At 59.6% G+C, this 51,048-nt stretch carries 38 protein-coding genes and 2 pseudogenes; 26 read left to right on the top strand and 14 right to left on the bottom strand.

The annotated features are described in order from the left end of the window. Nucleotides 1-370: pseudogene (gene tssB / locus ACIPLA_RS08875) on the bottom strand (type VI secretion system contractile sheath small subunit); the annotation flags it as partial. Between the two features lie 31 nt (nt 371-401). Continuing rightward, the gene (gene tssA, locus ACIPLA_RS08870) at nt 402-1,958 is read right to left on the bottom strand and encodes a type VI secretion system protein TssA (RefSeq protein ID WP_218395515.1); all 1,557 of its coding nucleotides are present in this window, start codon (nt 1,956-1,958) and stop codon (nt 402-404) included. A 597-nt stretch (nt 1,959-2,555) separates the two neighbouring features. Here tssA (ACIPLA_RS08870) and ACIPLA_RS08865 point away from each other — a divergent pair. After that, the gene (locus tag ACIPLA_RS08865; protein ID WP_401172954.1) at nt 2,556-2,810 is read left to right on the top strand and encodes a hypothetical protein; all 255 of its coding nucleotides are present in this window, start codon (nt 2,556-2,558) and stop codon (nt 2,808-2,810) included. Between the two features lie 131 nt (nt 2,811-2,941). On the opposite strand, the gene tagQ is transcribed toward ACIPLA_RS08865, so the two are convergent. From tagQ to tagH, 12 genes are all read right to left on the bottom strand, one after another. Further along, nucleotides 2,942-3,871, bottom strand: coding sequence for a type VI secretion system-associated lipoprotein TagQ (gene tagQ, locus ACIPLA_RS08860; RefSeq protein ID WP_401172953.1), 930 nt, complete (start codon nt 3,869-3,871; stop codon nt 2,942-2,944). Nucleotides 3,872-3,955: 84 nt separating this feature from the next. Continuing rightward, nucleotides 3,956-5,683 carry an SUMF1/EgtB/PvdO family nonheme iron enzyme gene (locus ACIPLA_RS08855; protein WP_218395523.1) on the bottom strand — a complete coding sequence of 576 codons (1,728 nt, stop codon included), beginning with the start codon at nt 5,681-5,683 and terminating at the stop codon, nt 3,956-3,958. Then, nucleotides 5,676-6,872, bottom strand: a complete 1,197-nt coding sequence (locus tag ACIPLA_RS08850; protein WP_401172952.1) for an ABC transporter permease — start codon at nt 6,870-6,872, stop codon at nt 5,676-5,678. The genes ACIPLA_RS08855 and ACIPLA_RS08850 overlap by 8 nt, the downstream gene beginning before the upstream one ends. Then, a complete protein-coding gene (locus ACIPLA_RS08845) occupies nt 6,872-7,588 on the bottom strand; it encodes an ABC transporter ATP-binding protein (protein ID WP_401172951.1) in 717 nt (238 codons plus the stop codon). Before ACIPLA_RS08845 ends, ACIPLA_RS08850 begins: the two co-directional genes overlap by 1 nt. Continuing rightward, entirely contained in the window at nt 7,588-10,632 is a 3,045-nt protein-coding gene (locus tag ACIPLA_RS08840; protein WP_401172950.1) for a protein kinase, read from the bottom strand. The genes ACIPLA_RS08845 and ACIPLA_RS08840 overlap by 1 nt, the downstream gene beginning before the upstream one ends. Beyond that, a complete protein-coding gene (locus ACIPLA_RS08835; RefSeq protein ID WP_401172949.1) occupies nt 10,629-11,360 on the bottom strand; it encodes a PP2C family protein-serine/threonine phosphatase in 732 nt (243 codons plus the stop codon). The genes ACIPLA_RS08840 and ACIPLA_RS08835 overlap by 4 nt, the downstream gene beginning before the upstream one ends. Continuing rightward, the gene (gene tagF, locus ACIPLA_RS08830) at nt 11,361-12,011 is read right to left on the bottom strand and encodes a type VI secretion system-associated protein TagF (RefSeq protein WP_401172948.1); all 651 of its coding nucleotides are present in this window, start codon (nt 12,009-12,011) and stop codon (nt 11,361-11,363) included. After that, complete coding sequence (tssM, locus tag ACIPLA_RS08825; RefSeq protein WP_401172947.1) at nt 12,008-15,508, bottom strand: type VI secretion system membrane subunit TssM; 3,501 nt, start codon at nt 15,506-15,508, stop codon at nt 12,008-12,010. The genes tagF and tssM overlap by 4 nt, the downstream gene beginning before the upstream one ends. Continuing rightward, complete coding sequence (locus ACIPLA_RS08820; RefSeq protein WP_401172946.1) at nt 15,505-16,803, bottom strand: DotU family type VI secretion system protein; 1,299 nt, start codon at nt 16,801-16,803, stop codon at nt 15,505-15,507. The genes tssM and ACIPLA_RS08820 overlap by 4 nt, the downstream gene beginning before the upstream one ends. Before the next feature lie 6 nt (nt 16,804-16,809). Beyond that, a complete protein-coding gene (gene tssK, locus ACIPLA_RS08815) occupies nt 16,810-18,144 on the bottom strand; it encodes a type VI secretion system baseplate subunit TssK (RefSeq protein WP_401172945.1) in 1,335 nt (444 codons plus the stop codon). A 16-nt stretch (nt 18,145-18,160) separates the two neighbouring features. Then, nucleotides 18,161-18,673: a type VI secretion system lipoprotein TssJ gene (gene tssJ / locus ACIPLA_RS08810; RefSeq protein WP_007894506.1), complete on the bottom strand. Its 513-nt coding sequence runs from the start codon at nt 18,671-18,673 to the stop codon at nt 18,161-18,163. A gap of 75 nt (nt 18,674-18,748) precedes the next feature. Beyond that, on the bottom strand, nt 18,749-20,152 hold the full coding sequence (gene tagH, locus ACIPLA_RS08805) for a type VI secretion system-associated FHA domain protein TagH (RefSeq protein WP_401172944.1): 1,404 nt from the start codon (nt 20,150-20,152) through the stop codon (nt 18,749-18,751). 404 nt (nt 20,153-20,556) lie between these two features. On the opposite strand from tagH, the gene tssA (ACIPLA_RS08800) reads away from it, so the two are divergent. From tssA (ACIPLA_RS08800) to ACIPLA_RS08680, 25 genes and pseudogenes are all read left to right on the top strand, one after another. Continuing rightward, nucleotides 20,557-21,582, top strand: a complete 1,026-nt coding sequence (gene tssA, locus ACIPLA_RS08800) for a type VI secretion system protein TssA (protein ID WP_218395545.1) — start codon at nt 20,557-20,559, stop codon at nt 21,580-21,582. Between the two features lie 80 nt (nt 21,583-21,662). After that, nucleotides 21,663-22,172, top strand: a complete 510-nt coding sequence (gene tssB, locus ACIPLA_RS08795; RefSeq protein WP_007894500.1) for a type VI secretion system contractile sheath small subunit — start codon at nt 21,663-21,665, stop codon at nt 22,170-22,172. 15 nt (nt 22,173-22,187) lie between these two features. Further along, complete coding sequence (tssC, locus tag ACIPLA_RS08790) at nt 22,188-23,681, top strand: type VI secretion system contractile sheath large subunit (protein ID WP_218395547.1); 1,494 nt, start codon at nt 22,188-22,190, stop codon at nt 23,679-23,681. 208 nt (nt 23,682-23,889) lie between these two features. Continuing rightward, nucleotides 23,890-24,378 (top strand): type VI secretion system tube protein Hcp, encoded by a 489-nt coding sequence (locus ACIPLA_RS08785; protein WP_007894494.1) that lies wholly within the window; start codon nt 23,890-23,892, stop codon nt 24,376-24,378. Nucleotides 24,379-24,460: 82 nt separating this feature from the next. Then, nucleotides 24,461-24,898: a type VI secretion system amidase effector protein Tae4 gene (locus ACIPLA_RS08780; protein WP_218395549.1), complete on the top strand. Its 438-nt coding sequence runs from the start codon at nt 24,461-24,463 to the stop codon at nt 24,896-24,898. An 8-nt stretch (nt 24,899-24,906) separates the two neighbouring features. Continuing rightward, nucleotides 24,907-25,341: a hypothetical protein gene (locus ACIPLA_RS08775; protein ID WP_177319496.1), complete on the top strand. Its 435-nt coding sequence runs from the start codon at nt 24,907-24,909 to the stop codon at nt 25,339-25,341. 134 nt (nt 25,342-25,475) lie between these two features. After that, a complete protein-coding gene (locus ACIPLA_RS08770) occupies nt 25,476-25,901 on the top strand; it encodes a hypothetical protein (protein ID WP_123500803.1) in 426 nt (141 codons plus the stop codon). Next, entirely contained in the window at nt 25,895-26,407 is a 513-nt protein-coding gene (tssE, locus tag ACIPLA_RS08765) for a type VI secretion system baseplate subunit TssE (protein ID WP_008007710.1), read from the top strand. The genes ACIPLA_RS08770 and tssE overlap by 7 nt, the downstream gene beginning before the upstream one ends. After that, the gene (gene tssF / locus ACIPLA_RS08760) at nt 26,404-28,263 is read left to right on the top strand and encodes a type VI secretion system baseplate subunit TssF (protein ID WP_401172943.1); all 1,860 of its coding nucleotides are present in this window, start codon (nt 26,404-26,406) and stop codon (nt 28,261-28,263) included. Before tssE ends, tssF begins: the two co-directional genes overlap by 4 nt. Continuing rightward, a complete protein-coding gene (gene tssG, locus ACIPLA_RS08755) occupies nt 28,227-29,279 on the top strand; it encodes a type VI secretion system baseplate subunit TssG (protein WP_401172942.1) in 1,053 nt (350 codons plus the stop codon). The genes tssF and tssG overlap by 37 nt, the downstream gene beginning before the upstream one ends. Then, nucleotides 29,272-31,950 carry a type VI secretion system ATPase TssH gene (tssH, locus tag ACIPLA_RS08750; protein WP_401172941.1) on the top strand — a complete coding sequence of 893 codons (2,679 nt, stop codon included), beginning with the start codon at nt 29,272-29,274 and terminating at the stop codon, nt 31,948-31,950. Before tssG ends, tssH begins: the two co-directional genes overlap by 8 nt. Nucleotides 31,951-32,112: 162 nt before the next feature. Next, nucleotides 32,113-34,050 (top strand): type VI secretion system tip protein TssI/VgrG, encoded by a 1,938-nt coding sequence (gene tssI / locus ACIPLA_RS08745; RefSeq protein ID WP_123500813.1) that lies wholly within the window; start codon nt 32,113-32,115, stop codon nt 34,048-34,050. Nucleotides 34,051-34,068: 18 nt separating this feature from the next. Further along, nucleotides 34,069-34,503, top strand: a complete 435-nt coding sequence (locus ACIPLA_RS08740) for a DcrB-related protein (protein ID WP_008007718.1) — start codon at nt 34,069-34,071, stop codon at nt 34,501-34,503. A 12-nt stretch (nt 34,504-34,515) separates the two neighbouring features. After that, nucleotides 34,516-38,958, top strand: coding sequence for an RHS repeat-associated core domain-containing protein (locus tag ACIPLA_RS08735; protein WP_401172940.1), 4,443 nt, complete (start codon nt 34,516-34,518; stop codon nt 38,956-38,958). A gap of 21 nt (nt 38,959-38,979) precedes the next feature. After that, nucleotides 38,980-39,579 carry a hypothetical protein gene (locus ACIPLA_RS08730; protein ID WP_401172939.1) on the top strand — a complete coding sequence of 200 codons (600 nt, stop codon included), beginning with the start codon at nt 38,980-38,982 and terminating at the stop codon, nt 39,577-39,579. A gap of 41 nt (nt 39,580-39,620) precedes the next feature. After that, nucleotides 39,621-39,902: a hypothetical protein gene (locus tag ACIPLA_RS08725; RefSeq protein ID WP_401172938.1), complete on the top strand. Its 282-nt coding sequence runs from the start codon at nt 39,621-39,623 to the stop codon at nt 39,900-39,902. A 90-nt stretch (nt 39,903-39,992) separates the two neighbouring features. Beyond that, on the top strand, nt 39,993-44,351 hold the full coding sequence (locus tag ACIPLA_RS08720; RefSeq protein ID WP_401172937.1) for an RHS repeat-associated core domain-containing protein: 4,359 nt from the start codon (nt 39,993-39,995) through the stop codon (nt 44,349-44,351). Next, on the top strand, nt 44,352-45,509 hold the full coding sequence (locus tag ACIPLA_RS08715; RefSeq protein ID WP_218395563.1) for an ankyrin repeat domain-containing protein: 1,158 nt from the start codon (nt 44,352-44,354) through the stop codon (nt 45,507-45,509). It abuts the gene before it with no gap. Further along, nucleotides 45,461-45,697, top strand: a complete 237-nt coding sequence (locus ACIPLA_RS08710; RefSeq protein ID WP_218395565.1) for an HNH endonuclease — start codon at nt 45,461-45,463, stop codon at nt 45,695-45,697. The genes ACIPLA_RS08715 and ACIPLA_RS08710 overlap by 49 nt, the downstream gene beginning before the upstream one ends. A 13-nt stretch (nt 45,698-45,710) precedes the next feature. Next, nucleotides 45,711-46,181: an SMI1/KNR4 family protein gene (locus tag ACIPLA_RS08705; RefSeq protein WP_401172936.1), complete on the top strand. Its 471-nt coding sequence runs from the start codon at nt 45,711-45,713 to the stop codon at nt 46,179-46,181. A 224-nt stretch (nt 46,182-46,405) separates the two neighbouring features. Beyond that, complete coding sequence (locus ACIPLA_RS08700; protein WP_401172935.1) at nt 46,406-46,864, top strand: hypothetical protein; 459 nt, start codon at nt 46,406-46,408, stop codon at nt 46,862-46,864. 155 nt (nt 46,865-47,019) lie between these two features. Then, complete coding sequence (locus ACIPLA_RS08695) at nt 47,020-47,403, top strand: hypothetical protein (protein ID WP_401172934.1); 384 nt, start codon at nt 47,020-47,022, stop codon at nt 47,401-47,403. Nucleotides 47,404-47,625: 222 nt separating this feature from the next. Beyond that, nucleotides 47,626-48,636: a hypothetical protein gene (locus ACIPLA_RS08690; RefSeq protein ID WP_401172933.1), complete on the top strand. Its 1,011-nt coding sequence runs from the start codon at nt 47,626-47,628 to the stop codon at nt 48,634-48,636. Between the two features lie 43 nt (nt 48,637-48,679). Next, nucleotides 48,680-50,422 (top strand): annotated as a pseudogene (locus ACIPLA_RS08685) (RHS repeat-associated core domain-containing protein); the annotation flags it as partial. 12 nt (nt 50,423-50,434) lie between these two features. Next, nucleotides 50,435-51,046, top strand: coding sequence for an Imm43 family immunity protein (locus ACIPLA_RS08680; protein ID WP_401172932.1), 612 nt, complete (start codon nt 50,435-50,437; stop codon nt 51,044-51,046). The last annotated feature ends 2 nt before the right edge of the window (nt 51,047-51,048 follow it).

Raw genomic sequence — 51,048 nt, 5'->3', positions numbered from 1 at the left:
AGCGCGTCGCGCAGTTCCATCAGTTTTTTCAGCTCGGGCACTTGCTCGACCAGCGAGGCCGGGTTGAAGTCCTTCATCGAGTTGACGCGCAGTTTCACGGCCAGTTCTTCAGTGTCGCTTTCTTCCTGAAGACGGTTCGGCACGCTCAATGTCAGGCTCAGCTCTTGCTTGGCCAGCACTTCGTCGAAGGTCATCTTGTCGATGCTGATCGGCTTGCGATCTTCGATTTTGCGTTCGTCCTTGCGGTGGGTGTAGTCACCGATTGCCAGTAGTTTCAGCGGCAGTTCATCTCTTCCTGAGCACCGCCGGTGGCGGGTTTGAAGGTGACGTTGATGCGTTCCTTGGGGGCTACCGAGCCTTCTTTGGCCATGGCTTTTCTCCTTGCGGTTGTGGCCGGGGGCCTATTCGAGTACCACTTCGAGATCGAGGTGGCACAGCCTGCGATAAATCTCTTCCTTGCGTTCACGCACTGCATGGTTCTGCGGTAACAACTCGCAGCAGCTATGCAGCAAATGCAGCACTTCCAGCGCAAGATCGGGCTCCCAGGCGTGCAGGCCTGAGTCCTGTAATGTTTGGTCGAGGGTTTCAAGTTGGGTCTTGGCCAGTTCGTATTTCTTGGCCATGAAACACAGCCGCGCGAGGGCGAACTGCCAGAAAAATCGGACCCGCCCGCCGTGGGCACTTTGCAAGCCCTGCTTGAGAATCTGCACGGCGGCCTTGAGACCGTCCTTGCGCAGAACCGGCAAGACTTCTTCAAGGGCCAGTTCCCAGGCCGGCTGGGTATCGGCGACTTCGACCTTGCGCGGCGCACTGGCGCTTTGCAGGTGCGGCATGACGTGGGCGCCGATCCAGGCGCGGGTGGCCGGATCGGCGAACGGCGCGCCGTCATGGAAACGCAATTCGATGATGCCGGGCAGGCGCTGAACCAAAAGCGCGAAGTGGATTTCCACTTCGCGCATCGCCATCTCGGCGTTCAGTCCCTGGAGGCATTCCCAGACTATTCGCTGGCCATCGAACCAGAACGGCGCCTTCGCCAGGCTCGCCTCCAGCTCTACCAGCAGATCTGCGTATTTCCCCTGGTCGTAGCGGTCCTGATAGGCCTTGAGTTTGTCCGCCGGCAAGCCACGCAGAACGGTGATCTGCTCGGCGTTACGCTCGGGCACCGCGTCGATCGGCAGCCACAGCAGCGTGCGATTGAGGCGCAGGGCGCGCAGATCGGTGGCTTTCTGCTTGAGCCACCAGGCACACAACGGACGAGCAGTTTCCTGCTGGGCACGTAGGGCCTTGTGGGCTTCTTTTTCGTTGTCGATCGGTGCGCCGGGGGTGAACAGCTGGGTCGCGGCCTGCTTGACCTGAGCCACCGCGGCCCCCACCACACCGGGCTCCGGCTGATTGTCGGCGGCGCGCTGGACCATGTTTTTCAAGCGACGGGAAATCGGCAGCAGCAACGGCGCGTCGTCGCCCAAATGCTCGGTGCACGCGGCGTCGAGCCCTTCCAGATGCTCGACCAGACGGCGGAACAGCGGCAACTGCTCTTTGATCGCGACGTTTTCGTTCAGCACCTGCTCAAGACGCGGCACCAACCAGCTGATGGCTGCGGCGCGGGTGCGGGCCTTGTTCGGATGAACCTCGGCCCAGTGATTTTCACAGAGGTGGTGCAGCAAACCGAGGCCGGCCAGCAACCCCGGGAAGGATTCACGCTGGTACAGCGCCCAGGTCAACCAGGCGCCGACACGTAAATCCTTGGATTGCGTGCGCAGCAGGTTTTCACTGTTTTCGCGGATTTTCAGCCAGTCGATCTGACCGCTTTCGTGCATGGACGAGGCTTTACCCAGCTCACTTTCCAACGCCTCATATTCGCTCGAAAAGCGAACGTCCTCACCCGCGAAATTCTCTTTTGAAACAGAGGCTTTTGCGAGTTCAAGGTAATGAGCGGAAAGTTTGCTTGAGTAGGACATCCGTGACCTTTAATTAGAATTACAGTCATGCGGCCATTGGAGTTGAAATGGCGCCGGACAGTATCAAAGAGCTGCGATGAGTCTCATCCAATTGAGTTCGCGCTCTTTCAAGGCGCGCATCCTAATCACAATGATGGCCATTTGCAAGCACCCGATTAAACAATAAAACTGCGTCTTTTTTGTTGCTGTAGGAGATCACCCTATAGGGGACAGGGGATCCCCTGATGCCGGTTTTGACCTCCCCACCTTCGACGCATCACCCCCGCAACCATTGAGCCAGAGCGGTTTATCAACCCCACCAATAATCACAGGACATTCACACCCTGAAACGGAACCCAGCATGACAAAAATAAAACATGAAAAATGTAGGAGCTTTCTGAAAGTTACAGTCATCCATGGACATAGTGATCACTGACAATAATCAATACAGCGCGCCATCAAAATGATGGCACTCTGTATTTCACCCATCCCCCTCCAAATACATGCTCAGTTCGTCTCAAACTTCTTACAAAAGATGACGCAACATTCTGCAATACGAAATTTCGGACTGCGCTTCAGGCCCCTTCCTACATAGATCCTTTTGCTGAGGATAAAGGTATGTTCGTGCCGGCCAATGTTGCGCACTTCACGTTATTGATTCCGTTTGTTCGCAACGATTTTAAAGTGCTGGTCTTTGAAGGTATTGAAGCCATCAGCACCTTGTATTCGACCGAGGTTGAACTGGTCAGCGAATACCCTGATGTCGAACCTGGAGAGTTTGCTCAGCCGATACACCGCAGGGACCTGGCCGACGGAGAAAGGTACTCGACACTCGGTAAGCTGGTGCTCAGCAGAATGGCAAAGGGCGTGTAGTTGCCGGTGAAACGAGCGCTTGATCATTTGCAAGCGCAGGAGATGGCGGCGCACAGCGCCAAGGCGTAACCAGTACAGATCACTCCCACGCAAAGCGCGTGGGAATGATCAAAGACCTACAGAAAACTCAATCAAGCATTCGGGCAAGGCACTGGTGCCCAGTCGCCCAGGTCCGGGTTCTTGCACATGCTGTTGACTTGAGTGGTGCCTGCGCTGGCGACCTGTTTGCTTTCAGCCTGTTTGGCTTGTGCGGTCTGCAGGGTTTTCTCGGTGGTGACCGCTTCTTTCGGCACGGTTGGCAGCACCGGTTTTTTCGCCGGTTTCACCGCTTTTTTGCTCTTGGTCGGCGCCACGACTGGCGTGGTGTCGGCGGTTGCCACGGTGACCACGTCAGTGCGCTGCACGCCGACTTGCTGCAGGTCTTTTTCGTAGGCCTGGGTGTAGTTGTTCAGGTCTTCGCTGGCTTTACCGTTCACCGCGACGATCAGGTCGTTGGACTCTTTGAGGCCCGCGACGATTTCTGCCAGGCGCTTGCGGCCTTCGGTGTCGTTGACGGTCTTGGCCTTGCGGTCGGCGACCAGTTTGGTGAATGCGTTCTGGTAGCACTGCTGCGAAGTCTTGGCGTACGCGGTGCTGCGGTCGATGTCGGCGGCGCTTTTGTTGACGTCGGAGGCGTAGGACGCGATGCGCTGGTTGTCATCGGCGATCTGCTTCTGGCGCTCGGTGTAGTAACCGGCTGCGCCACCGGCCAAGGCACCGCCCGCGGCACCGATGGCGGCGTTGCGGCCACGGTTCTCGGAATCGACCAGGGCACCCAGCAGTGCACCGCCAACAGCACCGACGGCGGCGCCGGTGACGACCGACTTGGTCATGTTCGAATCAGTGGCACGCAGGTGCTGCACTGGCTCGTAGCAGTTTGGGTAGTACTCGACCTTGGTGCTCGAGGCGACCTTGGAGGTCGGCGACGTGGCGCAACCGGTCAGTACGGTGCTGAAGCCAACAGCCATCAGCAGCAAGTGACGCTTGGAAAGCGAAGCAACAGGTTTACGGGAGGAAAGCATAGTTGTGTTCTCTTTTAAGTTTGACCAGCTCAGCACGGCCCACCGCCGCCTGAGTCCCTTCCAAGCTCGCTGTACAACGAACGATCAAGACCGCTGAGCGTTCGATGCGAGCAATTCCTTCAATATCGCCGCCGGGTCGGCTCGTCGTTGCTGACGATAATCACCGACATGGCGAACGAATAACGTTGCGCGCGTTACCAGGCTCTTGCCCAGTACCGGCTTGCGCTCCAACTCTTCCTTGATGCGTTGAAACTGCGCCTGGATCACGGCATCGGTGTAGCGCGTGCCGGTCGCCAGGTTGTCGATGTAGATCGCCACCGCGCCGTCCAGCGCGCTGCGGCCATTGTCGATGGCGGTAGCGAACAACTTGGCGCTGGCCTCGTCCTTGGCGTCCACGGCCTGCTGGCGACTCTTCTGCAAATTGGTCAGGCGAATGTTGTAGTTGTTGACGGTCTCGGCCACCAGGGCCGCCGACTGGATCAGGTTGCCCGCCGCTTCCTCGCGCTGCTGGGCGATGAGCGAGACGTTGCGCTTGAGCTCTTCGTTGACCAGCCCCAACTCGGCTTGCAGGCTCGGGTCGACGCTGGCAGCAATGATGCTGTCCAGGCGTTTGGTCGGGTCCTGGGCGTCGTCGATGGCATCGGTCAGCGAAGCCAGCCGACCTTCTTTCTCCCACTGGACGAACAGCTCCTTGTAGCGCGAACGTGGCGCCGACAACGCGCCAATCGCCACCCGGAACCCGGTGGTTTCATTGCTTTGCTCGGTGCCGTCGGCGGCGAACAGCGGGTACTCGCGACGCATCCCGGTGAACAAGGTGCCCTCGCCCTCCAGGTAGTTGCCGCCCTTGACCACGAAGCCGCCGTAGGTGCCTTGGCGGCGTCCGGCGTGCACGAGCTGGAAGGACTCCTGGACCATCTCGGCGGCGTTGCCGATCACGTCGAACAGGCCGATGGGGTTTGGCAGTTTGGTACCGATCGGCATCAGCCGCGCTGCCTGGCCGGTGCCGCCGGCGACCTGATTGAAGACTGCCCAGTCGGCCAGTGGCCCGTCGCTTTCGCTGCCTTCCAGACGCCGGGGAAACAGACGCCCTTCCAGATCCTGACGGCTAATGGCCTGCCCGCCACGGGCCGCAAATTCCCACTCGACTTCGGTCGGCAAGCGCACAAACCCCAGCCCGCCGTCCTCGGCCGAGGTGCCGCGACCGCTCACCGGCAGCAGGTCCTTGTGGTATTTCATCAGCCAGGCGCTGTACACCGCCGAGAAGCGTTCGGCCTCGAAGCGCGACAACTTCACCTTGGGCAAACGCCCGGCCATGCCTTGCGGCGCCTCGGCTTGCAGTGCCTCGCAGGCCGGCGCCGGCTCGCCGCTGGCCAGCGATTGCGCCTGGGCCATGACCTGGGCGTATTGGCGGGCGGTGACTTCGTATTTGCCGATGAAATAGAGCATCGGTTTGAGCGGGGTCTTGGCGTCCGTCTTGGGCATCAACGGCGTGATGGTCTTGCCCCAATCCTTGGGCAGATCCTTGAGGGTGAACTGGCCGTTGATAAAGTCCCGGCGGTAACCGGAGATGAACGACTGTTGATAACCGGCCTCGCCCTCGCTGAAGGGATAGCCGAGGCTGATCTCGCGGTCGTCCAGAGTGCCTTGCGCCAGGATGTAGACGTAACGGAACACCATCTGCCCTTCGCACGGTAGCGGCAGGCTGACGTCGTCAGCCAGCGGCTTGGGGTTGTCCAGTTTGTCTGTGCTTTCATCAGCCCAGACCATGCTGGCCAGGCTCAGCGCCACGGCGGCGCCCAATAACTTATACATCTCGGATTCCTTCACACGCCTGGATACGCGCCACTCGCCAGCCACCACAGGCCGCCGCCACGACGCTGACGCCGAGCACGGCTACCAAGGCCCACGCGTAGTGATGCGCCAGCAGATGACTGGCGTATTCGCCCGGCGCCTGCGCAAATAAATGGTTCAGGCCCGATTGCGCCAGGCCATATAGCCCGGCGCTCAACAGGGCCGCGAGGCCGGCGCTGTACAGCGCCTGCAACACAACAAACAGCAACAGCGCCGCCGTGGAAAAACCCAGCAGGCGCAACACCGACAACGCTCGACGCTTGCGCTCGACCGCCGCCAGCGCACCGGCAAAAATCGCCGCAAATGCTCCCGCCAAAGCCAATCCGGCGATGATCCAGAATACGATCGACAGGTTGCGGCTCAGCGATTGCACCTGGGCGATGGTCTGGGCCTGGGTCGAGACCAGCAGGTTCTGCGCAGCGAAGTACTGACGCAGCGGCTCGACATCCGTGAGACGACGGGCGTACAGACGAAACGCCGGGTACACCCGCTGTTCCGTCACGCCCACCGCATCGCCTGGCCAACCGAGCGCTGGAACGGCGCGGCCGTCCCGGTAATCTTCAGCCGCTTCCAGCAGGGCCAACGGTGCGAACAACCCGTCCCGGGCGAAGGCTTCCAGCGGCAATACGCGCAGCACCTGGACGCGAGTGCGTTGCGCCTCGCCACGACCAGCCACCTGCCGACCGACACTGGCCTGCAGCCAATCACCGGCCTTGGCCCCGAGCTTTTCGGCGACGGTCTGGCTGAGCAGCACCTGATCCAGCCCTTGGGGCACCGGCAGACTGCCGAGCAAGGGGTCGTTGGTGGCGGTGGGGATCATTTCGACGGTCACCGTCGAAGCGCCAGCGGTCAGATCCGCCGTCGCGGCAATCTGCCGGGTGCGCGGCAAGGCGAAAGCCACGTCGCTGCGCCGGCTCAATTGTTCGATAAACGCGGCACTGAACCGACCGCCACCCAAGGGAATGATTTCTCGGGTGGCCGGGTCGTTTTCCAGGCGCTCGGTCAAACTGCTGACCAGGCCGAATTTCAAGCCGAACAGCACCAGCAGCGGTGCGACCACCGCCACCAGCGCCAGTACCGAACAGGCCGACAGCCACGCATCGTTGCGGTAATCCTGCCAGGCCAGGGAAGCCACCAGCGCGCTGCGCATCAGCAGGTCTCCCCGAGGGTGGCGGTGACACCGCCATCAGCGTCGCGATGACAACTGATGCGCCGCACCTGCAAACCGCTGGCGCGGGCCAGTGACTCATCGTGGGTGGCGACGACGCAGCACACGCCATGTTCGCGGGCCTGGATCACCAGCAACTGCATCACTCGTTCCGCGTTCAGCGGATCGAGGGCGGCGGTCGGTTCATCGGCCAGCAGCAAACGCGGCCCATGGGCCAGGGCGCGGGCGCAACTCACCCGTTGCCGTTGGCCAACGGACAAATCACCCGGTTTTTTGCCCAATTGATCGACGATATCCAACGCCCCGGCCAGGCGATCCACGCTGCCGTCGTCCTTCAAACCGAGCAGTTTGCGCGACAGATCGATGTTGCCGCGCACGTCCAGAAAATCCAGCAGGCCACCGGTTTGCAGCACGTAGCCCAAGTGCCGGCGGCGCAGGTCCGCCAAGGCACTTTGCGCATCTGTGCGCCACAGCCCGGTAATGTCCGTGCGGGTTTGGCCAGGCGCAAAATCAAACTGCCCGGCCTGATCCGGAGCCAGTACCAGCGCCAGCAAATCGAGCAACGTGCTTTTGCCACAACCACTGGGACCGACCACCGCCAATTGTTCACCGGCATGCAGTTGCAGCCGTGGAATCACCAGGCTGTAACGCTGGCTGCCGACGCCCCGGTGTTTGTGCACTGCGCTCATGTTCAGCATCACGGCAGCGTCGACAACGGAACGCGGTACAAGGCATCACCCGGCTCGGCATCGCCGAAACGCACCCAGTTAGCCAAGTCGTTGTGGAAGGTTTCGTAGAGGCGGATCTTCGAATCCAGTTCGTCGATAAAGTCCTCCTGCTCGGCCACGCTCAGGGAAAGCCACAAATCCTGGGTCATGTTCAGCGACTTGCTGCGGTAGGGCAGCCCTTCCAGGTACTCACCCAGAACCCCGCCATCGGCCAGGTTGCCACCCTTGCGCAAGGCCGAGGGATCGCGGCTCATGTAGGCACTGGCGCTAGCGATTTCCTGGAAGAAATTCTTCGGCGAGGTCTGGGTCTTGCGGGCCGCATCGACGATCAGTTTCAGCGATTGCTGCAAGTCATTGAGCTGCAACTTGGTCAGCATCACGCACACCTGGAACGCCGGCAGTGCCGGGTTGGTCAGGTCGCGGTCGGCGGTCCAGGCGCTGACCAGTTGCGGCGCCTGGCTGGCGGCTTTACGCCCCAGGAAGTCCATGTGCATCGCGTAGCCGACGGCCGCCGATTTGTCGCTCAGACTCGGCGCGGCACTCAGCAGCGGCACGGTTTGCGGCTTGTCGCTACGCACCTGATGCACCAGGTCGGCAAACACCGAACCGATCTCGTCCACCCGCTCACCGAACTTGCGCACATCGGCGCCCGGTACCGGAATGTACAGGTCGCCGATCTGCGGGTTGGCGTCGGCGGTCAGGGTGCGGTATTGGCTTTGCGCACCGCCATGGGTTTTCTTGCCGGCATCGCTGAGCAGGTGCAAGGCGTAGATCTTGATCTGCTTGCCCAGCGCGGCTTGGCGCACTTCGGCCTCGTTCATTTGCGTGGCGGCATACGGGTCGTTCTTGCGCAAGGCACCGGCATCGGTGACCAACAGAATCAAGCGCCCGCCATAGCCGGACCAGTCCATGCGCTCGACCGCTTCCATCACACCGGCAAACGCATCTTCGTTGAACGAATGGCTGGAGACCGTGGACGCCTTGACCTGACGCGCCAGGTCCATGAAGCGCTGTGGGTCGCGGCCCTGGTCCAGAGTGATCAAGGTTTTAGCGACGTATTCCAGGCCCGGGGTTTTCTGGGTGCTGCTTCGAAACCCCACCAGGCCGAAGCTGACACTGTCCTGCTCGCCCCGCTCGGCGATGCGGGTTTGCAGTTGGTGTACTACCTCGCGGACCTGATCGATGTAGGGCTGCATGGACACGGTGGTGTCAACGACCAACACCACGGCGGTGCGGAACGCGTCGGCGTCAGCGGTAGTGATTGGCGTGTTGTTGGCAGCGGCCTTTGGAGCATTGCCGGGGTCGATGGACGCCACGTTCAGCAACTGCACCGGCTGGCCGTTCTCATCGAAGCTCTCGCGGGAATCGAAGATCGGCAACAGGTAAAACTGGTTCTGCGGAACCGCGCTGGCGGCCGGTTCCAGGGCCAGCACCTGTTGGTTGTCTTCGTGATTCTGCTGGGCCTTGAGCAGCAGGTTTTTTGCCGCCGACGGATCTGCCAGCAGCCTCTCCACTTCGCCGGGCTGACGCAGGAACATCACCGGCGCACGGCCGGAGCGTTCGGTGAACTTGAGCACCAGGCTTTGCTTCCAGTCGCTGACTTGCGCGGCCGGCAACCAGCCATCACTGCGCCCGTCGGTGGCGGCGCCAACACGCAGCCAAGGGCTGCCATCAACCTCTTTGCGCTGATAGACGTAAAGCACGGAAAACGCCGGCAAGGCCTTGTCAGGGGTGGCCCCCGGTTCGCTGGCGAGTTTCGCCCCCGGCTTGCTGAGCACTCGCTGAAACAAGGTTTTTTTGCCGGTCATCAGCAGCGGCCGCTGACCGCCATCGACCTCCGTTGCCACGGGGGGCTTTACGGGTGGCGCCACGGTCGGTGGCGCACTGGCCGGCGGTGCTGAAACCACCGGCACCTTGGCGTCCGCTTCGACGTCACCGGACAGCCACCAATAACCCGCGCCGCCCAAGACCAGCGCCACGGCTACCGCGACAGCGGCGAGTGCGAACACCGGCCCCTTTCGCTGTTCCGAGACCGTGGACGACGGTGTCGGTTTCACAGTCGGCGCAACAGGATTGGATCGAGGTTGTGGCTGCGCGGGGCCGGTCGGTATATCGATGGACACCGGCGTCAGTCCCGCCAGGTCATTGCTCACCGCAATCGGCACTACCGGAATTGGCAATGGCCGGATCGTGGTCGCTTCAACCGATTCCCGAGGCAGATTATCCAGCGCCTGCAACAGCGCCGCTGCATCCGGAAAACGGTCGGCCGGATCCTTGGCCAACAGTTTGCGCAGTACCTCTTGATAGCGACCGTGGTGCACGGGCAGCTCCGGCAACGGTTCTGTCAAATGCGCCAGGGCCGTTGAGAGTGCGTCGTTGCCGGTATACGGCAGTTTGCCAACGAGGATTTCGTAGAGCACCACGCCCAAGGCATAAAGATCGGCTCGGCCATCGATATCCTGGCCGCGCGCCTGTTCCGGGCTCATGTAGCTGGGAGTACCGACAGCGAAACCGGCCTGGGTGAACTGGGTGCGGTCATCCATGGACTTGGCGATGCCAAAGTCGGAGAGCACCGCTGTGCCATCGGCGCGGAACAGAATGTTCGCCGGTTTGACGTCGCGATGAACCAGCCCCAGCCCATGGGCATAGCCCAGGGCCGAGGCGATCTGACGGATATAGATCAGGCCCTGCTCCGGCGTCAGGCCGGCGGCGATGCGCTCCTTGAGCGTGCCATTGGGCAGGAATTCCATGGCCATGTAATACAGCTCACCGACATGGCCGATGTCATGGATGGTGACCGTATGCGGGTGAGACAGGCGCGCCAGGGTTTTACCTTCGCGCAGGAAACGCTCGCAGAAACTCGGGTCCGCCGCCAGTGCGGCAGCCATGACCTTCAGCGCCACCTTGCGCTCCAGCGAGCGCTGGGTCGCCAGGTAAACGCTGGCCATGGCGCCTTCGCCAATCTCGCCGTCTATGTCATAGCCGGGGATCAGAATGTGCAGGGCGGAATTCATGACGGCACCTTCACGACAATGACGGTGATGTTGTCCGGAGCACCGCGCATCAGGCCCAGGGACACCAGGCTGCTGGCGATTTCACCGGGCTCGTCGTGGCTCAGCACCTCGCTGATTTCATGGTCTTCGACGGTCTTGGTCAGCCCATCGCTGCACAGCAGGTAACTGTCGCCAGGCATCAACAGCAGATCGATCATCGCCAGCTCCAGTTGCGCCCCTACCCCAACAGCGCGGGTGACAATATTGGCCCGTGGATGCACCCGGGCTTCAGCTTCGCTGAGCAGGCCGCTGTCCTGCAGATCCTGAACGTAACTGTGGTCCCGCGAGATACTTTCGAGCAGGCCGTCACGCAGGCGATACAAGCGGCTGTCACCCGCCCACAGGCACACCCCGCGCAAGTCACGCGCCACCAGTGCCACCACGGTGCTGCCCATCATGGTCACGCCACGGTTGGCGGTTTCTTCACGCACGGCCGCGTTGACCCGCAGCAGGTCGGTTTTCAGCGCCGCGACGTATTCATCCAGCGAACGGCCTACGGCAACGTTGCGCAGGCTATCGACGATCAGGCTGCTGACGTAGTCGCCCGCCGCGTGCCCGCCCATGCCATCGGCGACCACCCACAGACCGTTTTCCGGCCGGTCCAGGCAAGCGTCTTCGTTAACCTGGCGGACCATACCGACATGGCTCTTGCTTGCGGACTTGAACGTCTTTCCAACGCTTGGACACATCTACACAACACCTTCTTGGCCGAGCAAAAATTGCGCAAAATCAGCGGCGGCCGGCAGGCCCTGGCACCGCAATAAAGCAGGGGCGATACGCTCCGAACCCTGGCCCCACCACAGGCTTGCGCCTTCGCAGGCCAGTTCGGCAAGCACGGTCATTCGCGCCTTCGGGTCGGTGGCATCAAAACGATGCAGGCCGGCAAAACGGCTGCTTGGAGCACGTGGCAGGTACACCGGGCCGCCCAGCGTTTCCAGCCCTGCACCGAAGGCTTCGAAGCTCGCCTCCACGCTTAACGTGCTCAACAGCAATTGCTCGACTTGCTCAAACCAGACATCCGCGCCGCCCACCACCGACGCCGGGTCAGCGTCGTGATCCAGCAGCACCGCGACGGTCAGCGGAAAATACCGGCCAACCCGATCGATGCTCGGCATCACCACCCCAACGGCGGCCTGCGGCCCACACACACCGGGCCCGAGCATGAAGCGCCACAGCGGACTGACCAGATAAGCATCCAGCCAACGGTCCCCGAGGCTCTGGCTGGCGAGCAGGCCCGCCGCCAGCCACGAATCCCAGGGGCCGATAAAACTCTGCGGCAAGCCACGGCTGACAAAGTCCCCGCGACTGGCCAGCTTTCCATAGAAGCCCGGCGTGCTCATAAACGCTCCGGCAAGCTGAAACCGCTGAGCACACGGCTCTTGAACGGGTTGAAGGCGCTGTTGGCCCGCAGCTCATAAGAGACGCTGGCGCCGTCGACCCGCAGCCGCAGGTTGAAGCGATCCGGCGAGTTGCCAGCGGTCAGGTCCGATTGCTCCAGCAGGCGGAACCAGGCCCAGGGCCCGTCCAGGGTGATGCCCGAACGACCGCTGGCTGAAGGCGGCATGATCGAGATCCGCACCACGCCGATGCTGCCGGGGTTGGGCCATTGCATGGAGGTGGGGCGACTCGGGCCGTGGTCGTAGCTCAATTGCTGGCCGTCGAGGTCGAGCAAAAACTGGGTGATGGTGGCGTCCATCGCCACTGGCTTGAGTTCGAAGCGCACCATCGGCTGGGTGCCGCCGGAACGGAAAAACGCATCCCGGATGGTCGCTGCCCGCTGGAAGGTTTGCAGCACGCCCGGGGCGATGCCGAGCTTCTGTGCGGCGCCCGGCTGCCAACGCCAGGCCTGGGTCGAGGTATCCACGTACGGCTGCAGGTATTTGCGGAAGTAGTTGTCCATCACCCCGCCGACGCCGAAGAACTGGCCAAAATCATCCAGGGTCGCGTCCCGCGCACTGCCCGGCGACATTGGATAGCGCCCGGCCAAAGACTGGCGATAGATGTTCACCACTTCGCTGGTCCAGGCCGCGTTCAGTTGATTGCGTACCCCGCCCATCATGCTGTTGGTGGTGGAGTTGACCACCGACTTGACCAAGCCTTGCACGAGCGGCGGTTGCCGCTCGGCGTTGAGGCTGACCCGCGTGGCAGCTGCGGCGGCCTGGTTCTTGGCTTCGCCGAGCAAGGCGTCGCCGCTGGCGCCGACCATGGCGCTGACCTGCACATACAGGGCGTTCATGTCGGCCAGCAGGCCGTCGATGGCCGCCGGCTCGCCTTCGTTTTTGCTGACGATGCTGTTGAGTTCGGCAAAATGCGCGGTGATGGGATCTTCACTGGCATCCGGTGTGTTTTGCGTCGCCTGCTCCTGGCCGAGCAAGCTGCCCAAGCGCTCCTTGAGCTTGTCGACCCCGCCCTCCACCGGCCCGCCCTTGGCGGCCAGCAGGCGTTCTTCCTGTTGCAGGTCGGTTTCCTTCGCCACTGCTACCAGCAGTTTTTTCAACGGCGAGGTCGGGCCAGAAATCACCCGCAACACATCGGCGGCCTGGGCCACGCTGGTGATCGGCACGAAGTCGATATCAGCCAGCAAGGCGTCCCACTGGCGCTGGTAATCCTGGAAATACAAACGGCGCACGTCGGCGGCCAGGCTGACGACGTTCTGTTGTTCTGCCTGGTCGCGACCGAGCACCCACTGCTCCTCGGCCAGGGTGCCGGTCTGGTTCAGGCTGGTCAGCAAAAACCCTTGGCGGTAACCCTTGGCCGTGAAGAAGCCGCTCAAGGGTTCGCCCAGCGGCTTGCCGCTCTTGCGGCTGAACACCAGCGCGGCATCACGCCCGGCCGCTTCGTTGAGACGAAAGTCCGGGATGCCGTCCGGCAGTTTCTGCCGCTTGACCCGGTCATAGACGCGCTGGGCCACCGGCAGCTGCTGCAACTGCCGACGCAGATCGTCGATCAGGCGCGGGTCCAGACGTGCGGTGGGGGGATGGCGCTCGAACAGCGCCTGCAAGTGCTCCTCCAGGGCCAGACGCTGCTCGGCCGGCAAGTCGCGCGGCAGGCTGCGATCCCAATCCAGGGCGATCCACGCCTTGATGAAGTCGGCATCGTAATGCTCGCTGTCGGCGAGCATCAGGTAGGCCTTCAAGCCTTCGTAAAGGAAGTCCGAATTGCCGCCGCCGTGCAGTTGCTCTTCGATGCGCGTGAGCAAGCGTGGCGCGAAGACCGCGATCAACAACTTGCGATAGACGCTGCCAGACTCGGCTTCAAGCATGTCGCCCTGATACAGGCCCAGGCCTTCGGCCCAGTTCGGCGAATCGTCGGCCAGGTGCTTCACCGCGTTGAGCAAAGGCAACACCGCAAGCACGTCCCGTTGTGCCGGGCTGAGGTTCTGCACGGCCTGGCCCAGGGGCGCGACTTTCTGATCGACTTGCGCGATATACGCCTGGTTGGCGCGGTAGCTGACCCACCACAAGGTCCCGACCACCAGCACCAGGGCCACGGTCGAGGCCAGCACGCCCCGGGCGATCCACTTGCGTCGACGTTCGACTTTCGGGTTGACCCCCACCAGCCCACGCTCGGCAAAGGCCACGGCGCTGAAGAGCTTTTCGATGAAGTAACTGCGCCCGGTGCCGTTCTGGCGCGCCAGGTGCTGGCGGTCCAGGTTCATGCTCTGGGCCATGGAGCCGATCAGCCGATCAATCGGGCTGCCTTCCTGGGTGCCGCTGGTGAAATACACCCCGCGCAACAGCACCCGTTCTTCAAAGGCATTGGGTTTGAATACGCCCTCAAGGAAGCTTTGCAGGCAATCCTTCAACGCGCCGAACTGTTGCGGGAAGCCGTAGATCAGATCGCGTCGCGCCGGGTCGCGTTCCTGTTGCAAACGCTCCACCAGACGAGCGTTGAGGCGCTGTTCCAGGCCGGTGAATTCGCTTTGCAGCTGGGCCAGTGGGCTGTCATTGTTTTTACCGTCGTCCAGGGCAAAGGTCATACCCCAGACCTGGGCTCGTTCTTCCTTGCTCAGGGTATCGAAATACTCCATGAACCCTGGCACCAGATCGAGCTTGGTCAGCATCAGGTAGATCGGAAAGCGCACACCCAATTGCGTGTACAGCTCCTGGATACGCAGGCGGATCGCGGCGGCATGGGCGGCGCGCTCGGCGTCGCTGCCCAGCAGCAGGTCGGAGAGGCTGATGGCGATAAACGCGCCGTCGATCGGACGCCGGGCCCGCTGTTTCTTCAACAGGCCGAGAAAACCCAGCCACGCGGCTTTATCGACTGTCGCGTCGCTGTCCTGGGTGGTGTAGCGCCCGGCGGTGTCGAGCAGCACGGCCTGATCGGTAAACCACCAATCGCAATTGCGCGTGCCACCGACACCACGGACTGCCCCGGCGCCCAACTGCGCCGCCAACGGAAAATGCAGCCCGGAATTGACCAGCGCCGTGGTCTTGCCCGAACCCGGCGGGCCGATGATCACGTACCACGGCAGTTCATACAGGTTACGGCGCTCGTCACCGCCCAGCTTGGCCTTCTTCAACAGCGCCAAGGCTTCGTCCATGCGCTGGCGCAGGGTTTCGAGCTCCTCAGAGGTGGCGATGCTGGTCGGGTCCGGCGGGGTTTGCGCCGCCAGACTGCGCATCACTTCGGCGGCCTGACGGCGCGCCTGGATAATGCGAAACACCCGGTAGGCGATCCACACCGCGAACACCAGAATGATCAGCGCCCAACGCCGGCCTTCGGGCACCAGCAATTCAAGCAGCGGCCCGACAAACCAGATGATCAGGCTCAGGGCGATCAGCCCCAGCAACGGAATGACCCAGCGGATGATAAAACTGAAAAACGCCTTCACTCGACCCCCTCCGCCAACACTGTGATTTCGACCCGACGATTGCGTGCGCGGCCCTCTGTTGTAGCGTTCGAGGCCAACGGTTCGGTGTCGCTGCGGCCTTCGGCGCTGAAGCGTTCGGGCTGGCCGGTCTTGGCCGAAAGGATTTGCAGCACCGAATTGGCCCGCGCCTCGGACAAGGCCCAATTCGATGGAAACCGCAAGGTGGCAATCGGGCGATTGTCACTGTGACCGGTCACCCGGACCTGGCCCTTGACCTTGCGAACGGCATCGGCGATGCGCAGCATCAACGGCTGGAAATTGTCGACGATGCTGGCGCTGCCCGAGGCGAACAGCTCATCGCCACGGATGGTCACCACTGAACGGTCAACGGCATCTTCCACAGCGACCCGACCGGCCTTGATTTCATCAGCGAGGAAGCCTGCCAGGCGGGGACGCTCGATCAGTTTCGGTTGCACCACCGGACGGTCGATGGCCTGCACCGGGATCTCGCCCAGAGCATGGATATTCTTAAATACCGGCTCGGCATCGGCGGCCAGTTTCAAGCGCAGGCCGAACAGCAGTGCCAGCAGCAACGCCACGCCGATGGCCACGGCGATCCACGGCGGCATGAATTGCGCGAGTCGGTCGCGGGCCACAGTGACGCCGCGCCAATGGGGCGACAGTTCACGCTCATAATCGCCACGGGCGCTGCGGATGACCGCACTGGTGCGTTCACGCAAGGCTTCCAGTTGGCTGCGACCGTCGTTCATGACCCGATAACGCCCTTCGAAACCCAGGCACATGCACAGATACAACAGCTCCAGCAGATACAAACGTTCGCGGGGGCTTTGCAGGCAATGTTCCAACAGCTGGAACACCTTCTCGCCGCCCCAGGCTTCGTTGTGCACGGTGATCAGCAGGCTCTGTTTGCCCCAGTCGCTGGCACCACCCCACGGTGTACTCAACACCGCTTCATCCAGGGCGGTGCACAAGGCGTAACGGGCCAGCAACACATCGTTGCGCGCCACGCCGGCAGCCTCGGCGCGCTCCTCGAACTGGCGCAGGTAGGCCAGTAATTGCGCCCGCAGGCTCGCCGGCGCCGGGTGGGTAATGGTGTTGCGCAAGCGGGTCAGCAAAGCCAGCAACGGCCCAGCGGCGCTCTCCAGGGGGTTGAGACCTTCGGCCGTGCCGATCAAAAGCGGCGCGGCCGGCATCGAAAGTGGCGCGGCCTGGGCGCGACCAGCTTCCGGGCGGACCGGGTCGGCGCCACGGCCACCGGGTGTCGGCATGAATTGGGTACGATCGTCGTTGCTCATTGCGGTTTATCCTCGGATCGCCCAGAAAGCCAGGTTCAGCCCCGGGAATTGCCCCGCGATGTAGAACGCAAAACCGCCGGAGTTGGCCAGTTGCTGCCAATGCTCGCTGCCCCGGTCCAGTTCGTAATAAGTGGAGCCGGCGTGATACGGAATTTGCCGTGGCGCCACCGGCAGCGGCAGCAGGCCAATGCCCGGTAATTGCAGGTTGACCAGGTTGCGGATGTGCTCCACCGAGCCGACTTTGCTCTGTTGGCCGAAGTGGCTGCGCAGGGTTTCGGCGGGCACGTCGGCGCGCACCACCAGGATGAAGCTGGCGCTGTCGAGCAGGGACTTGTCGGCCAGCATCGCGACGTGGACGCCGTAGGCTTTTTCGACGATCGGAATCGGCGTGGCCTTGCTGTCGATCAGCATCGACAGCGCCTCACGCAGGGCTTGCATCACCGGCGCGAAACTCAGCGCCAAGTCATCGTGCTGGTATTGCGGGTATTCCTGGGGTCGCCGCCCGGAAGCGGTAAAGGTCGAGAACTCGCCGGCCAGACTCACCAGCTCGCTGTAGAACCGCTCAGGGTGCAACGGGCTCAACTGACTCAAGTGCTGGATCAACGGCTGGGCACGGTTGACCAGTTGCAGCAGCATGAAATCGGCAATCTCCGAGGCACCGCCGGCACCGGACGCCACCACCCGCCCGGCCAGGGCTTCGCCACGCTGATGCAGCAGGCCCAGCAGTTCGTTGCGAAACGCGGCGAGGGGGTTGGAGGCGACCACATCCAGCAGCGGCGGGATGTAGGTGTCGTCGAGCACCAGGGCTCGGTCGGCGCGTTTCTCCTTGATTCGTACCAGACCGATAGCGGCGTAGTCGCTGATGCCATCCTGGGCTACCAACAATCGCAGCGCCCTCGCCCCCACGGCCACGGGGGCCTGGTTTTCGAACGGCGCGTTGTCGTCCCGTACTTCGCGAACCTGGCTCACGTAGCGCGCAGCGCCCAGGGCTTCGCCTTCGTCAACGGTATCTCGCGCACCGGCGCGCTTGAGCGGCAAGGCCAGGTACACCAAGCCATCGCGCAGGTTGTCATCGACATTCAGCGGGCTCGGCGCCAGGTCATCCTGGGGAATGTTGAATGGCGTGCCGTCCGGCAACAGACCCCGCGCCGAGATAATCGCCAGTTTGCCCTGGGCCAGCAGGCCCTGGTCGATCAGCAATTCGGAGAAACCCCAGGCGCCGGCCGACAACGGGCGGCTCCGGGCGTCGATGAGGTTCTCCAGGTAACGGTCATGCTGCTGAAAGTGCTGCGTTCCAATGAACATGCCTTCCGACCAGACCACTCGATTGTTCCAGGACATGGGGGGCTCCGATTGTTTATTGGGCAGGGCTGGATGGGGAAACCACGACGGCGCTGCGCACGGCTCGCACGTCGAGGCTGATCTGGTATTCGGTGTATTGGCGCGGCGGGACATTCATCACCGCGCGCCACAACGACTGATCCAGCTCGCGATACCCCACCAGTACGCCGATATGGCGGGTGGCCGGGTCGAGGTCGCGCTGCAGGCTCAACTGCTGGCCGGGCTGGATCAGCACTTCGTCCTGATCGATCAGATCGGCGCCGAGCGTCGCCTGGGCCCGTTCGGCCAGTGCGAAATAATCGGAACGGCCGAAGGTGGCAGCATTTTTCAATTCGAAAATACGCACCCGGACCGGGGCTGGCTGGCCAGTGGCGCCGGGGTTGAGCCCGGCAATGGCGTGGAAGTGCAACTCGACGGCGGCCGTATCGGCCTCGGCCTCAGCCTCTTCGGGCTGGGGTTTGGCCGCATCCTTGGCGCATGCGGTCAGCAGAAGCGCGGTGGCAACTGCGAGTAAAAACCTGGGAATCATCCTGCGTCCTCAATGACGTTTCAGCTATCCGTTGTTCCGTTCTTTGCTATGAATGGCGCTATGCGATGGCGACGCTCAGCCGCGGCGCTGCCTTGTACTGTGTTCTTCGTAGGCGCGGCTGAATTCCCGACCGAACAGGTCCTGGAAATCCTCTTGGGCCTCGCGGGAAATATTGCTGTAGAGCTCGGTGAACTGCTGCCAGTACTGGGCCTGTCGCGAGCCGTTGAAAATGCTCGACAGGCCACCGGGCTTGCCCATGCGCTCTTCCAGTTGCGCCGGTTCGAAGCGCGCCAGCAGGTGCTTGATCGCCGCTTCCACGCCGGCCATCACCGCCAATTGGTGGGCACGCAAGTCATCGAAGCTGTCGCGCACGGCCAGGTCCGGTGCCATGAACGCCTGATTGCTGTGGCGCAACAGCAACAGCAATGCTTCATCGACGTTGGGAGCGAATTTCAGCGGGTTGTTTTCCACCGGTTGAATCATCGTCTGCTGAATGCGGAACTCGCCCTTGAGGCTGCTACGGGCGCGCAAGACATCGATCAGGCCTTCGACCATCAGCCGATAACTGCGGCCGATGCTTTCCATTTGCGCTTCGGCCTGGGCCTTGTCCAGGCGCACTTGATCCAGCCCGGCACCGCGCAGAAAGGCTTGCAACAGGTCGGGTTGAGAATTGTCGGCCGGGCTGACCGGATCGACCAGGCGTTGGACCACGGCCACGGGCGGTTCGCAAAGGGGGGCCGGCTCGATCGGTACGCTGATGTGAGGTACAGGCGGCGCAACCTCTGCAACAGGCAGAGGGGCGATCGCCACCGGTGCAGGCTTGTCGCTGAACAGGTCCCAATCTTCCGGAATCACCGGGGCCGACACCAGCAGCGCAGGCCCGGCCACGGGCGTTGGGACGGGGATCGGGGTTGGTGGGCGGAAGTCGTGCTGCTCGGCCGGGACATGGTCGGGCTGGGTGGCCGGCGGAACGCTGGTCGGTGTCAGAAAGTCGAACAGGTCCGGCATCGTGTCCATGGCCGATACGCCCTGAAAATGTGCAGGTGGCGTCATGGGCAATGACGTCGGCGTATTCACGACGGCGCCCTGACGCCCCATCAGGGCCTCGAAGCTGCTGGACGAATCGGCGAAAGGGTTGCCGTCGGTCACCGGCAGACTGAAATCGATACGCGCCTGGATTTCATAATCACCGATGCGGATAACTTCGCCATCTTGCAACGGCTCGCTGTTGCCCTTGCGCAGACGAATACCGGCCTTGACCAATTCCACACCGTTAGTGCTGTTATCAGTTAAGTAATACCGGCCATCTTTATATTGAACAACGCAATGTTTGCCGGACACCAAACGCTCTGGATCGGGCAATACCCAGTCATTATCAGAATTACGGCCAATCGCCATCACACCCTGATCCATGGATTTCTCAGGGCACTGACCAGGGGTAATTTTGTGATAACTAGTGATAGTCAAACACAGCGACATCTTGCCTCCTTGCTGAACACTTTGCGCGCGGGCGAATCGGGATTAACTCCCGCCAGACTCGCTCCGACAACCTTGCAAAAACAACCTTGAAACGGCTTTTTACCAGCATGATTGCTGATCTTAACCGGCTTTCGTGACAAAAAACCTGCATCAGTGCCTGCTTCGACCTATCGGTCGCGCGGGTTGTTAAGCACTTCACATCTGTCACACAGAGGAAATAGCTTACCTTGACAAGCCATAAGTACTACACCAAAAATGCACAACTTCTTGAATATCAATGATGGCACTTTAAGATCACTGCGTATCCAAAGGGCCATTACACTCAAGGAAACATGTGAAGTTCCACTTGGAACTAACGTGTGAACAGCCCGACTGTCAGTCGGGCGATATGGAGATCAAATTCAGTGGAAGTGCCTTTGCTGCTTGCCGCCGTTTCCGCGACTTCGCCTTGTGGTGAAGATTTGGAATATGACGCGGATTTTTTGCGCCTGGAACGCGATTCCCAAGGCCAGCCCGAGCGCAGCATGGGCGATTCGATATTGCCTGCCGCCCCCCCTGAATGGCGCAGCATCCAGCAGCAAAGTCTGGATTTGTTGCAACGCAGCAAAGACCTGCGTATCACCCATTTCCTTTTGCAAAGCTCCCTTGCCCTCGAAGGCGTCACCGGCCTGGCTCGCGTCCTGACACTGATCAGCGAATTGCTCAAGCAGTACTGGGCCGACCTGCATCCGCGTCTGGATGCCGAAGACAACAACGACCCCACTGTGCGCATCAATGCCCTCGCCGGCCTGACGTCCGATGCCACCATTCGCCTGCTGCGCGAAAGCATCCTGGCCCGTTCGCGAACCTTTGGCGCTGTCAGCCTGCGCGCCGCCGCCAATGCCAGCGGCCTGCAAAGCTTCCCTGACGAAAACCTCGGCGCCGAGCAGCTCGCCGGAGCGTTCCTCGACAGCGATCCCGAACAGTTGGAAATCACCCGCGCCGCTTTGCACGAGGCCCGCAGCGTCGCCGAGGCCATCGAGCAACAGGTCAGCGAACAAATCGGTTCCGCCCAGGGCGTTGACCTTGGCCCGTTGAAACAACCGCTAAAAATGGCCCTGCAGATTCTCGGCCAGTTCGCCCCGCAGAGCGGCGACAGCCCCCTGCCCGATGCCATCAGCGACGACAGTGCCGCGCCGGTTGAATACGCCACCGCACCGAGCGCACCGCACAGTACCGGCACTGGCGAAATCAACAACCGCGACGACGTGCTGCGCAGCCTGGACCGGATTCTTGCGTACTACACCCGTCATGAGCCCTCCAGCCCGCTGCCGGTGCTGTTGAACCGGGCGAAGAATCTGGTGCACGCCGACTTTGCGGCCATCGTGCGCAACCTGATTCCCGACGGCATGAGCCAATTTGAAAACCTGCGCGGACCAGACAGCGAATAAAAGCGAACGGATCACGCAGTCACGTCACCGGTACCACCGATGACGCCAACACCGTCGCTTGAGCGACCAGGAGCAGCAACGTGGCGAAGCAAAGTTCTCAGAAATTCATCGCGCGCAACCGCGCGCCTCGAGTGCAGATCGAGTACGACGTCGAGCTCTACGGCGCCGAGAAAAAGGTCCAGTTGCCCTTCGTCATGGGCGTCATGGCGGACCTCGCCGGCAAGCCCGCCGAGCCTCTGGCACCTGTAGCCGATCGCAAGTTCCTGGAGGTGGATGTCGACAACTTCGACTCGCGCCTCAAGGCCATGCAGCCACGCGTCGCGTTCCACGTGCCCAACGAGCTGACCGGCGAAGGCAACCTGAGCCTGGACATCACCTTTGAAAGCATGGACGACTTCAGCCCGGCCGCCGTGGCGCGCAAGGTCGACTCGCTGAACAAGTTGCTCGAAGCGCGCACCCAACTGGCCAACCTGCTGACCTACATGGACGGCAAGACCGGTGCCGAAGAAATCATCATGAAGGCCATCAAGGATCCGGCGCTGCTCCAGGCGCTTGCCAGTGCGCCGAAGCCAGCCGAGCCTCAGGCTTAATCAGGACGAATGATCATGACCGATTCAGTACGTGCAGACGCTCAGACACTGAGCACCACCGAAGAAGCCAGCGAGTTCGCCTCCCTGCTGCTGCAAGAATTCAAACCCAAGACCGAACGCGCTCGCGAAGCCGTCGAGACCGCCGTGCGCACCCTGGCCGAACAGGCCCTGGCGCAGACCGACCTGGTGTCCAACGACGCCATCAAGTCGATCGAGTCGATCATCGCCGCCATCGACGCCAAGCTCACCGCCCAGGTCAACCAGGTCATCCACCACCCCGATTTCCAGCAATTGGAAAGCGCCTGGCGTGGTCTGCACTACCTGGTCAACAACACCGAGAGCGACGAGCAGCTCAAGATCCGTGTGCTCAACATCTCCAAGACCGACCTGCACAAGACCCTGAAGAAATTCAAGGGCACCGCGTGGGACCAGAGCCCGATCTTCAAGAAGATGTACGAAGAAGAATACGGCCAGTTCGGCGGCGAACCTTACGGTTGCCTGGTCGGCGACTACTACTTCGACCAGTCGCCGCCGGATGTCGAGTTGCTGGGCGAGTTGTCGAAAGTCTGCGCCGCCATGCACTCACCGTTCATCGCAGCCGCATCGCCGACTGTGATGGGCATGGGCTCGTGGCAGGAGCTGTCGAACCCGCGCGATCTGACCAAAATCTTTACCACCCCGGAATACGCCGGCTGGCGCTCGCTGCGCGAATCGGAAGACTCGCGCTACATTGGCCTGACCATGCCGCGCTTCCTCGCGCGTCTGCCGTATGGCGCCAAGACCGATCCGGTGGAAGCCTTTGCCTTCGAAGAAAACACCGACGGTGCCGACAGCTCCAAGTACACCTGGGCCAACGCCGCTTACGCGATGGCGGTGAACATCAACCGCTCGTTCAAACACTTCGGCTGGTGCTCGCGCATCCGTGGCGTGGAGTCTGGCGGTGAAGTGGAAAACCTGCCGGCGCACACCTTCCCGACTGACGATGGTGGCGTGGACATGAAGTGCCCGACCGAAATCGCCATTTCGGACCGCCGCGAAGCGGAACTGGCGAAGAACGGTTTCATGCCGCTGCTGCACAAGAAAAACACCGACTTCGCCGCGTTCATCGGCGCCCAGTCGTTGCAGAAACCGGCCGAGTACGACGACCCGGATGCCACCGCCAACGCCAACCTGGCCGCGCGCCTGCCGTACCTGTTCGCCACCTGCCGTTTCGCCCATTACTTGAAGTGCATCGTGCGCGACAAGATCGGCTCCTTCAAAGAGAAGGACGAAATGCAGCGTTGGTTGCAGGACTGGATCCTCAACTACGTCGACGGTGACCCGGCGCACTCCACCGAAACCACCAAGGCCCAGCACCCATTGGCTGCCGCCGAAGTGATCGTCGAGGACGTGGAAGGCAACCCGGGGTACTACAACTCCAGGTTCTACCTGCGCCCGCACTATCAGCTCGAAGGTCTGACCGTGTCGCTGCGCCTGGTATCCAAGCTGCCTTCGGCCAAAGGCGCGTAAACAAGCGGATTTGTGGGTACGGCCTGCTCCTTGTGGGAGCGGGCTTGCTCGCGAAAGCGGTTGATCATTCAGCATTGATGTCGACTGATCCGACGCTTTCGCGAGCAAGCCCGCTCCCACAGGTTCTGTGTCTTGCCTGACATTCAAAGAGATTTCGCAAGGTCGGCGTTAACCAAACAATGTGGTAGAGACCACACAGGGAGAAAACATGGCTGTTGATATTTTCATCAAGATCGGTGACATCAAGGGCGAGTCCATGGACAAGGCCCACAAGGACGAGATCGACGTCTTGAACTGGAGCTGGGGCATGTCTCAGTCCGGCAACATGCACGTGGGCAGCGGTGGTGGTGCCGGCAAGGTGAACATCCAGGACCTGTCACTGACCAAGTACGTCGACAAAGCCTCACCGAACCTGATGATGCACTGCGCCAGCGGCAAGCACATCGACAAGGTCAAGCTGACCGTGCGCAAGGCCGGCGGCGAAAGCCAGGTCGAGTACATGATCATCAACCTGGAAGAAGTGCTGGTCACTTCCCTGAGCACCGGCGGCTCGGGTAGCGATGATCGCCTGACCGAAAACCTCACCCTGAACTTCGCCAAGGTGCTTGTGGACTATCAGCCGCAAAAAGCCGACGGCACCAAGGAAGGCGGGCCGGTCAAGTTCGGCTGGAACATCCGCCAGAACGTGAAGGTGTAATCGAAGATGCCCCCGGTGTTATGCGCCGGGGGTGTTTTGGTGCTTGCTCGAATCCAATCCTTTCCTATCCGGTGTCTGAGTCATGGCCAAGCCTTCGTTTATTAATTTGTGGAGCAGCTATCCCACCGTCAAGGATCCATGCGACCAGCCCTGGGGCAACCAGTGCGCGATTCGTATGAGTGTCGCGTTGAATGGCGAGCTGACCATCAAGGTCAACAAATCGACCTACACCGATCCCAAATGCAAGCATGACCATGCCCGTGGCGCCGAGTCTCTGGCGAACTGGCTGTGGCGGCATCATTTGGGGCGTCCGACCATTTTGAGTGGTAGCGCAGCCGATCGGCTGACACTCAGCCAGAAGACCGGAATCATCTTTTTCAAGGATTGCTTTAGCCGTGCAAACGAGCCTGAAAGCGAGCGTTCAGGTGACCACATCGACCTATGGAATCGTGGCCGAACCAAAGGCTTCTTTGATGGTGATTTCCTTTCCAGACAGGTCTGGTTCTGGGAGTTGACATGATAGGGCCAATGCTCCGAGCGACACTCCTGTGCGGCCTGCTGATCAGTTTGAATGCCTGCGCTGAAACCGATCCAGACCAACTCGACGCGCCCGCTCGCACTCAAGGAACGTTCGCCGGCCAGCTACTTAAGCTAGTCGACCAGAACGGTCAATGCGCCGTCCTCAAACCTGATCAGACTCATTTGGTATTGGGTATGGAATGGCCGTGCTATTTCAACCTGAACCCAAAGGGTGAATTGCGGGTAGAAATGTTCAGAGACGTCCCGATCTTCCTGGTCGAACGGAGCGTCCCCGAACCATCGCCTAGTCGGGACTGCGATACAAAATCCCAGGCCGTACGCAAAATCAACGGTGTTCTGGAAGCCTCGTCGGTCAACCCCAGCGCCATGTGCGGGCTCGGCCAGCAAGACCAGAAAATGTTTACGGCACTATTCCGGTGGTAACCGAAATCGCCATCCGCGATCGCCTGCAACCGTCCCTCCCGGCCCGGTTGAATGCGCCGATGGCGTTTGCTGCTTGCTCCAATCCAGTCCTTTCCTGCTCGGTGCCCGAGTCGTGGTCAGGTCTTCGTTCATCAATGAAAAAGCATCTGCTCACCGTGTGCCTAGCGATGAATTTCATCAGCCTGGGCGCATGGGCCCAACATGCTGAACCGACGGCCACCCAGGCAGTCTTCGTCGGACAACAACTCAGATTGGTTGACGATCAGGGCCGATGCACACTGGTCAAACCCGACCAGACTCGTATGAAGCTGGACATGGAATGGCCTTGCAGCTTCAGTTTGGATAAACCGCAAAGGCTGCGTGTAGAGACTTTCAACGACATTCCGATATTCGCGGTCTGGCGTAGCGAGCACATGCCAGCGCCTAGTCGCGACTGCCTCAGCAAAATGCAGGCTATCCGCCAAATCAACGGGGCCCTGGAAGCGGGCGCCGCGAGTATCTATGCCTCCTGCGGCTCGGGCGGGGACCAAAAAATGTATGTGGGGCCATTTACGTGGTAACCGAAATCGCTACCCGCGATCGCCTGCAACCGTCCCTGCTGGACCGGTTGACCGATGACGACCCGAGCAATCCCAAGGAAAGCGCCGACAAGCGCGTGCTCTCCCTGACCCAACTGAAAGCCTCGGTGCTGCGTGATCTGGCGTGGTTGCTCAACACCACTTCATTGCTCGGCGCCGATGCGACGTTGCACACCCCGGCTGGCACGTCGGTGGTTAACTTCGGGCTGCCAGCCCTGGCCGGCAACAGTGCGTCGAACGTCGATATCGCGGCGCTTGAAGCGCTGATCCACCAGGCTATCGCCACGTTTGAACCGCGGATTCTGCGTAACACTCTGCGCGTGCGGGCCCGGGCATCCGCCGAGATGAACCACAACGCCCTGAGTTTCGAGATCGAAGGCGATCTCTGGGCTCAGCCAGTGCCGCTGCGCCTGATGCTGCAGACCGACCTGGACCTGGAATCCGGCCATGTGCGAGTGATCAACGCCGATCAGCGGAGACGCTCATGAACCCGCGCCTGCTGGAACTGTACAACCAGGAATTGCACCACGTGCGCGAAAGCGCGGCGGAGTTCGCCCAGGAATATCCGAAAATCGCCAGTCGGCTGACGTTGTCCGGCATGGACTGCGCCGACCCGTACGTCGAGCGCTTGCTGGAAGGTTTTGCTTATCTGACGGCGCGGGTACAGCTCAAGCTCGATGCCGAATACCCGACCTTCACCCACAACCTGCTGGAAATCGCGTACCCCCATTACCTGGCGCCGACACCGTCGATGACCGTGGTGCAATTGCAGGCCGACCCCGATGAAGGCTCGCTGAGCAGCGGCTTCCCGCTGCCCCGGGACACGGTCCTGCGCGCCGCCCTGGGCCGCGAAACCCAAACCTGCTGCGAGTACCGCACCGCCCACGCGGTGACGTTGTGGCCGTTGCAGGTCAGCCAGGCCGAGTACTTCGGCAACCCGTCCGCCATGCTCGGGCGCCTGGCCGCCAGTGAACCCAAGGCCAAGGCTGGCCTGCGCCTGACCCTGCGCACCGGCGCCGAACTACCGTTCAACAGTCTGGCCCTGGACAACCTGCCGCTGTACCTCAATGGAGCGGACGAGCAGCCCTTCCGCCTCTACGAACAGCTGCTGGGCAACGTCTGCGCCGTGTTCGCCCGTCAGCCCGGCGGTGATTGGGTAGAACGCCTGCCGCAGGACGCACTGCGCTCCCAGGGGTTCGACGATACCGACGCCGCGCTGCCGGTGGTGTCGCGGGCCTTCCAGGGCTATCGCCTGTTGCAGGAATACTTCGCCCTGCCCCACCGTTTTCTGTTTGTCGACTTCACGCAATTGAGCCGGGCGGTCAAACGTTGCGACGGCCAGGAACTGGAGTTGATCGTGCTGTTCGACCGTCACGATCCGAGCCTGGAAGGCAGCGTCGGTGCGGCGCAGTTCCTGCCGTTCTGCACCCCGGCCATCAACCTGTTTCCCAAGCGCCTGGATCGCATTCACTTGTCGGAACGGGTCAATGAACACCATGTGATCGCCGACCGCACCCGGCCGATGGATTTCGAGATTCATTCCCTGACCACCCTCACCGGCCACGGCACCGGGTCGGAGCAACCTTTTTTGCCGTTCTATGCGGTACGCGATCCGTCTCGCTACGGCCGCGACCAGGCCTGGTACACGGTGCGGCGCGAACCTCGCGTGCTGTCCAGCGGCCAGCGGCGCAACGGCCCGCGCTCGACGTACATCGGCAGCGAAACCTTCGTCAGCCTGGTGGACAGCCAGCAGGCGCCTTATCGCCACGACCTGCGCCAACTGGGCGTAACAGCGTTGTGCACCAACCGCGACCTGCCGCTGTTCATGAGTGTGGGCAACAGCAAGACCGACTTCACCCTGGCCGACAGCGCACCTGTAGCGGCGGTGCGCTGCGTGGCCGGCCCGAGCCGCCCACGCGCCAGCCATGCCCACGATGCCAAGGCCTGGCGGTTGATCAGCCAGCTCTCGCTGAATTACTTGTCCCTCAGCGAGCAAGGCCAGGGCGCCGCCGCCCTGCGCGAACTGCTGCGCCTGTATGGCGACAGCAACGACGCGGCGCTGCAATTGCAGATCGAAGGCCTGCGCGAAGTCAGCAGCAAGGCCTGCACCCGACGCCTGCCGATGTCCGGCCCGATCGTGTTTGGTCGTGGCCTGGAGATCACCCTGGAATTCGATGAAAACGCGTTTCGCGGCACTGGAGTCTTCTTGCTCGGTGCAGTGTTCGAGCGCTTCCTGGCACGCTACGTGTCGATCAACAGTTTTACCGAGACGGTGATCCGTACCACCGAACGCGGCGAGATCATGCGATGGAAAGCCAAGCCCGGACGCCGTCCGACCCTGTGAGTACCCTGGACGCGATGCACCAGGAACCCTGGGAATACGACTTCTTCCAGGCGTTGCGGCGCATCGAGTGCGAATCGCCTGAACTGCCGCGCCTGGGCCATTCGTTGCGTCTGGCCGATGATCCGCTGCGTCTTGGGCAACAGGCCGATTGCACCTTCGCCCCGGCGACCCTGGCGTCGGTACAGCCAGGCGTCGACGGTGCGCCGGCGCGTCTGGAGCAGTTCTTTTTCGGCCTCGGCGGCCCCAACGGCCCATTGCCGCTGCACATCACCGAATATGTGCGCGAACGCCAGCGCAACAACGCCGACAGCACCAGTAAACGCTTCCTGGATGTGTTCCATCACCGCCTGCTGAGCCTGTTTTACCGGGCCTGGGCCGAAGCGCGGCCGACGGTCAGCCATGACCGCCCGGACGATGACTACTGGTCGGCACGCCTGGCAGCACTAAGCGGCCGGGGCATGCCGAGCCTGCTCAAACAAGGGCTGATCCCCGACACGGCGAAGTTGCATTACAGCGGTCATCTGTCGGCACAAACCCGCTACCCGGATGGTTTGAAAGCCATTCTCAGCGAGTACTTCGGCCTGCCGGTGGAGATCGAAGAGTACGTCGGCCAATGGCTGGAACTGCCGGAACTCAGCCGCGTGGGCGTCAGCGCCCATCAATTGGGCGTGGATTTTTGCCTGGGCCGTTACGTCTGGGATCGCCAGCACAAATTCCGCATTCGCCTGGGGCCACTCAAGCTGGATGACTACATGAGCATGCTGCCCGGTAGCCAACCCTTCAATGAGCTGGTGGCCTGGGTGGCCGAATACCTGGGCCATGAACTGGACTGGGACCTGAACCTGGTTCTGAAACAGCCCGAAGTGCCGGCGCTGCAACTCAATCGCCGCTTCCGCCTGGGTTTCAATACCTGGCTGGGCAAGCCCGAAAAAGATGCCAAGGACTTAATACTGGCCCGGCATTACGCCGAGCAGGCCAACACCTCACAAACCTCAAGGAGCCAAGAGCATGGGTGAAATCAGTCGCGCCGCGTTATTCGGCAAACTCAACAGCGTGGCCTACAAAGCCATCGAAGCCGCCACCGTGTTCTGCAAGTTGCGCGGTAACCCTTATGTGGAGCTGGCCCACTGGTTTCATCAGTTGCTGCAACTGCAGGACTCGGACCTGCACCGCCTCATCCGCCAGTTCAATATCGAGCCGGCGCGCCTGGCCCGGGACCTGACCGACGCCCTGGACCGTTTGCCACGGGGCTCGACTTCAATCACTGACTTGTCCTCCCATGTGGAAGAAGCCGTGGAACGTGGCTGGGTCTACGGCAGCCTGATGTTCGGCGAAAGCCAGGTGCGTACCGGTTACCTGGTGCTGGGCATCCTCAAGACGCCGAGCCTGCGCCATGGGCTACTGGGGCTGTCGGCAGAGTTCGACAAGATCAAGGTCGAGGCCCTGAGCGAGCGTTTTGACGAATACGTCGGTGACTCGCCGGAAAATGCGCTCAGCGCCAGCGACGGTTTCAACGCCGGCAGCGTGCCTGGTGAAGCCAGCGGCGCCATGGCCCCCAGCGCCATGGGCAAGCAGGAAGCGCTCAAGCGTTTTACCGTCGACCTCACCGAGCAGGCCCGCAGCGGCAAGCTTGATCCGATTGTCGGGCGTGACGAAGAAATCCGCCAACTGGTGGACATCCTCATGCGCCGTCGGCAGAACAATCCGATTCTGACCGGTGAAGCCGGTGTCGGTAAAACCGCCGTGGTCGAAGGTTTTGCCCTGCGCATCGTCGCCGGTGACGTGCCGCCGGCGCTCAAGGACGTGGAACTGCGCAGCCTCGACGTCGGCCTGTTGCAGGCCGGCGCGAGCATGAAAGGTGAATTCGAACAGCGCCTGCGCCAGGTCATCGAAGACGTCCAGGCCTCGCCAAAACCGATCATCCTGTTTATCGACGAAGCCCACACGCTGGTCGGTGCCGGTGGCGCCGCCGGCACCGGGGACGCGGCCAACCTGCTCAAACCCGCCTTGGCCCGGGGCACCCTGCGTACTGTGGCGGCCACGACTTGGGCCGAGTACAAGAAGCATATCGAGAAAGACCCGGCCCTGACCCGCCGCTTCCAGGTGGTGCAAGTCGCCGAGCCGTCCGAAGAAAAAGCGCTGCTGATGATGCGCGGCGTAGCCTCGACCATGGAAAAACACCATCAGGTGCAGATCCTTGACGAAGCCCTGGAAGCCTCGGTCAAGCTGTCCCACCGCTACATCCCGGCGCGTCAGTTGCCGGACAAATCCGTGAGCCTGCTGGACACCGCTTGCGCCCGGGTCGCCATCAGCTTGCACGCCGTGCCGGCCGAAGTGGACGACAGCCGTCGCCGCATCGAGGCGCTGGAAACCGAGCTGCAAATCATCGCCCGCGAGCACGCCATCGGCATCGTCATCGGCGCCCGCCAGAGCAACAGCGAAAACCTGCTGGCCGCCGAGCGAGAACGCCTGGCCGAACTCGAAAGCCGCTGGGCCGAAGAGAAAACCCTGGTGGACGAACTGCTCGCCACCCGCGCCACCCTGCGCGAAAGCGTCGGCGTGGTAGACCGCGACGTTGGCAGTGAAGACAGCCACGTTCTGCGCGAAAAACTGGTGGACCTGCAACAGCGCCTCAGTGCCCTGCAAGGGGAAACCCCGCTGATTCTGCCGACGGTCGATTACCAGGCCGTGGCCTCGGTGGTCGCCGACTGGACCGGCATTCCGGTGGGCCGCATGGCCCGTAACGAACTGGAAACCGTACTCAACCTCGACCAGCACCTGAAGAAACGCATCATCGGCCAGGACCACGCCTTGCAGATGATCGCCAAGCGCATCCAGACCTCCCGGGCCGGCCTCGACAACCCGAGCAAGCCGATTGGCGTATTCATGCTCGCCGGCACTTCCGGCGTGGGCAAGACCGAAACCGCCCTGGCCCTGGCCGAAGCCATGTATGGCGGCGAGCAGAACGTCATCACCATCAACATGAGTGAGTTCCAGGAAGCCCACACCGTGTCCACCCTCAAGGGCGCGCCACCAGGCTATATCGGCTATGGCGAAGGCGGCGTGCTGACCGAAGCCGTGCGGCGCAAACCCTACAGCGTGGTGCTGCTGGATGAGGTGGAAAAAGCCCACCCGGACGTGCACGAGATTTTCTTCCAGGTCTTCGACAAAGGCGTGATGGAGGACGGCGAAGGCCGGGTGATCGACTTCAAGAACACCTTGATCCTGCTGACCACCAACGCTGGCACCGAGCTGATTGCCCAGGTCTGCAAAGACCCGCAAAACGTGCCCGAGCCCGAAGAGATCGCCAAGGCCCTGCGCCAGCCGTTGCTGGAGATTTTCCCGCCGGCATTGCTGGGCCGCTTGGTGACCATTCCGTACTACCCGCTCAGCGACGAGATGCTCAAGGCCATTACCCGCCTGCAACTCAACCGCATCAAGAAGCGTGTGGAGAACACCCACAAAGTGGCCTTCGATTACGACGACGCGGTGATCGACCTGATCGTCTCCCGCTGCACCGAAACCGAAAGCGGTGGGCGGATGATCGACACCATCCTGACCAACAGCCTGTTGCCGGACATGAGCCGCGAGTTCCTCACCCGCATGCTCGAAGGCAAAGCGCTGGCAGGGGTGCGGATCAGCGCCCGGGATAACGAATTGCACTACGACTTCAGCGACGCGGCCTGACCGGCCTGGAACACGGTCAATGTGGGGGCGGGCTTGCTCGCGAAGGCGGACTGACATTCAACATTGATGCTGGATGTCATGGCCCCTTCGCGAGCAAGCCCGCTCCCACACTAAGTCCGGTTCCGGCAGTAAGAAAGCAACGAAACGTTTACGGGATAACTGATGCTATTCAAGCAACTCTCACGTCTGGCAAAAATCACCAGCCCCCTGGGGCCGGATGTGCTGTTGCTCAAGGACATGGGCGGCGGCGAAGAGCTGGGGCGGCTGTTCAACTATGAGCTGCAACTGCACTCGCTGGACAACGCCATCGACCTCAACCAGTTGCTGGGCAAACCCATGTGCCTGAGCCTGCAACTGGACGGCGGTGGCGAGCGCTATTTCCATGGCATCGTTGCCCGTTGCAGCCAGAACGTCGACCAGGGCCAGTTCGCCAGTTACCAGGCCACGCTGCGGCCTTGGCTTTGGCTGCTGACCCGCACCTCCGATTGCCGGATTTTCCAGAACCTGACCATCCCGCAGATCATCAAGCAGGTGTTTCGCGACCTGGGTTTTTCCGATTTCGAAGATGCCTTGAGCCGGCCCTATCGCGAGTGGGAATACTGCGTGCAGTATCGCGAAACCAGCTTTGATTTCGTCAGTCGCCTGATGGAGCAGGAAGGGATCTACTACTTCTTCCGCCATGAACAGGGTCGTCATGTGCTGGTGTTGGCCGATGCCTACGGCGCCCACACCAGCGTGCCCGGCTACGCTTCGGTGCCCTACTACCCCAAGAATGAACAGCAGCGCGAACGCGACCACATCCATGACTGGCACCTGGCCCAGGAAGTCCAGCCAGGCTCGCTGGAACTCAACGACTATGACTTCCAACGCCCCAGCGCGCGAATTGACGTGCGCTCGGCCATGCCTCGTCCGCACACCGCCGGCGACTATCCGCTATACGACTATCCCGGCACTTATGTGCAAAGCGCAGACGGCGAACATTACGCCCGCACCCGCATCGAAGCCTTGCAGACCCTGCACGAACAGGTCGAGTTCGCCGGCAACGCCCGGGGCCTGGGGTCGGGGCATTTGTTCAGCCTCACGGGCTTCAGCCGCCAGGACCAGAACCGCGAATACCTGATCGTCGGCGCCCGTTACTACGTCGCCCAGGAAAGCGGGGAAACCGGCGGCGCTGGCGCTTCGGCGCAGTTCGAAAGCAGCCTGACCTGCATCGACGCGCAACAAAGCTACCGTCCCCTGCCCAACACCCACCGCCCTATCGTCAAAGGCCCGCAGACCGCACTGGTGGTTGGCCCCAAGGGCGAGGAAATCTGGACCGACCAGTTCGGCCGGGTGAAGGTGCATTTCTATTGGGACCGTCACGACCAGTCCAACGAAAACAGTTCGTGCTGGATTCGCGTGTCGCAATCCTGGGCCGGTAAAAACTGGGGCTCGATGCAGATCCCGCGGATCGGCCAGGAAGTGATCGTCAGCTTCCTCGAAGGCGACCCGGACCGGCCGATCATCACCGGCCGCGTCTACAACGCCGAACAAACCGTGCCCTACGACTTGCCGGAAAACGCCACCCAAAGCGGCATGAAAAGCCGTTCGAGCAAGGGCGGCACACCGGCGAACTTCAACGAAATCCGCATGGAAGACAAGAAAGGCGCCGAGCAGCTGTACATCCATGCCGAGCGCAATCAGGACATCGTGGTCGAGGTGGATGAAAGCCACTCGGTGGGCCACGACCGCAACAAGAGCATCGGGCATAACGAGACGGTGACCATTGGCAACAACCGCCTGCGTATCGTCAAACAGGAAGACATTCTTTCGGTGGGCCAGCGCAAGACCGACAGCATCAGCCAGAGCTACGTCATTGAAGTGGGCGAGAACCTGCGGCTGGTCTGTGGTGAAAGCATCCTGGAACTCAATGCCAGCGGCCAGATCAACCTGACCGGCGTGCAAATCAGCTTCTATGCCAGCGGTGATGCCGAGTTCAACACCGGCGGCGTGCTGCACCTGAACAACGGCGGCGGCGCTGGCGCCACGCCTGATGGCCAGGGCGTCAAGGCCAGCATCGACGCCAACATCAATGCCGCGTTTCCCAAGCCCAAGGGCTAATCACGAGATCTGTGTTCCATGACTTACCGAATCAATGAATTCCAGTTCCAACTGCCGGCAGGCGAACTGCAAGACGCGTCGATCAACATCCTCAAGTTTCCTGAACTGGGCACTTCGCTGATTGTCAGCCGCAGCTTGCTGGCCGAGGGCGAAACCCTGCAAAGCAACTTCGACGACCAGCTCAAGCGCCTGGAAAAACAAGTGCAAGACTTGCGTTTTCAACCGGGCGTCGCCGTGCGTCTGGGCGCCAGCCAGGAAGTCGAAGGCATCGAGTTGCGCAGCCAGTTCAACAAAGGCAACGACAAAGTCTTCCAATACCAGTTGGCACTGGTGTTGCCCGGCACCCGCAAAATGCTCGCCCTGAGCTACGTGAAGGCCGAGAAACTTGGCGATGCCGAAGCCGCGCATTGGGCGACCATCAAGAGTTCGCTGTTGTTCGACGTTCCGGCCTGATGAGCACCCTGCATGTCTGATGCACTCTGGGCTGCCCGCCTGGGCGATGCGCTCGATCACACCTCGATGATGGCCGACATCCTCGGCGGCGTGCTGGAAGTGGCGGCCAACATCGCGATTACCGCGCTGGCCACTGCCGCCGTGGTGGCGGCCACCGGCATCACCGTCGTCACCGGGGGGTTGGGTTGCTTCGTGCTTGGCTTGGTGGTGGGCACGATCGTGGGCCTCGCCATGAGCAAGACCGGGGCCGACAAAGGCTTAAGCAATCTGTGCGAGAGCTTCAGCAACGCGCTGTTTCCACCCACGGTGCAGGCGAACATTCTCACCGGTTCCACCAACACCCTCACCAACAACATTCCCGCCGCACGAGCCGCCGGGGCGATCCCATCCCATGTTGCGCCGGCCGGCACCGAACTGGAAATGCCCGAGCCCGAAGCAGAAGCCAGCTACCTGGACATGGCCGAGAGCTTCTTCTCCCAGATGTGGCGCCCCACCGTTGCCACCCCCGCGCCCGGCGCGGTACCCAAGCCGCTGGACCTGCTCGTCTGCATGAAGCATCCGCCAATGCCGCCGCAGTTTATGGCCGAGGGCTCGGACAAGGTCACCATCAACGGCCAGCCCGCCGTGCGTAGCGGCGATCGCAGCACCTGCGACGCCAAGGTGGTGTCGTCCGGGTTGATCTCCTCCAACGTGACCATCGGTGGCGGTTCGGTGGTGGTGCGCGAGATCCGCAGTGGCAAGACCCCGGGCGTAGGGCTGGCAGTCACTGCGTTGCTGATGCTCAAGGGTGGCAAGGGCAAGTTCTTCAGCAAACTGCCGTGCATGCTGATCGGTGGCGCGACGTCGATGGCCGTCAGCAGCGCGATGGGCGCCCTGGCCAACGCCGCCATGGGCTCGTCGAACCCGGTGCATGCGGCGACCGGGGCCAAGGTGCTGGGGGGCGATGAAGAGCGGGATTTCGTGTTGCCCGGCATCTTGCCGATGGATTGGCAGCGCTTCTACAACAGCCGTGATGAGCGACGCGACGGGATGTTTGGCGCGGGTTGGAGTGTGTCCTACGAGGTGCGGGTTGAAATCCTGCCTCACCCCGAGGGCGGCGAAACGCTGGTCTACACCGATGAACAGGGTCGGCGCATCGACATGGGCTCGATCCCCTTGGGCGGCGCGGTGTTCAGTGCGGGGGAAGGGCTGAGTGTTCGACGCCATGTTAATGGGCAGTTGTTGATTGAAAGTGATGACGGTGTGTACCGCTTGTTCAATCCAGTGCCGGGCAATACGGCGCTGCTGCGTCTTGATCAATTGGGTGATCGCAATGACAACCGCATCCATCTCGACTATGACGAAACCGGACGCTTGGTGCGACTGCGCGACACCTTCGATCTGGTGCAGGTCGAGCTGATTCAAGAAGGCGGTCGCGTGGCTCGGGTGGAACGTCTGTACCCCGATCAACACCGCGAAGTGCTCGTCAGCTACAGCTACGACGCGATGGGCAATCTGGCCGAAGTGCGCGACGCCACCGGCCAGGTGCAACGGCGCTTCAGCTACGATGCCGGGCGGCGGATGGTGGAGCACCAGTTGCCCACGGGGCTGCGTTGCTTCTATGAATGGGCGCTGATTGAAGACCTTGAATGGCGCGTAGTCCGGCACTGGACCGACGAGGGCGACGCCTACCAGTTCGACTATGACCTGAAGGCCGGTGTCACGCGCATCACCGATAGCTTGCAGCGCGTCAGTACTCGCCGCTGGAACGCCCAGCACCAGATCACCGAGTACACCGACAACCTCGGCCAGACCTGGCAGTTCGAATGGAACGACGAGCGCCAATTGCTCAGCGCCACCGACCCGCAGGGCGGTCAGTATCAATACAGCTACGACGACGCCGGCAACCTGATCGGCGAAACCGACCCGCTGGGCCGCAGCGAATCGACCTTATGGCTCAAGCACTGGGCCTTGCCCGTCGCAGGAACGGACAGTGCAGGCAACAGTTGGCAACTACGGTATGACCAGCGGGGTAATTGCATTGGCGAAACCGACCCACTGGGACAAGTGACTCAGTACCGTTATGACGACCGTGGGCAACTGGTAGAAATCATCGATGCCACAGGTAAAAGCAAAAGGCTCAAATGGAATGTCTTCGGCCAACTCAGCGAACATATCGACTGTTCTGGCTACACAACTCGCTTCCATTACGACGATCGGGGTTATTTACAGGTCATCACTGACGCCATGGGCGAACGCACCCTGTTCAGTTATGACACTCAGGGGCGTTTGCTGACCAGTCAACTACCTGATGGACGCGTTGAACACCTCCAGCGCGATAGCATCGGCCAACTGATCAGTTACACCGACGCAGCTGGCAACTCTACACACTACAAGCGTAATCGCCGGGGCCAAGTATGCCAGCGTGTCGACAGTCATGGGCGCCAGGTGCAATTCGTCTATGACAGCTATGGGCGTCTCCAAGTCCTGACCAACGAAAACGGCGAACATTATCGCTTTGCTTGGGATGCCAATGACCGTGTAGCCGAGCAACATGATCTTGATGGCAGCTCTCGTCGTTACACCTACGATGCGCTGAATAATATTGCGATGGTGGAAACCGTTCCGGCGCCTTATGGCAACGGCATGGCTGTGGTGCCCACAACATCCGAAGCCCCGATCATCCATCGTTTTGAACGCGACGCCATGGGGCGTCTGCTGGCGAAGGTGACCGATGATGGACGTACCGAGTACACCTATAGCCCGTTGGATCAATTTACGGCTGTCAGCTTTATCGATAAGGCTGGCCAGCAACAATCATTGGGTTTTGTTTACGACGCACTGGGTCAACTGGTTGAAGAGCAAAGCTCGGCCGGCAGTCTGCAATATCGTTACGATGAACTGGGCAACCTGATACAAACAAAAACACCTGACGGTTGCTGGCTTAATCATTTGTATTACGGAAGTGGCCACCTTCACCAGATTAATGTCGACGGCCAGGTCATCAGCGATTTCGAGCGCGACCGACTGCACCGTGAAGTGCTTCGCACCCAAGGCCATATCACCACTCGCAGCCAATATGACCGCTGCGGTCGCTTGCGCTCTCTTAAACGTGGGCATAGCCCGCTAACCACAACTGCGCAAAAACAATTCGAGTACGACCCAACAGATAATCTGATTGGCAAGCTTGACCAGCAATCCGGTGACCAAAACAGACAGTTATTTCATTACGATGCCACCGATAGAATTATCGCCAGCCAAGATAGTCTGCACGGGCAGCGCGAAACCTTTGCGTACGATGATGCTGCGAACCTACTCGACGGGCCGCAACAAGGCTCTGGGCTAGTGGTGCATAACAAGGTGCTGACCTATCAGGACAAACGCTATCGCTATGACGGCTTCGGCCGAATGATCGAGAAGCGCAGTAGCCTTCGCGGAACGCAACGCTTCGCATATGACGCCGAACACCGTCTGATTGAAGTGCGCAATGATCATGCTGGACGCACATCGGTCGTGCGGATGACCTATGACCCTCTAGGCAGGCGCGTTACCAAAGCCACTTATGACGGCAATGGGTATCTCCTGAGTGAAACCCGCTTTACTTGGGATGGCCTGCGCCTGCTACAGGAGCACAAGTTCTCCCAGACCAGCCTTTACATCTATGGGAACCAAGGCCATGAACCTATAGCCCGAATTGATGGGACAGGCGCGCAACAGAAAGTGCGCTATTACCACAACGACCTCAATGGTCTGCCTGAGCAGCTGTCGGAGGCGAACGGCCAAACGGTCTGGCAGGCTCGCTATCAGGTATGGGGCAATACGATTGAAGAGATCCGTGAGCCTTATTACATAGAAGAGCAGAATCTGAGGTTCCCGGGACAGTATCTGGATCGGGAAATCGGGCTGCACTACAACACTTTCCGATTCTACGATCCGGATGTTGGACGATTTACGACACCCGATCCAATAGGACTCACTGGAGGGCTTAACCTCTACCTCTACGCAACCAATCCATTAATGTGGATAGACCCACTCGGGTTAAACCCGCAAGACCTGGTGCGTTATAAGCCTAGAGAAACCGTCAAACCTAACCCGGGTGGACGAGGAACAGCCATTAATCGTGCTTGGGGTCAGGAGCGAGAGCTTGTTTCACGCGGTGGTGGCTCAAGGGACTGGACTGAGACCGAACGCAAGACAATTCTGGAAACCAAGAGCAACGCGCAACTGAACTCCAAAATGTCTAAAGCAGGCTATACCGGACACCATATCAACAGTGTCGAAGGAAACGGCACATTGGGCAAAGCCTGGAAAGGCGATCCAAGGAATATTGTATTCTTGCAGAACGCGCAACACCCAAGCGGCGTGGACGAGCATTTGAATAGTCCTCAGGGACACCGCGGTAACTACGGCAACGCTGGGAAGGGACGCTTGATCGACCGACTTAAAACACCCGGAAAGTCTAAATGCGGCACTTGAATTTTTACTCGGAGAACGAACATGAGCGCGTTGGAAAAGGCATTGATAGAGCTGCGCCGTATCCACAAGAAGTTCCAGTTAGATGGCAGCTTCGAAAAGAATGGCCAAGTCAACGCCACATGGCCGCAAACACTTGAACGCTCTGTCGAAACTGATTTTTTCTATGACAACTACGAGCCTGTGGGTGTAGAGATAGAGACAGGTTTGACTCCGATACGTTTTTTTGACCTGAACACCCTTGAAGATGACCAAGTGGGCTACAAGTGGGATGGCAATTCAAACAAGTCGCAGCTCAACCCACGCTGGCCAGCCAGTTTTGTAGTATTTATGGATGATATCGGAGGCGGCAAACCTGTCATCGCCGTTACCGACATTGAGGGTACGCCTGTATTCGCCAGCTATGACGTGGCTTTGCCTTTCAAAATTGCCGACTCATTGGCTGATTTCTTTTTCGCTTTTGCCAAATTGATTGAGATTGTCCACGGCAAATTCGAAATCTTTGAGATCTATAACGATGATGACGAACTTTCCAGCAAGTTCGTGAAATTACTCACAAGGGAAGTCAGCCCCCTACTTGGGGAAGAAAACTTCGAACGGTTTTTTGATTATTTTTATGGTTAATCTTCACGTCATCGATCTGACCCGGCCAATGTGCGCAGAAGATGGAACAACTGGAAGACGAATACCCCGGCGATTCCGATTGGAATGTGCTTGTGCGGTTATACGAAGAGGACTATCTCGACGACGACGCCCGCACGCTAGCAAAAGCCTTGGATGGCAACCTCGATATGGCGGTCGTCCTCAACGGTAAAAGAGGGCTTGAGGAAGGGTTGTGGTGGATCGAACAGAAAGTGCCCGCCCTCGGTAACAAACGGCCGGCCGACTGCCTCAAAAATCCGAAGCTGATCAAACGCCTGAGAATGGCGCTGATGAGCATGCCGTAACCGACAAGGAGAAAGGTGCAATGGAAGGCATCGAATTGTGCAACAAGCGCAACGAGTGCGTTGTGGCCAGACGTCGGATGAACATCCCGCATGTCTGACGCACTCTGGGCCGCCCGACTGGGCGACGCGCTCGATCACACCTCGATGATGGCCGACATCCTCGGCGGCGTGCTGGAAGTGGCGGCCAATATCGCGATTACCGCGCTGGCCACTGCTGCCGTGGTCGCGGCCACCGGCATCACCGTCGTCACTGGCGGATTGGGTTGCTTCGTGCTCGGCCTGGTGGTGGGCACGATCGTGGGCCTCGCCATGAGCAAGACCGGGGCCGACAAGGGCCTGAGCAATTTATGCGAGAGCTTCAGCAACGCGCTGTTTCCGCCCACGGTGCAGGCGAACATTCTCACCGGCTCCACCAACACCCTCACCAACAACATTCCCGCCGCCCGAGCCGCCGGGGCGATCCCGTCCCATGTCGCGCCGGCCGGCACCGAGCTGGAAATACCCGAGCCGGAAGCCGAAGCCAGCTACCTGGACATGGCCGAAAGCTTCTTCTCCCAGATGTGGCGCCCCACCGTTGCCACCCCGGCCCCCGGCGCGGTGCCCAAGCCACTGGACCTGCTCGTCTGCATGAAGCATCCGCCGATGCCGCCGCAGTTTATGGCCGAGGGCTCGGACAAGGTCACCATCAACGGCCAGCCCGCCGTGCGTAGCGGCGATCGCAGCACCTGCGATGCCAAGGTGGTGTCGTCCGGGTTGATCTCCTCCAACGTGACCATCGGTGGCGGTTCGGTGGTGGTGCGCGAGATCCGCAGCGGCAAGACCCCAGGCGTAGGGCTGGCGGTCACCGCGTTGCTGATGCTCAAGGGCGGCAAGGGGAAGTTCTTCAGCAAATTGCCGTGCATGCTGATCGGTGGCGCGACGTCGATGGCCGTCAGCAGCGCGATGGGCGCCATGGCCAACGCCGCCATGGGCTCGTCGAACCCGGTGCACGCGGCGACCGGGGCCAAGGTGCTGGGTGGCGATGACGAGCTGGATTTCGTGTTGCCCGGCATCTTGCCGATGGATTGGCAGCGCTTCTACAACAGCCGTGACGAACGTCGCGATGGGTTGTTTGGGGCGGGTTGGAGTGTGTCCTACGAGGTGCGGGTTGAAATCCTGCCTCACCCCGAGGGTGGCGAAACGCTGGTCTACATCGATGAACAGGGCCGGCGCATCGACATGGGTTCGATCCCTTTGGGCGGCGCGGTGTTCAGTGCGGGCGAAGGGCTGAGTGTTCGACGCCACGTTAATGGGCAGTTGTTGATTGAAAGCGATGACGGTGTGTACCGCTTGTTCAATCCGACGCCGGGCAATACAGCGCTGCTACGCCTTGATCAATTGGGTGATCGCAATGACAACCGCATCCATCTCGACTATGACGAAACCGGACGCTTGGTGCGACTGCGCGACACCTTCGATCTGGTGCAGGTCGAGCTGATTCGCGAACGCGAACGCGTGGCTCGGGTTGAACGCCTGTACCCCGACCAACACCGCGAAGTACTCGCCAGCTATGGCTACGACGCAGCGGGCGATCTGGCCGAAGTGCGCGACGCCACCGACCAGGTACAACGGCGCTTCAGCTACGACGCCGGACGGCGAATGGTCGAGCACCAGTTGCCCACCGGGCTGCGCTGCTTCTATGAATGGGCGCTGATTGAAGACCTGGAATGGCGCGTGGTCCGGCACTGGACCGACGAGGGCGACGCTTACCGGTTCGACTATGACCTCGGCACCGGTGTCACGCGCATCACCGATAGCTTGCAACGCGTCAGTACGCGGCGCTGGAACAGCCAGCACCAGATCACCGAATACACCGACAACCTCGGCCAGACCTGGCAGTTCGAGTGGAACGACGAGCGCCAGTTGCTCAACGCCACCGACCCACAGGGCGGTCGCTATGAATACAGCTACGACGACGCCGGCAACCTGATCAGCGAAACCGACCCGCTAGGCCGCAGCGACTCGACCTTGTGGCTGGAACTCTGGGCCTTGCCGCTGGTGGACACCGACGCCGCCGGCAACAGCTGGCAGTATCGCTACGATCAGCGCGGCAACTGCATCGCCGAAACCGATCCGCTGGGCCACATCACCCGCTACCGCTACGACACCCACGGCCAGGTCGTCGAGATCATCGACGCCACTGGCAAAAGCAAGAAACTGCGCTGGAACCCGTTCGGCCAACTGGTCGAGCACATCGATTGCTCGGGTTATCCGACGCGGTTCAGCTACGACAACCGAGGCTATCTGCAAACCATCACCGATGCCCTCGGTGAACGCACCCAATTCAGCTATGACGCCCAAGGGCGCCTGCTCAGCAGCCGATTGCCGGACGGGCGCACCGAGCAGTATCAGCGCGACGTCAGCGGCCAGTTGACCGGTTATACCGACCCGGCCGGGCACACCACGCTCTATCAACACAACCGTCGCGGCCAGGTGCGCCAGCGCACCGACGCCCATGGCCGGCAGGTGCAGTTCGGGTATGACAGCTACGGGCGGCTGCAAGCGCTGACCAATGAGAACGGCGAAAGTTATCGGTTTGCCTGGGATGCCGGTGATCGGCTGACCGAACAACAGGATCTGGATGGCAGCGCCAAGCGCTACACCTATGACCTGCTGGATAACGTCGCGGCGGTGACGGCTGTTCCGGCGCCTTACGGCAACGGCCTGGCCGTCGTCCCCGAGTCGCCCCCCGCTCCCATCGTTCACCGACTGGAACGCGACGCCGTCGGCCGGCTGATCGCCAAAGTCACCGACGATGGCCGCACCGACTACACCTACGATCCGCTGGACCAGCTCACCGCTGTCACCTTCACCGACCACCAGGGCAACGCACAAACCCTGAGCTTCGCCTACGACGCCCTCGGCCAGTTGCTCGAAGAACAAAGCGCGGCCGGCAACCTGCACTACCACTACGACGAACTCGGCAACCTGATCCAGACCCAACTGCCCGACGGCCGCTGGATCAATCGCCTGTATTACGGCAACGGCCACCTGCACCAGATCAACCTCGACGGCCAGGTCATCAGCGACTTCGAACGCGACCGCCTGCACCGCGAAGTGCTGCGCACCCAAGGCCAGATCAGCACCCGCAGCGAATACGACCGCAGCGGGCGCTTACGCTCACGCCAACGCCGACACACCAGCCAACCCTCGCTGATGCCGGCCGCCGTGCAGAAACATTTCGAGTACGACCCCGCCGACAACCTGATCGGCAAACTCGACCAACAACCCGCCGCGCAACACCGCCAACTGCTGCACTACGACGCCACCGGCCGCATCATCGCCAGCCAGGACAGCCTGCACGGCCAGCGCGAAACCTTCGCCTACGACGCCGCCGCCAATCTGTTGGACGGCCCGCAACCCGGCACCGGGTTGGTGGTGCACAACAAACTGCTGACCTATCAGGACAAGCGTTATCGATATGACGCGTTTGGCCGGATGATCGAAAAACGCAGCGCTAAATGGGGCCTGCAACGCTTTGCCTACGACGCCGAAAGCCGGTTGATTGAAGTGCGCAATGACAACGGCAGCGTGCTCAGGATGACCTACGACCCGCTGGGCCGGCGCATCGAAAAAACCGGGCACGACAGCAACGGTTATCCACTGGGAGAAACCCGCTTCACCTGGGACGGCCTGCGCCTGTTGCAGGAGCATCGCCATCAACAGACCAGCCTCTACCTCTACGAAGACGAAGGTTACGAACCCCTCGCCCGCGTCGACGGCACCGGCCCGCTGCAAAAAATCCGCTACTACCACAACGACCTCAACGGCCTGCCGGAACAGCTCACCGAGGCGGACGGCCACAACGTCTGGCAGGCGACTTATCGGGTGTGGGGCAACACGTTAGAAGAGGTGCGTGAGCCGTATTACATTGAAGAACAGAACCTGCGGTTCCAGGGGCAGTACCTGGACCGGGAGACGGGGCTGCATTTCAATACGTTCAGGTTTTATGATCCGGATGTGGGGCGGTTTACGACGCCGGATCCGATTGGGTTGGTGGGTGGATTCAACCTCTATCAATACGCACCGAATCCGATTGGGTGGGTGGATCCGTGGGGGTGGGAAGTTTGTCGACTCAGCGCCTCACAGAAGAGAGCCATGGGACCTGCACCTAAGGGTATGGTAAAGCCGCATTACCATCATATCGTCCGCGAAAAAGCTCCAAAAAGCTGGAAAGCTCAAAATCAAAAGTACATTACCGACTCGCAAAAGATTCTGGCCAAACACAAGATTGGTCTAAACAACGATCCGCGCAACTTCACTTGGGCCCAAAATGGGGGAGGCAATCACTCGATAGCCAGCGCCAAAAAAGTCTATGAAGTACTACAGAAAGCGGACGTCGGCGGTCTGGCCAGTGTCCAGAATGCATTACAGAAAATGGGTGCACAAATGACAAAAGGTGTTTTTTAAATGAACAACCCAGAAGAAATTTATGAAAAGAACATCACGACTTTATTAGCCATTCACGCAGACATTGCGTCGGGAAATGCAGCCTCACTAAAAAAGCACCTAGAGAGAAATTCTGTTCTATTGCACCTGCCCATGTATGGCCTTGATGGGCATGAGACCCTGCTGCACATGGCTGCCGAACAGGGTCAAACCGAAATTTGCCGCTTATTGGTGTCTTTAGGTATTGCGCTGGACCAGCCTGCCGTCAGTTCCGGCAATAGCACGCCACTTGCCGCAGCCGCTGGCAATGGACATCTACAAACATGCCAATGGTTTCTTGAGGCCGGTGCTTTGGTGGATGGGTGGCCTAACAGCATAACCACCCCGCTGATTGATGCGATTACCTTTGGGCATCAGGACGTCGTCAATCTTCTTATAGAACACCATGCCAACATCAATCGACTGCACACCAGGCTGAATACTTCGCCATTGGACATCGCCAATACCTGGGGATTTACCGAGATTGCGTCCACATTAAGAAAATTGGGCGCGGTCAGTATCATGGACATTATTGAAGGCCGACCTGAGGAGTTTGGCGGTTCTATAGTCACTTTCGTGCACAATACCGCTGGCTGGGTTTTACCCGCCCAATTGAGCCCCTTCACCAATGAAGAGGGTCTGGAGCTGCGTGTTAGCTGCATCGATGGCAAAAACAAGTTCAAATTGCTCTTCACCATCGGACTTTTTGCCAAAAGTCCTCATACCGAATTATTCATATGCTTGCCTGGCGACTGGCCTTTGACACAGCAAGGTTTCCCCCCCCACAGTCCTTGGGTTTTCCCGGTCGAGTTGCTGTCTCTGCTCGCTCGCCACACGTTCGATTATGGCCCCTTGTCGGAAGGCTTCTTGATTCGTCGTTCCGATGCAGTGTATGCAGACCTGGCTTGGCCAGCCGGAGTGGATGCTTTCGTGGCCGTGGATAAAGCTTGGGATACGAAAACTGAAAAAGAGACGATCCCCGACGATGAAAAGGTGATGCTCTATGTTTTGGCACCTGTCAAATTCACAAAAAAGGGCGAGCCTGACGCAGTAGCATTGCGTGCTCTGACACAACGCAAACGTACGGCCAGTTGGGCGAGTGTGGTCACTCCGGCTCCGGATCCAGAGATAACGCAGTAGAAAAGTGGAGCGAAGGGACAACCACGATTCAACTTGTCAAAACAGCTGCGCATGAGGCTACGCTCCCGCACCGTGGTTCGGTCGCTCAATATGAAAAACACGAGAGCACTGAGTCAGTCCTTGCAGCCTCCAAAAAATGTTGGCTGGCTAACAAGATTCCTAAACCCAAACCTGGCCGCTGTTCATGACGGGAGATTAACGATGCTTGAAAACACATTCTCAAATGACGAAGCGGCCACGACAGCGGATCTGGATCACCTGGAATCCGCCATTGGCAAGAAGCTACCGACGCCCTTTAGAAACCATTACCTCAAGTACAACGGCGGCGAACCGGAGCGGACCTATTGGGTCAGCGAAGAATTTGACGAGCCACTGGAAGTGGCTGCGTTCAAACCGATTACCGGTGGCGACTCCACGCTGCTGTCCACCTATCAGTTGATGCTGAAAAAACAGGTACTTCCTGCACACCTCCTGCCTTTCGCGAACGACTGGGGTGGCAACTTCTTTTGCTTGAATCTTGATACAGAGGCCGTTAGTTATTTCACGACTGACAGCTTTGATAGCGACTTAAGCCCTGAAGATAATCAGGCCCAATCCGAAAAACTTGTCTGCTCGAACTTCCTCCGGTTTGTTCAAGGGCTGATCGATGAGGAAGATTTGGACGAGGAGTGAGTGAGCCAACGCCGCACAAGTAGCGAACTTGGTTAGAAGCGCAAATCCCCTGTGGTGAGGGCAGCATCGGAGCATGGCGTATGTCCTGACTGTCGTGCTCTCGCCAACCTATCTTAGTATGAAACTCAAGAGCTCTCATCATACCTCACAGCACTCAGCACTCAGCTTCGCGTTGACTCTCCAGTTTATGTTAATGGCACGTTTATGAATGGTGGAGCTTAAATATGATTGACTTCACAGCAGATATCAAATCCAAGCACTCCGCAGCAAACATCATATTAGAGGAAAACATCTCCAACCATATCGATGAGCTATATAGAAAACATAGCATCAAGGTAAAGAACTATAACCTACCAGACGGCGAAACGAGAGTGGCCTATATAGTAGATGACACCATCACTATAGCAACCCTTTCTGATGGAACAATATTCTCAATTGGTTGTAATGTACATTACCCAGGACTTTACAGAGGTGTACTTTCTACAGGAATGTCTTTTGGACAAATAAAAAAACTTACCAGGCGTCAACGGATATTTAATGGCTCAGTAATTATCGATGATGACTTCGGATTCTCCTATGTGCTACCCGCTCCTTATGATGAGATAGCCGATAGTATTGAGGACATACCTCTGGATTTGATTCTAAATGAAATATATATTTCTGATTTTTCCTCTTGGCAATAGCCCGTGTCAAAGTGATGGCTCCGATGGTGCCGCAAAATACTCTAAGGGCCACGAGCAACACATGGCTCCAGAAGGCGGCTTTGGAGACACACCTCATATCAAGTGGTACAACAATGGAGGGGATGGTCATATTTTCTATGACGTTCCGAACTAGCATGAAAAACAACTATCGATTGGAAAAACTTAAAAAATTTGAATTGGGCCCGAATGAAAGCAGAGAAGCTATCTATTCACTGATGTTACAGCCAACACTTTCAGGCGATTTCATTCAAGCACTCAACTCACTTAGAGATCTGGAGCCTCACACGACTTCAGACTACTATTATGTGGCGCACAAGCTGATTGCTAACAAAGGCAAAAAAATAATTTTCAAAGGCGAACTGTATAAGGCAGAAAGAAACGATCTCTTGAGTTTTCTTGATGATGCTGTGACTTCAGGCGATCTGCGCGAGTTATTAATCACTCCAGTTCAGGCACACCCAAACAGAAAAATAATATACATTTCAGAAGATGCAATTTATTTGTATGCGGCAGGATGATGCTAAGTGCCAGAATAAAAATTTTCAGGCATTGCCTGAGCATGGACGTTCCTGAAAAGCCACATTACACAAGGGTTTCAGCCTGACGAAGCCCAGAAGATGGGCGATGCCAAAGCCGCGCACAGGGCAATTATCAAGGCGGTAAAGGGGTTTTGGTTCCGAATACAAAAGATGAGAAAGCGGTCCGGGTAAATCATGACAGCATGTGGAAAACCTTAAGAAATGGACATATTCAATCTACTTTCATACAAGCTTGAAAATTTCCTGAACATTCGGCTGCGTCCAACGAAGCTGGGCGCTGTTTTTTACGAAGAAGACGAGCCCTCACTGCTGTCTGTCGTCGCCAGAAAACGCAACGGTTCGACCTTTTTCGTGAGCCGCTGGCACGATTTATTTTCCATAAGCGCCTTCGAAAAATCCATGTCGAAAATCGGTTTCACGGAATCGGACTGCTATGCCCTTCTCTTGGTTCTGTCCCGCTTTGGCTATCTACTTGAAATCGACAACCGCCAACGAACCAACAAAGACTATTTTATTTTCTTCTATCTGATTCAGTTGATCAGCTTGAAGAACAGTCCTCTCGACGCAGATGCACAGCACAGGAACTACATGCTCAGGTTCCTGCTTTTCGAATTGAGTATTGACGACGAAGCATATCGTCGGTTCAGCATCAAGGATAATCAGTTGGTAATGGCTACCGACACCTTGGGGCCAGTAGCTTTTCTGGATGTTATCAATTTGGCTTACAAAGCGATCAAGTTTGATATCAGAAAAGAACATGAGTTGCTAAGCACATTGAAAAGCTATCAAACAAGCATCGTCACGTTATTGACCGAGCCCGACGATACAAATTACCATTTCAGGATTAATGACCGCCACAGTGAACTCATGTATCCCGACGTATTTTTGCACGCATACGCTCAAAACAAGAAGCAGATCTTTAATGCTTTGATCGATACGATCAACCCCCTTCAATCAACGGAAAATCTGTTTGTCTCCAATATTATCTTGATGAATTACTCCTTCTATATTCTGAAAAGCAAGCCTCGCGAAATTCTAAAACTGAAAAAACACATAAATGATGAGACGCTGTTCAGCAAACTGTTGGAAGCAATAATCACTCGTCGAATGGCAATCAATAAATCATTATTCGAAAAAATATCCATAGGCCAGGATCTATCCTTGATAAAAGATAATCCAACCTCGTTTTACAATATCTTGTACAGCCTATAAAAGCCCAGGTGAATCGAACAGCAAGCCGCTCTGGATAACATACGGCCGGCTGATCGCCAAAGTCACCGACGATGGCCGCACCGACTACACCTACGATCCACTGGACCAACTCACTGCCGTCACCTTCACCGACTACCACGGCAACGCACAAACCCTGAGCTTCGCCTACGACGCCCTCGGCCAATTGCTCGAAGAACAAAGCGCGGCCGGGAGCCTGCACTACCACTACGACGAACTCGGCAACCTGATCCAGACCCAACTGCCCGACGGCCGCTGGCTCAATCGCCTCTACTACGGCAGCGGCCACCTGCACCAGATCAACCTCGACGGCCAGGTCATCAGCGACTTCGAACGTGATCGCCTGCACCGCGAAGTGCTGCGCACCCAAGGCCAGATCAGCACCCGCAGCGAATACGACCGCAGCGGCCGTTTACGCTCACGCCAACGCCGACACACCAGCCAACCCTCGCTGATGCCAGCAGCGGTGCAGAAACATTTCGAGTACGACCCCGCCGACAACCTGATCAGCAAAATCGACCAACAACCCGCCGCGCAACACCGGCAACTGCTGCACTACGACGCCACCGGCCGAATCATCGCCAGTCAGGACAGTCTGCACGGCCAGCGCGAAACCTTCGCCTACGACGCCGCCGCCAACCTGCTGGACGGCCCACAACCCGGCGCCGGGCTGGTGGTGCACAACAAACTGCTGACCTTCCAGGACAAGCGTTACCGCTACGACGCGTTTGGCCGGATGATCGAAAAGCGCAGCGCTAAACGGGGCCTGCAACGCTTTGCCTACGACGCCGAAAGCCGGTTGATTGAAGTGCGCAACGAAAACGGTGCGCGGGAAACGATTGTGCGCATGACCTACGATCCGTTGGGGCGGCGAATCGGCAAGACCGAGCACGACAACAACGGCTATCCGCTGGGTGAAACGCGCTTTACCTGGGATGGCTTGCGCTTGTTGCAGGAACACCGCAATAGCCAGACCAGCCTGTATCTGTATGCCGATAACGGTTATGAACCGCTGGCGCGGGTCGATGGCAGCGGCGGCTTGCAGAAGGTCCGTTACTACCACAACGACCTGAGCGACCTGCCCGAGCAACTGACGGAAGCCGACGGCGCCATGGTGTGGCAGGCCTGGTATCGAGTCTGGGGCAACACCCTCCAGGAGATACGCGAACCGTATTACATCGAGGAACAGAACCTGCGGTTCCAGGGTCAGTACCTGGACCGGGAGACCGGGCTGCACTACAACACGTTTCGGTTCTATGATCCGGATGTGGGGCGTTTTACGACGCCGGATCCGATTGGCTTGGCGGGTGGCCTGAACCTCTATGGTTATGGACCCAACCCCATTGGCTGGACAGACCCGTGGGGCTGGAGCCCCAGCTCTGTCCTCGATACATCTCTGGGAGGCGTCGTTGGTGACAACATGCAAGCCCAACATGTCATCCCGGTAGCGGTATGGAAGCGGCATGACAAATTCATGAACTCCATTGGTCTGGGCGGCACACGGGACACAGCCCCCAACGGCCTGCTGATGCCCGATAGCCAAGTAAAGGCCGCGGCCATTGGCAGACCGGTTTACCACAATGGTTCACACAAGGACTATTCGGACCTGGTGGACAGAAAACTGGGCAGGATCAAAGCACGCTATAACGCAAAACTTATTACCAAGGCACAGGCACAGCAACAGGTTTCATCACTACAAAGCAGCCTTCGCAAGAAGACTGTTTCAGGAAGAATACGAACCAAATCCAGTACCGGTCGACTTTGCTGACAAGAGGCTTTCATGTTCTATACCCTTGCATTCAAGAAAGACAAAAACTGCCCCACCTTCATTGATGGCGTCATTCATGAGTCGTTCAGCCCTGGCGCCTATGACGATGCGATGGATGCCGACTGGCACGACGCGGGCCCCGACGAAGCTCTCGCTCCCCTCCCGAAAAAGCTGGTGCTGATTACCAAGGACAAGCGCTATGACTTTGACTTTTGCACAGCCTTTGAGGGGCATATTGTCAGTGAGCGCTTCCTGAAAGCCTTCCAGACCCTCAAGACTTCCCGATGGGAGATCGCAGAACTGGAGATCGTCAACCCGAAGGGCGTTTCGGTCGCACAGCGCCCATATTTTTTCATGCGCCAGCAACGAATAGACAAGGAGCCTGTGGACGTGATCGATCAGACACAGTCGAAGATTAATTTTCGAGCGAGCGGCGAAATCAAAAATATCATCAGCCTGACAATCAAAGAAAATGTCAGCACAGATTTTTTTAGTATCGGTGAAATTACTTTACTTGGATTCGTATTTCTTTCGCCTCACGCCGCCACTGCACTTAAAGAACTAAATCTGGTAGGTGCAGAAGTGGTCGATACGGAGAAGGTCGGCTCAATTGATAGAGCCTAGGT

Source organism: Pseudomonas sp. NPDC086112, assembly GCF_044746425.1.
Classification (GTDB): Bacteria; Pseudomonadota; Gammaproteobacteria; order Pseudomonadales; family Pseudomonadaceae; genus Aquipseudomonas.
The sequence above is the reverse complement of the archived record's forward strand: the minus strand, read 5'-3'. Positions and strand labels throughout refer to the sequence as shown.

What these genes read in the sequence shown, in the direction of transcription:
- ACIPLA_RS08820 (WP_401172946.1), bottom strand. Translation starts at nt 16,803, where the DNA reads ATGAGCAACGACGATCGTACCCAATTCATGCCGACACCCGGTGGCCGT.
- ACIPLA_RS08845 (WP_401172951.1), bottom strand. Translation starts at nt 7,588, where the DNA reads ATGCTGAACATGAGCGCAGTGCACAAACACCGGGGCGTCGGCAGCCAG.
- ACIPLA_RS08700 (WP_401172935.1), top strand. Translation starts at nt 46,406, where the DNA reads ATGATTGACTTCACAGCAGATATCAAATCCAAGCACTCCGCAGCAAAC.
- ACIPLA_RS08785 (WP_007894494.1), top strand. Translation starts at nt 23,890, where the DNA reads ATGGCTGTTGATATTTTCATCAAGATCGGTGACATCAAGGGCGAGTCC.
- tssG (WP_401172942.1), top strand. Translation starts at nt 28,227, where the DNA reads ATGGAAAGCCAAGCCCGGACGCCGTCCGACCCTGTGAGTACCCTGGAC.
- ACIPLA_RS08735 (WP_401172940.1), top strand. Translation starts at nt 34,516, where the DNA reads ATGTCTGATGCACTCTGGGCTGCCCGCCTGGGCGATGCGCTCGATCAC.
- tagF (WP_401172948.1), bottom strand. Translation starts at nt 12,011, where the DNA reads ATGAGCACGCCGGGCTTCTATGGAAAGCTGGCCAGTCGCGGGGACTTT.
- ACIPLA_RS08695 (WP_401172934.1), top strand. Translation starts at nt 47,020, where the DNA reads ATGAAAAACAACTATCGATTGGAAAAACTTAAAAAATTTGAATTGGGC.
- ACIPLA_RS08690 (WP_401172933.1), top strand. Translation starts at nt 47,626, where the DNA reads ATGGACATATTCAATCTACTTTCATACAAGCTTGAAAATTTCCTGAAC.
- tssF (WP_401172943.1), top strand. Translation starts at nt 26,404, where the DNA reads ATGAACCCGCGCCTGCTGGAACTGTACAACCAGGAATTGCACCACGTG.
- tssA (WP_218395515.1), bottom strand. Translation starts at nt 1,958, where the DNA reads ATGTCCTACTCAAGCAAACTTTCCGCTCATTACCTTGAACTCGCAAAA.
- ACIPLA_RS08705 (WP_401172936.1), top strand. Translation starts at nt 45,711, where the DNA reads ATGCTTGAAAACACATTCTCAAATGACGAAGCGGCCACGACAGCGGAT.
- ACIPLA_RS08720 (WP_401172937.1), top strand. Translation starts at nt 39,993, where the DNA reads ATGTCTGACGCACTCTGGGCCGCCCGACTGGGCGACGCGCTCGATCAC.
- ACIPLA_RS08680 (WP_401172932.1), top strand. Translation starts at nt 50,435, where the DNA reads ATGTTCTATACCCTTGCATTCAAGAAAGACAAAAACTGCCCCACCTTC.
- tssJ (WP_007894506.1), bottom strand. Translation starts at nt 18,673, where the DNA reads ATGATTCCCAGGTTTTTACTCGCAGTTGCCACCGCGCTTCTGCTGACC.
- ACIPLA_RS08740 (WP_008007718.1), top strand. Translation starts at nt 34,069, where the DNA reads ATGACTTACCGAATCAATGAATTCCAGTTCCAACTGCCGGCAGGCGAA.
- ACIPLA_RS08840 (WP_401172950.1), bottom strand. Translation starts at nt 10,632, where the DNA reads ATGAATTCCGCCCTGCACATTCTGATCCCCGGCTATGACATAGACGGC.
- ACIPLA_RS08725 (WP_401172938.1), top strand. Translation starts at nt 39,621, where the DNA reads ATGGAACAACTGGAAGACGAATACCCCGGCGATTCCGATTGGAATGTG.
- tssH (WP_401172941.1), top strand. Translation starts at nt 29,272, where the DNA reads ATGGGTGAAATCAGTCGCGCCGCGTTATTCGGCAAACTCAACAGCGTG.
- tssK (WP_401172945.1), bottom strand. Translation starts at nt 18,144, where the DNA reads ATGTCCTGGAACAATCGAGTGGTCTGGTCGGAAGGCATGTTCATTGGA.
- tssC (WP_218395547.1), top strand. Translation starts at nt 22,188, where the DNA reads ATGACCGATTCAGTACGTGCAGACGCTCAGACACTGAGCACCACCGAA.
- tagH (WP_401172944.1), bottom strand. Translation starts at nt 20,152, where the DNA reads ATGTCGCTGTGTTTGACTATCACTAGTTATCACAAAATTACCCCTGGT.
- ACIPLA_RS08835 (WP_401172949.1), bottom strand. Translation starts at nt 11,360, where the DNA reads ATGTGTCCAAGCGTTGGAAAGACGTTCAAGTCCGCAAGCAAGAGCCAT.
- ACIPLA_RS08715 (WP_218395563.1), top strand. Translation starts at nt 44,352, where the DNA reads ATGAACAACCCAGAAGAAATTTATGAAAAGAACATCACGACTTTATTA.
- ACIPLA_RS08770 (WP_123500803.1), top strand. Translation starts at nt 25,476, where the DNA reads ATGAAAAAGCATCTGCTCACCGTGTGCCTAGCGATGAATTTCATCAGC.
- ACIPLA_RS08730 (WP_401172939.1), top strand. Translation starts at nt 38,980, where the DNA reads ATGAGCGCGTTGGAAAAGGCATTGATAGAGCTGCGCCGTATCCACAAG.
- ACIPLA_RS08865 (WP_401172954.1), top strand. Translation starts at nt 2,556, where the DNA reads ATGTTCGTGCCGGCCAATGTTGCGCACTTCACGTTATTGATTCCGTTT.
- tssI (WP_123500813.1), top strand. Translation starts at nt 32,113, where the DNA reads ATGCTATTCAAGCAACTCTCACGTCTGGCAAAAATCACCAGCCCCCTG.
- ACIPLA_RS08780 (WP_218395549.1), top strand. Translation starts at nt 24,461, where the DNA reads ATGGCCAAGCCTTCGTTTATTAATTTGTGGAGCAGCTATCCCACCGTC.
- ACIPLA_RS08855 (WP_218395523.1), bottom strand. Translation starts at nt 5,683, where the DNA reads ATGTATAAGTTATTGGGCGCCGCCGTGGCGCTGAGCCTGGCCAGCATG.
- ACIPLA_RS08775 (WP_177319496.1), top strand. Translation starts at nt 24,907, where the DNA reads ATGCTCCGAGCGACACTCCTGTGCGGCCTGCTGATCAGTTTGAATGCC.
- ACIPLA_RS08850 (WP_401172952.1), bottom strand. Translation starts at nt 6,872, where the DNA reads ATGCGCAGCGCGCTGGTGGCTTCCCTGGCCTGGCAGGATTACCGCAAC.
- tagQ (WP_401172953.1), bottom strand. Translation starts at nt 3,871, where the DNA reads ATGCTTTCCTCCCGTAAACCTGTTGCTTCGCTTTCCAAGCGTCACTTG.